We start from the raw sequence: 57671 nt of genomic DNA, 5'->3' as shown, positions 1-57671 counted from the left end.
GCTCTGGGATCTGGCCAAGGCCGTTTATGGCAATGGCGAACTATGGCGGACGATTGCCAAGGCCAACGGCAATCCGGCCCCACGCCACCTGGAAATCGGCAAGGAACTGACAATTCCGGCCAAGTAAGACAATATGTCTCTCGTCAATCGGCCGGTCCGGGGTTCCCCGGGCCGGTTTTTCTTTTTAAGAACGGCATGAACCGCAGGCGCCGCTTGCCGTATAAGAAGCGCCAAACACCGTACCTTGCAGGATAAGCCATGACCGCTGCCACTGAAATGACCACCACCAACCACCCGCCCGTCAAGTTTGGCAAGGTGGGTGTGCTGCTGGTCAATCTCGGCACGCCGGATGGCACCGACAAGGTGTCGATGCGGCGTTACCTCAAGCAATTCCTGATGGACCGGCGGGTGATCGAATGGTCGCCGTTCTTCTGGTACCCGATCCTGTTCGGCATCGTGCTGAACACGCGTCCCGCCAAGGTTGGCAAGGCCTATGAGACGATCTGGAACAAGGATCTGAACGAAAGTTACCTGCGCACCTATACCCGCAACCAGGCGGAGATCATGGCGAAATCCTTTGCCGATCTTCCGGGCGTGCGCGTCGATTGGGCCATGCGCTACGGCCAGCCGTCGATCCAGTCGAAGATCGACGAACTGCAGAAGGACGGCTGCGAAAAGATCCTTCTCTTCCCGCTCTATCCGCAATATGCGGCGGCAACGACTGCGACCGTCAACGACGAGGCCTTCAAGGCGCTGTTGAAAATGCGCTGGCAGCCAGCCCTGCGCACCGTCGCGCCCTATCATGACGACCCGGTCTATATCGAGGCGCTCGCCAATTCGATCACCAACCACCTCGCCACGCTCGACTGGGAGCCGGAAGTGGTGCTCACCTCCTTCCACGGCATCCCGCAATCCTATTTCGACAAGGGCGATCCCTACTACTGTCAGTGTCAGAAAACCGCGAGGCTGCTGCGTGAAAAGCTCGGCTGGGGGAAGGAAAAGCTGCAGGTGACGTTCCAGTCCCGGTTCGGACCGGAAGAGTGGCTGCAGCCCTATACGGACAAGACGGTGGAAAAGCTCGGCAAGGAAGGCGTCAAGCGCATCGCCGTGATCAACCCCGGCTTCGTTTCGGATTGTCTGGAAACCCTGGAAGAAATCGCGGTAGAAGCCGCCGAGACATTCCACCACGCCGGCGGCGAGAAGTTCACGCATATCCCCTGCCTGAACGACAGCAAGGACGGCATGACCGTGCTGGAACACGTGGTACGACGGGAATTGCAGGGCTGGGTCTAAACCCCGCGCCTGTTGCCCCACAAAAGCACATGTAACTGCGGCAAAACGCGCGCGCCGAACCAGCGATCCTGCGTCACCCGGTCCACCAGCCAGCGCATGCGTTCGGCGATACCGTCCATGTCGATCCCCGCATCCACCTCGTCGCCACCCGGCGGCGTGTGGTTGCCCGGCTGCAGATAGACGGGCAGTTGCGGATAGCGCACCGCTGCATCGCGGGCGTAGGCATAGTCCGCTTCGTCGAAGACAACGATCTTCATCACGATTTCCGGCCTCCCGTCAGCGGCCTCAAGACAGCGATCGAACAGAACCCAGTCCGTTTCCATGCCACTGGACGGCGGCTTGGGGCTGAGAACCAGCACGTCGAGATCGGCAAACCAGTCCTTCGCCACGGAGCCCTGCGTTTCCAGCGCAAAACGGTACCCGTCCTCACGCCCGAGCTGGATCAGTGCACCGAGCGGCTGGATCGCGGGGTTGCCGCCGGACAAGGACACCGTGACCGGAACCCCGCCTGAAAGCCGCTTCACTTCTTTCCATACCGCCTGCGGCGTCATCGGCGCCCAGTCGTCACGATACCGGCTGTCAACCGCATGCAGGCTATCGCACCAGGAACAGCGATAATCACAGCCGCCAGTACGCACGAACACGGTCGGTAGCCCGATCAACACGCCCTCGCCCTGGATCGTCGGGCCGAACATTTCCGACACGCGAATGAGGCCGGCTCTCGCCTCGGTCGTCACGGCCGGTATTCCGCCCAGGTCTTGGGCGTCTCGCTGACTTTCACCGAAACCGTTTCCGGCAGGCGCGTCTTGCACCAGTCGTAGAAATGCCGCGCCAGGCACTCCGCCGTCACCCGGTCATGCCCGAGGACATCGTTGAGATGGCGGTGGTCGAAGCTTTCGTCGATATAGCGCTTGAGCGGCGACAACTCGTGATAGTCGCGCACGAAACCGTGTTCGTTCAATTCCTCGGCCGCCAGCTCCACCACGACGACATAATTATGCCCGTGCAGCCGCGCGCATTGATGGTCGGCCGGAAGGCTGGTGAGCTGATGTGAGGCGGAGAAATGAAACTCCTTGCTGATGCGAAACATCATTTCACCTCCGTGGCTGAAAAACCGCCGGTGGCAGAAACCCAGAAATCGGCATCCTCGTAGTCCGTCGGATCGGCGATGCCTGCGAGATGAAAGGCCTCGCGCCGTTCGACACAGGTGCCGCAACGTCCACAGTGACGCAGGCCACCCTTGTAGCAGGACCAGGTCTCGGCGAACGGCGTATAATGCCGTGCACCGTCCTTAACGATATCGGCCTTCGATCCGTTCACATAAGGTGCGTAAAGCGTGACGCTGGCATAGCCTTCCGTCGCGTGGTTCTGCATGGCCTGGAACGCGTCGATGAAACCTGGGCGGCAATCGGGATAGATGAAGTGATCGCCGCCATGCACGGCGGTCGCCACAGCATCCGCCTTCTGCGCAGCGGCAACGCCAAAGGCAATTGCCAGCATGATGGCGTTGCGGTTCGGCACGACTGTCGCCTTCATCGTTTCCTCGGCATAATGCCCATCGGGAACGGCGATATCGTCAGTCAGCGCCGAGCCGGTCAGATGCGCTCCGATCTGACCGATATCGATGATGTGATGCGGCACGCCAAGCCGGACGGCGCAGGCTGCGGCGAAATCCAGCTCCTTTTTGTGGCGCTGGCCGTAGTCGAACGAGAGAAGCGCTGTGAGCGTATGTTCGGCTGCCACCTTGTGGGCAAGCGAAACGGAATCCAATCCGCCGGAGCAGATCACGATGGTTTTCATATCTTAGTCCTTGTTTTGACCGGGTAGGCTGCGACCGGTAAGCGAAGGGGCTCTTTAAGCCAAAGAACCCGGTTTGTGAATGGGGAAATCCGCTGACTTCTCAGCCCCGGTTGCGTAGAGTGCGGTGAAGCAAACCATCAAGGGAGAATCACCCCCATGCCCCTGGCCGGACTGGACATCGTCGTCATTGCCTTCGTCGTACTTGTTGTTCTCGTACTTTTCGCAGGCATCAAGACAGTACCGCAGGGATTTCGCTACACCGTTGAACGGTTCGGGCGCTATACCCGCACGCTGGAGCCCGGCCTCAACATCATCATCCCGTTCATCGACAAGATCGGCGCACGGATGAACGTCATGGAACAGGTGCTCGACGTCCCGACACAGGAAGTCATCACCCGCGACAATGCCAGCTGCGCTGCCGATGCCGTCGCCTTCTACCAGGTGCTGAATGCCGCCGAGGCCGCCTATCAGGTCTCCGACCTGCAAAGCGCCATCCTCAACCTGACGATGACCAACATCCGTTCCGTCATGGGCTCGATGGACCTCGATGAACTCCTGTCCAACCGCGAGATCATCAACGACAAGCTGCTGCATGTGGTCGATGAAGCCGTCGGCCCCTGGGGCATCAAGGTGACCCGTGTCGAGATCAAGGACATCCAGCCGCCGAAGGATCTGGTCGATGCCATGGCCCGCCAGATGAAGGCCGAACGCGAAAAGCGCGCTCAAGTGCTGGAAGCCGAAGGTTCGCGCAATGCCCAGATCCTGCGCGCCGAAGGTGCCAAGCAGTCGGCCATCCTGCAGGCCGAAGGTCAGCGGGAAGCCGCTTTCCGCGACGCTGAAGCCCGCGAACGTCTGGCCGAGGCCGAAGCCAAAGCCACCAAGATGGTTTCCGAAGCCATTGCCGCCGGCGATGTACAGGCAATCAACTACTTCGTCGCCCAGAAATATACCGAAGCGATGGCCTCGATCGGCACCGCCCCCAATTCCAAGATCGTGCTGATGCCAATGGAAGCTTCCTCGCTGATCGGTTCGCTCGGCGGCATCGGTGCGATTGCCCGCGAAGTCTTCGGCAATGGCGGCGGTGATACACCCGCACCGGCACGCCAGGTAACGCCGCGCACGGTTCCCGTCCGCAATCCGTTTGATACGGCCAGGCAGGAAGGATGATCGATGATCGAACGCATCATCCTCGAACTTGGCCCCTGGTGCTGGTGGGTGCTGGGCCTCGTACTCCTGGCAGCTGAAGTCGTCGCGCCCGGCGTCTTTCTTGTCTGGATCGGCATAGCCGCCATTATCACCGGCGCCCTCTCGCTTCTGTTCTGGGAGGCCGGTTTCTGGGTCTGGCAGGCGCAACTGGTGTTTTTTGCCATTCTCTCGGTCGCGGCCGCCGTCATCGGCCGCCGGCTCCTTGCCCGTTCGGGCAATACATCGGACGAACCGCTGCTCAACCAGCGCGGCGCGCGTCTCATCGGCCGCACCGCCGTGCTGGAACAGCCGATTCTCGAAGGGCGCGGCCGGATCCGGCTCGACGCAACCACCTGGCCCATCAACGGACCGGACCTGCCGGCGGGTAGCCGCGTCAAGGTGACTGGCAGCAGCGGCAGCCACCTGATCGTCGAAAGCGCCTGAAATTAAAGCCGAATGCCATTTCGGAAAGGAATGGTTAACTACATCCGTTTACGGTTGCTCAACACTGGTAAACGGATTTCCGGGCATTCGGCAGATGACGCCATTCTACCCACGCACGAAGAGGACGAACCTCCCGCGCCCGGCAGCTGCTGCGGCCTGGTTGATGGCTGGCTGCGCGATGTTTTTGCCGCAAACTCTCTCCGCTCAGGCCCTTCTTCCCGCAACGGACGGCACGGCTGCAAGCAACACAACCACGCCGAATGCCGTAACGCTTCCTGGCGCCACGCCGGTGCAGGATGCAGCAATCACCACCGGCTCGATCAGCACCGATGCCGGCGAACCGCTGCTCAACGACCCGATGATCGATGAGGACATGGCCCGCACCAACCTGCGGGAAAATACCGTCGATGGCCTCCGGTCGCAGCTCGATATCGATCGCAACGATGCGCAGGGGATCCGCCTGGGTAGCTTCACCCTGAAGCCGACGCTTGGCCAGACCTACAATTTCGAGAGCAACAAGACCGGCGACTCGAAGGAAAACCGCAGCTATCTGGAGACCGGCCTGAAAGGCACGCTCACCTCGGACTGGTCCCGTCACCAGTTGACGGTCACTGGCGAAGGCACATGGCAGCGCAATGTTTCCGGCACCGGCGAGACCGAGCCGACGGCCGACATCGAAGCGGCCCTGCGGCTCGACCTGTCCGAGCAGACCACAGCGACGCTGAAGGCCGGTTACCATTTCGAGCGCGAGGATTCGTCCGATCCAAACGCCATCAGTAGGGCGACGAGCCAGTCCGACGTCAACCAGTATACACTCGGCGCCGGAATAGAACGCGATTTCGGTATCCTGCGGGGTTCCGCCAAGGTCGATTTCGATCGATACACCTATGGCGACGTGGAACTTGAGAACGGCAGCAGCCTGTCGCGCAAGGATCGAAACCGCAATGCGGGCGCTGTCACCGTACGGGTCGGTTACGAGCTTTCGCCCGCGCTTATTCCCTTCATCGAGGCATCGGCCGGCAAGTCGATTTACGACCTTCGCAAAGACATGCTCGGATACGAGAGATCCTATGACAGCTACGGTGCCCGCGCTGGTATCGAGGCCGATCTTGGCGAGAAGCTCAACGGCGAGATCGCGCTCGGTTATCAGACTTACAGGTTCGACGACAACCGGCTCGATGAGTTGAGGGGCTTCACCGTCGACGGCACGATCAACTGGTCACCGCAGCGCGGTACCAATATCGCCTATGGCGTCTCCACCGGTCTCGATCCATCGACGACCCCGGGGGAAAGCGGTGCCATGGTCTATACGCTGAGCAGCCGGGCAACCCACGAACTGCGCACCGCCCTCGTGGCGCGGCTATCCAACAGCCTGACCTTCCGCAATTTCCCCAGCGGCAATTCAGATGACGAAAAAGTCTGGCTGACGGGTGCCGGCCTTACCTGGGATCTCAACCGCTACCTCGCCCTGACCGGCGATGTCAGCTATGAGCACACGGATCGCGACAGCGGCCCTTCGACCAACATCGCTCGCGTCGGCGTCGGGCTGACGCTGCGCCGCTGATCCGGAAAGTGGTCAAACAAGAGCCCCCACTGACGGTTTCGTCAGCGGGGCTCTTTTTCTATCGGCTGGGCTTATTTCAGGCCCTGAAGCAAAGCCTTCAGCGGGCCTTCCACGCCCGGCCGGATGTCGCCGCGCGCCAGGGCAAACGCGACGTTGGCCAGGATGAAGCCCTCTTTCATGCCGCAGTCATAGGTGTTGCCGCGGAAATGATACCCGGCAAAATCCTGCGTCTGGGCAAGCTTCAGCATGCCATCGGTCAGCTGGATCTCGTTGCCGGCGCCGCGCTCCTGGGTGGCGAGGATCGAGAAGATTTCCGGCTGCAGGATATAGCGGCCGTTGATGAAGAAGTTCGACGGGGCCGTGCCCTGCGGTGGCTTTTCGACCATCTTGGTGATCTTGAACCCGTCGCCGACCTTTTCGCCCGCGCCGACGATCCCGTATTTATGGGTCTGGTCGGGGGCACATTCCTCGACGGCGATGACGTTGCCGCCGCTCTGCTCGTAAAGCTCGACCATGCCCTTGAGGCAGCCCTTTTCGGCCTGCATGATCATGTCGGGCAAAAGCAGCGCAAAGGGCTCGTCACCAACCAGTTCGCGCGCACACCAGACGGCATGGCCAAGACCGAGCGGCGATTGCTGGCGGGTAAAGCTGGTGCTGCCGGCAACCGGCAGAATGCCTTCAAGCAGCGTCAGTTCGGCCGTCTTGTTGCGTTCACGCAAGGTCTGTTCCAATTCGACCTGGATGTCGAAATAATCCTCGATCACATGCTTGCTGCGGCCGGTGACGAAGATCAGATGTTCGATGCCGGCGTTCAGCGCCTCGTCCACCACATACTGGATCACCGGCTTGTCGACGACAGTCAGCATTTCCTTGGGAACGGCTTTGGTCGCGGGCAGGAACCGGGTTCCAAGACCAGCGACGGGGAAAACGGCTTTACGAACTTTACGCTTGTCAGTCATTGACATCTCCAGGATCACGGCACTGTGATTTAAATCGGTTAGGGTTTGTATCAATAGGGAATAAACGTCAAATTGCTATTTTTTTGCAAAGGAAGACCTTACCACCCATTCATGGTAAAGAATTTGTTGACTTCATTTTCGTAAGATTCCGGTCCTGGCGGTTGCCTCCTGGGCCGGACAGCCCGAGAATGGAACCACATGTATGCAACCCATACATGAAGCTGGCTCTAAAACTGTAAATTTGCGCACCGCCGGTCAACCTCCTGATCGCAGCAGAGCGCCGACCAACGGAAACGACAGCTGATGACAAAGACCCGAAACACTCTTCTTCGCTGTGCTGCCGCCGCGTTCATGACCGCCGCAGCCCTGTTTTCCCCGTCGACAGCCTCGGCTGACGCGGGCTTCGAGACCTGGATCAACAGCTTCTATGCCACGGCAGCCAAGAGCGGCATCACCAAGGCAACCTACCGCCAGGCCTTTGCCGGCGTGAAGACACCCGATCCCGATGTGCTGCAAAAGGCTGCCTATCAGCCCGAGTTCAAGAGCAAGATCTGGGAATATATCGACAGCCGCGTCAATCCCTACACCCGCAAGGTTGGTCAGGAGATGTCGGTCAAGCATGGCCGTACGCTCGCCGCACTTGAGAAGCATTTCGGTGTCGACAGGAACGTGCTCTTGGCCATCTGGTCGATGGAATCCAATTATGGTGCCGTCCTGGAAAAGGACGATCGCCTGCATTACGTCCCACGCGCACTCGCCACTTTGGCCTATGCTGACCCGAAACGGTCCAAATATGCCAAGACGCAGCTGATCGCCGCTCTGAAGATCCTGCAGAATGGCGATGTGACCCCGCGTGAACTGAACGGTTCCTGGGCGGGCGCCATGGGCCACACGCAGTTCATTCCGACCAGCTACCTGCTCTACGCGATCGATGCCGACGGCAATGGCCACAAGGACATCTGGAACTCGGTGCCGGACGCCTTGGCGACGGCGGCCAACCTGTTGAAGAAGAATGGCTGGCAATCGGGGCAGACCTGGGGCTATGAAGTCGCGCCGCCGAGAAACGGCAGCCAGTATGCCGGCCAGACGAAAACGGTTGCCCAGTGGGCAGCCCTCGGGTTCACGCGCCCCAACGGCAAGGGCTTCCGCAACGGCGACACCCGGGCTGAGCTGAAAACGCCCGGCGGCGATGGTAGCCCCGGCTTCCTGATGACCAAGAATTTCTTCGTCATCAAGCGCTACAACGCGTCCGACTCCTATGCCCTGGGCGTCGGTCTTCTGGCCGACGAGATTGCCGGCTATGGCGGCATGCAGCAGGCCTGGAGCCGCCCGGATGGTTCGCTCGACATCAAGCAGAAGTTCGAGCTGCAGACCCGACTGAAGGAGCTCGGCTATTACGACGGTGAAGTCGATGGCAACTTCGGCTCCGGCTCGAAAGCCGCAATCCAGGCCTTCCAGAACCGCAATGGCCTCTCCCCCGACGGTGAGCCGACGCAGCACCTGCTGAAGGCCCTGCGGAAATAGGTGCGGCCGGGAGCATCAGACGCTCTCAATTGCGGCACAATGCGGATGCATGCTTCGCGCAACGCCTTTCGAAGGAGAGGCGTTGCGCATTTGTCTAGAGACACTTTCAACGTCAGTGCAGATCAGTACGGAACAGGTGCATGAGCGGCAGAAACAGCAGCAACGGCTTTCACCGGTTGTTCAACGGTCTGATCGTCGTTGCGATCGGCTTGACTGCATTCGTCATGGAACCACCACGCCCGGCGCAGGCGCAGGAGCGCCGTACCATTCTCGACATGCTGTTCGGGTTCGGCCGCCGCCAGCCGCCACCGGTTTATGACGACGCTCCGATCTACGAGCCGCGGCAGAGACAGCCACAACAGCAGCAACGCCCGAAGGCCAGAAAGACGCAGCAGAAAGCGAAACCGGCCCCGGTCGAACCCGCTCCTGTCGTCGTCGAAAAGCTGGAGACCGCCAAGAAAGTCCTCGTCGTCGGCGACTTCATGGCCGGCAGCCTCGGTGACGGATTGAAGACTGCCTTCGAGACAACCCCCGGCATCGTTATCGAAACCCGCGCCAACGGCTCATCGGGCCTCGTGCGTGAGGATTATTTCAACTGGCCGGAAAACCTGCCCGCCTACATCACTGAGACGAAGCCGGCGCTGATTATCATCAGCCTCGGTGCCAATGAGCGCCAGCAGATGGCGATCGGCAGCGAGAAGGAAAAGTTCCGGACTGACAGTTGGCTTGCCGAGTACACCCGCAGGACCGGCGCCTTCGCGGCCCTTGCCCGCAAGGACAAGACGCCGCTGCTCTGGGTTGGCATGCCGCCCTTCCAGTCGACATCGATGACGGCCGACATGGTGACGCTGAACGGTATCTTCCGCACGGAAACCGAGAAGGTGGGTGGCACGTTTGTCGATATCTGGGACGGGTTCGTCGATGAGGACGGCAAGTTCGTTATGACGGGCTCCGACATCAACGGCCAGCAGGTCCGCCTGCGCGGATCAGACGGCATCAACCTCACCAAGGCCGGCAAGCGCAAGCTTGCCTTCTACGTGGAGAAGGACATCCGCAAGCTGTTGGGCGATGCAGCTGCCTCGGCCCAGGACATTCCCGGCGCCGACGGCATGAAGGATCTGGTCGTGGCTGCCCCCACCGCCAACGAAGACATCATCCAGACCCAGCCGATCGGTCTTGACGATCCTGAACTTGACGGCAGCGCCACGCTGCTCGGCGGCGGCGCCACCCTGACCAGCAACGGCAAAAGCCCGCGCGACCGTCTCGTCGAAAAAGGCGAAGTCGCCGAAGCCCCCGTGGGCCGGGTGGATGATTTCCGGCTGTCAAAACCGGAAACGGTGATCAGCAATCCCGTCATTCGCAACTGATACCAGGGATCCTTCGGCAAACAGAGAAACCCCATCCTCCTTCCGCCAGGAGGATGGGGTCTTCAGCAGCCCGCATCTTGCGAATAAGGCTGCCAACCGAGGTCAGGCGGCCGCGAACGGCACTGCGATAAAGGTCTTCTGATCACCGCGCTCGATGAGCAACAGCACCGACTTGCGGCCGGTCTTCACCGCATTGGCGATCGCTGTCTTGACGTCACCGGCACTCACGACAGCCTTGTCGTTGACTGAAACGATGACATCGCCTGCCTGGATACCGGCCGCGGCAGCCGGCTTGTCCGGGTTGACCTTGGCAACGACGGCACCCGTGACATTGTCAGGCAGGTTCAGTTGCTGGCGGACATCCGGCGTCAGGTCGGCAAGCGCCACGCCGATGCTCGGCCCGGTCTGCACCTTGCTGTCATCCTTGGCGGCGGACGCCTGCTTCTGGTCGCCATCATTGCCACCGACAGTAACGCTGAGGTCGACGATCTTGCCATCACGCCAGACGGTCATGGCTTCCTTTGCACCCGGCGACAGATCGGCAACCAGCCGCGACAGATCGTGCGGCGACTTCACGGCCTCATTGCCGACCGTCATGACGATATCGCCCGTCTTCAGGCCCGCCTGTGCTGCGGGGGTACCCGCATTGACGGCAGCCACCAGAGCGCCTTCCGCCTTGGTCAGGCCAACGGCGTCGGCAACGTCTGCCGTTACCGGCTGGATCTGCACGCCGAGATAACCGTGATCGATCGATCCGCTCTTTTCGAGCTTGGCGACGATCTTCTGCGCCTGATCGGAGGGGATGGCGAAACCGACACCAACACTACCGCCATTCGGCGAGTAGATCGCGGTGTTGATGCCAACGACATTGCCTGAGTGATCGACAAGCGGGCCACCGGAATTACCGTGGTTGATCGGTGCGTCGATCTGGATGAAGTCGTCATAGGGGCCGCTGTGCAAATCGCGGCCACGGGCCGAAACGATACCGGCCGTCACTGTCGTGCCAATGCCAAACGGATTGCCGATTGCCAATATCTGGTCGCCCAGCTTCAGGGTATCGGAATCGCCCCAGGCGAGTGTGGCAAGCGGCTTACCGGCGGTGATCTTCAGCACGGCGAGGTCGGACTTCGGATCCGCGCCCAGAAGCTTGGCCGGCAGTTCCGTTCCGTCATCAAGCGTTACCTTGATGTCGATAGCGTTGTCGATGACATGATTGTTGGTGACGATGATGCCGTCGCTGCTGACGATAAAACCGGATCCGAGAGCCATGGCGCGTTCACCGTCCTGGTGTTGCGGCGCCTGTTTCGGCATCGGAATACCCTGCTGCTCGAAGAACTGGCGGAACTGCTCGTCCATCGGCGAATTGCTGCCGCTATCGCTCACGTCGGTCGCCTTCATCGTCGTGGTAATGGTCACGACCGCCGGCTTGTCGAGAGAAACGACATCCGCGAAAGATCCGTTGGTGGCGAGCGGCGCGATGGCAGGTGCGGACGCTGCCATTGCAGTTGTTGAATGGATGGTGAAGGGCAACGCCGCCGCGCCGACCAAGAAGGCGGCTCCGACCAGCGCTGCGGCACGGTGAGTCAGGAGAATGTTAGACATGACAAAGGGTCCCTTACGAACTCGTTGGGGTGCGGCGTCATGGTTCCCGGTCATGGGAACGCGGCGTCGGGTGATCGGCAGCGTTCTTTTCAAGAAGAAACTTCAGAAAACCGTCAGTATTGGCGGAAAATACTGAACTCCCAAGAATTACGCTTGAGATGAATATTATAGGCACTACGAATATTTACAAATTAAAGGTTTATTACCGTTTCATTGCAGCAAGTTAATGTTGCATCGATTCGCGCCGCCATCATTGAGCCCAATTTCCAGCAGTCGCAGAACGGCAAACGCCGCGCACCAGACGGCACGCGGCGTTCCAAACCGGTTTCACCCGCGACCGCGCTGGATCAGCGCGGCAGGGTCGTCGAGCCCATCAGGGCTTCATCGATCGCCCGAGCCGCCTGGCGGCCCTCGCGGATCGCCCAGACGACCAGTGATTGGCCACGGCGCACATCACCGGCTGCCCAGACCTTGTCGACCGAGGTCCGGTAGTCCTTGTCATTGGCAGTCACGAAGGAGCCGCCGCGCTTGTCCTTGCCGATAACCAGCTTGTCGCCCAGATCCTTCAGCACGCTGTCCTTGCCCGGGCCGCTGAAGCCGATGGCGATGAAGGCGAGATCGGCCTTGATGACAAACTCCGTACCGGCAATCGGCTTGCGGCGCTCATCGACCTGACAGCACTTGACGCCGGTCAGCACGCCGTCTTCGCCGACGAATTCAAGTGTCGCCACCTGGAACTCGCGCACGGCACCTTCGGCCTGCGATGACGAGGTGCGCATCTTGGTCGCCCAGAACGGCCAGACGGCCAGCTTGTCTTCCTTTTCCGGCGGCTGCGGCCGGATGTCGAGCTGGGTGACCTTGACGGCGCCCTGGCGGAAGGCGGTGCCAACGCAGTCGGAGGCCGTATCGCCACCGCCGACAACGACGATGTGCTTCGCGCCGGCCAAGATCGGGTCCGACGGCCAGCCGGCGCTGTCGATGTTTTCGCGGCCGACACGGCGGTTCTGCTGGACGAGATAGGGCATCGCGTCATGCACGCCAGTGAATTCGACGCCTGGAATACCGGCATCGCGCGGCGTTTCCGCACCGCCGCAATAGAGCACGGCATCGTGTTCGGCGATCAGGCTATCGACGGTGCGGTCGACACCAACGTTGACGCCGCAATGGAACGTCACGCCTTCGCCGCGCATCTGGTCAACGCGGCGGTCGATGAAGTTCTTCTCCATCTTGAAGTCCGGGATGCCGTAACGCAGCAGACCGCCGGGCTTGCTCTCGCGCTCGAACACGTGAACCTCATGACCAGCGCGGGCCAGCTGCTGAGCCGCTGCCATGCCGGCAGGGCCTGAACCGATGATCGCCACCTTCTTGCCGGTCTTTGTAAAAGCCGGTTGCGGCACGATGTAGCCCATTTCATAGGCCTTGTCGGCAATCGCCTGCTCGACGGTCTTGATCGCTACCGGCGCATCTTCAAGGTTCAGCGTGCAGGCTTCCTCGCAGGGCGCCGGGCAGATACGGCCGGTGAATTCCGGGAAATTGTTGGTCGAGTGCAGGTTGCGGATCGCCTCGTCCCAGTTGCCGGTATAGACCAGATCGTTCCAGTCAGGGATCTGGTTGTGCACCGGGCAGCCAGTCGGGCCGTGGCAATAGGGGATGCCACAGTCCATGCAGCGCGCCGCCTGTTTCTGCACTTCGGGTTCCGACATCGGGATTGTGAATTCGCGGAAATGCCGGATGCGATCCGATGCCGGCTGATACTTCGCCAGCTGCCGGTCGATTTCCATGAAGCCTGTAACCTTGCCCATCGTGAATTCCTGATATCTCTAATCCGAGTAGACGCTCGCTGTGAGCGCGCCAGATGCACCCCCGCGCCTTTCGGCCACCGGGGTGCGTTGTCACAGATCGGCGGTTATTCCGCCGCAATGCCCATCCGCATGCGCTCCATTTCCTCAAGCGCACGCCGGTATTCGATCGGCATGACCTTGCGGAATTTCGGCCGGAACTCGACCCAGTGATCGAGAATTTCCTTCGCACGGGGCGAGCCGGTGTAGTGCAGGTGATTGGAGATCAGCTGGTAAAGCCGCTCGTCGTCATGGCGCGTCATGTCGCCGGCGACATCGACCATGCCCTTGTGCATGAGGTCTCCGCCGTGATGATGCAGCTTCTCCAGCATGTCGTCTTCTTCCGGAACCGGCTCGAGTTCGACCATCGCCATGTTGCAGCGCATGGGGAAGTCTTCACTCTCGTCCAGGACATAGGCGACGCCGCCCGACATGCCGGCTGCAAAGTTGCGGCCGGTTTCGCCGAGCACCACGACAACACCGCCGGTCATGTATTCGCAGCCATGGTCGCCCACGCCTTCGACAACCGCGATGGCGCCGGAGTTGCGCACGGCGAAGCGTTCACCGGCAACACCGTTGAAGTAGCACTCGCCGGAGATCGCGCCGTAAAGCACGGTGTTGCCAACGATGATCGACTTGGCAGCGACGATCTTGGAATTTTCCGGCGGGCGCACGACGATGCGGCCACCCGAGAGCCCCTTGCCGACATAGTCGTTGCCGTCACCGATCAGCTCAAAGGTGATGCCGTTCGCCAGGAACGCGCCGAAGGATTGTCCAGCCGTACCGGTGAGCTTCACCGTGATCGTATCATCCTTCAGGCCCTTGTGACGGTAACGCTTGGCCACTTCACCGGAGAGCATCGCACCCGCCGAACGGTCGACGTTCTTGATATCGACTTCGATCGTCACCGGCGTCTTCGATTCCAGCGCAGGCTTTGCTTGCTCAATCAGCTTGCGGTCGAGAATGTCGTGGATCGGATGGTTCTGCTTTTCGGTCCAGTAGGTCTTTTCCTTCGGCGCATCGACCTTGTGGAAGATGCGGGAAAAGTCGAGCCCATTGGCCTTCCAGTGCGAGATCATCGCATCCTTCTCGAGCAGTTCGGAAAGTCCGATGACCTCGTCGAACTTGGCAAAGCCGAGCGACGCCAGGATTTCACGCACTTCCTCGGCCACGAAGAAGAAGTAGTTGACCACATGCTCGGGCGCACCCTTGAAGCGCTTGCGCAGGACCGGATCCTGCGTCGCCACGCCCACCGGACAGGTGTTGAGATGGCACTTGCGCATCATGATGCAACCGGCAGCAATCAGCGGCGCCGTCGAAAAGCCAAACTCGTCGGCACCGAGCAGCGCGCCGATGATGACGTCGCGGCCGGTCTTCAGGCCGCCATCGACCTGCAGCGCGATGCGCGAACGAAGACCGTTCAACACCAGGGTCTGATGGGTTTCGGCAAGACCGATTTCCCACGGAGATCCGGCATGCTTCAGCGATGTCAGCGGCGAAGCACCGGTGCCACCGTCATAGCCAGAGACGGTGATATGATCGGCGCGCGCCTTGGCGACACCGGCCGCAACCGTGCCGACACCGACCTCCGAGACCAGCTTGACGGAGATATCCGCTTCCGGGTTGACGTTCTTCAGGTCGTAGATCAGCTGCGCCAGATCTTCGATCGAATAGATGTCATGGTGCGGCGGCGGCGAAATCAATCCGACGCCCGGCGTCGAATGGCGGGTCTTGGCAACAGTCGCGTCCACCTTGTGGCCGGGCAGCTGGCCGCCCTCGCCGGGCTTGGCCCCCTGTGCCACCTTGATCTGCAACATGTCCGCGTTGACCAGATATTCGGTCGTCACGCCAAAGCGGCCGGAGGCGATCTGCTTGATCGCCGAACGTTCCGGATTGCGCGAGCCATCGTAGAGCGGCAGGTAACGGTCGGCTTCCTCGCCGCCCTCACCGGTGTTCGACTTGCCGCCGATGCTGTTCATGGCGACAGCCAGTGTCGTGTGGGCTTCACGCGAGATCGATCCGAACGACATGGCGCCGGTCGAGAACCGCTTGACGATATCGGCTGCCGGCTCGACTTCGTCGATTGAGATCGGCTTGCGGCCGATGGCGTCAGCGCCCTTGATCGAAAACAGGCCACGAATGGTGTTCATCCGCAGAGCCGCACCATTCACCATCTCGGCGAATTCGCGGTAACGGTCCTCGGCATTGCCGCGAACGGCATGCTGCAGTGAGGCAACAGCGTCCGGCGACCAGGCATGGCCTTCGCCGCGCATACGGTAGGCATATTCGCCACCGATATCGAGCGTGTTCTTCAGGAGCGGATCGGCACCGAAGGCTGCCTGATGGCGGTTGAACGTTTCCTTGGCGATCTCTTCAAGGCCGATGCCTTCGATCTGCGTTGCCGTACCGAAGAAATAGCGGTCGACCAGTTCGGAGCTCAAACCGATCGCGTCGAAGATCTGTCCGCCGCAATAGGACTGGTAGGTCGAGATGCCCATCTTGGACATGACCTTGAGGATGCCCTTGCCGACCGCCTTGATGTAGCGATAGACGACTTCGCTGCCATCGACTTCCTTCGGGAACTCACCGCGCTTGTGCATGTCGGTCAGCGTGTCGAAGGCGAGATAGGGGTTGATCGCCTCGGCACCATAGCCTGCCAGCAGGCAGAAATGGTGCACTTCGCGCGGCTCGCCGGTTTCAACGACGAGACCGACGGAGGTGCGAAGCCCCTTGCGGATCAGGTGGTGGTGCACAGCCGCCGTGGCCAAGAGTGCCGGGATCGCCATGCGGTCCGGGCCGATCTGACGATCGGAGAGCACGATGATGTTATAGCCGCCCTTGACGGCCGCTTCCGCCCGCTCGCACAGCCGGTCGAGAATTTCCGGCATGCCTTCGGCACCGCGCGTCACGTCATAGGTGAAGTCGAGCGTCTTGGTGTCGAACCGGTCTTCGGTGTGGCCGATCGAGCGGATCTTTTCGAGATCACCGTTGGTCAGGATCGGCTGGCGCACTTCCATCCGCTTGGCATGCGCCATGCCGGCATGGTCAAGCAGGTTCGGGCGCGGGCCGATGAACGAGACCAGGCTCATCACCAGCTCTTCGCGGATCGGGTCGATCGGCGGGTTGGTGACCTGCGCGAAGTTCTGCTTGAAATAGGTGTAGAGCAGCTTGGTCTTGTCCGACATTGCCGAGATCGGCGTGTCGGTTCCCATCGAGCCGATGGCTTCCTGGCCGGTCGTCGCCATCGGCGACATCAGGATTTTCGTGTCTTCCTGGGTGTAGCCGAACGCCTGCTGACGATCGAGCAGCGATACGTCGCGGCGCAGCGCCCGGGGCTCGACCGGCTTCAGGTCTTCCAGGATGAGCTGGGTGTTGTCCAGCCACTGGCGGTAGGGATGCTGGTTGGCAAGGGTCGACTTCAGCTCATCGTCGGAGATGATCCGGCCTTCCTCCATATCGATGAGCAGCATCTTGCCCGGCTGCAGACGCCACTTCTTGATGATGCTCTCTTCGTTGACCGGCAGTGTACCGGCTTCGGAGGCGAGGATGACGCGATCGTCGTCGGTCACGAGGTAGCGCGCCGGACGCAGGCCGTTGCGGTCGAGCGTCGCGCCGATCTGCTTGCCATCGGTAAAGCAGACGGCGGCGGGGCCATCCCATGGCTCCATCAGGGCGGCATGATATTCGTAGAATGCCTTGCGCTCGGGCGCCATCAGCTGGTTGCCGGCCCAGGCTTCCGGGATCAGCATCATGACGGCATGCGACAGCGGATAACCGCCCTGCACGAGGAATTCGAGCGCGTTATCGAAACAGGCGGTATCCGACTGGCCCTCATAGGAAATCGGCCAGAGCTTGGAGATATCGTCCCCGAACAGCGGCGAGGAGACCGACGCCTGACGCGCCGCCATCCAGTTGACGTTGGCGCGCAGCGTGTTGATTTCGCCGTTATGGGCGACCATGCGGTAGGGATGCGCCAGCTTCCACGATGGGAAGGTGTTGGTCGAGAACCGCTGGTGCACGAGGGCGACAGCCGATTCAAAGCGCGGATCGGCGAGGTCCTTGAAATAGGCCGCGACCTGATAGGCAAGGAACATGCCCTTGTAGACAATGGTCTTGGTCGACAGCGACACCGGATAGAAACCGGTCTCCGCACCTTCGAATGCATCATAGATGCGGTTGGAAATCACCTTGCGCAGGGTAAACAGGCGGCGCTCGAATTCAGCATTGGTCGCAGCATCGCGGCCAGCGCCGATGAACACCTGAACATGATACGGCTCGGTCGCGGCGATATCGGGAGCCTTGGACAGTGAAGCATTGTCGACCGGCACTTCGCGGAAGCCGAGCAGCGTCTGGCCTTCTTCAGCCACGACCTCGGAGATCACCTGCTTGAAATGGGCGATCTGCGCTTCGTCCTGCGGCATGAACAGGTAGCCGACGGCATATTCTCCGGCCTTCGGCAGAATGACGCCCTGCAAGGCCATTTCCTCACGGAAGAAACGGTCGGGGATCTGCACCAGAATGCCTGCGCCATCGCCCATCAGCGGATCGGCGCCGACAGCGCCGCGATGCGTCAGGTTTTCCAGGATGAACAGGCCATCCTTGACGATCTGGTGGGACTTCTTGCCCTTCATATGGGCGACAAAGCCGACGCCGCAGGCGTCATGCTCGTTGCTTGGATCATAAAGACCCTGTTTTTTCGGCAGGCCCGGAAATGCGGTTGTTTTCTCAACCGTCGCCGCTTGGCGCACAGTGTTGAGACCAGTTACGGTGGATGGCGTAAAGTCCGTCATCGTCTTCCCTCCTGTTAACCCGGCATGGCCGGATATTTCCGCAGTCCAGGCAGGCTTTTGCGGGCAAGAGTCCCGTCGAGGCCGGCACCGGCATTATCGTTGCATGATCCTGATGCGGTCGCAAATGAACCATCGATGGCATCAGGCACAGAGTGCTCACGACCATCGAGACTGTCCCGCCGGCCCGGACGACAGAGCGTCCGGCGCGGTCTACAATCGTCAGCCGGCAACCGCATCAGGCGGGCTTTCCGGCGTCTTTCCGGTCTTGAGACCGAAATAGGACAGTCATACTGTCCTATTTCATAGGCTCTATGCCAGAAAGCCCCCTCTTCCGCAAGACCACTAATGCAAAATATTCGACCGAATTTTGCCGAACATTGCGGTTAATTTCGTCTTTTTGTAATTTTCTTTCGACAACTCCTCATTTTCTTCAATTTGGTTTCAAACTGGTCTGACATTGTCCCTATCTCGCTTCGAACGGATTGATTGCCGCCACAGCATCCTTATGGTCACTCCGGACCAATCAATTCGGGGCATTTCCCCCGAAATAGCAGGATCACATCATGATTTTCTCTTCCGACAACTGGGCGGGCGCCCATCCCGTGATTGCCGAAAGCCTCGTCAAGGCGGCCGGTGGCTTTGCCTCCGCCTACGGCACCAGCGAACTCGACAAACGTGTGGAAAAGAAGCTCTCCGATGTGTTTGAGCGCGACGTCGCGGTGTTCTTCGTCGCCACCGGCACCGCCGCCAATTCCCTGGCGCTGGCCAGTACCAATCGCCCGGGCGGCCACGTGCTCTGCCACCGTGAAGCGCATGTGAACGCCGACGAATGCGGCGCGCCGGAATTCTTCTCGCACGGCGCCAAGCTCGCCCCGGTCGATGGCCCCATGGGCAAGATGGATCCGGCCCGTCTGGAAAAGGAAATCCAGCGCACCCGTGGCGGCGGTGTCCATGGCGGCCAGCCGATGGCCATCACCATGACGCAGGCGACCGAAGCTGGGACCGCCTATACCCTCGACGAAATCGATGCGATCGCTGCCATCGCCAAGTCTGCAAAGCTCCCCTTGCATATGGATGGCGCCCGTTTTGCCAACGCGCTTGTGACACTCGGCACAACACCGGCCGAAATGACCTGGAAACGCGGCATCGACCTGCTCTCCTTCGGCGGCACCAAGAACGGTTGCTGGTGCGCCGAGGCGCTGATCCTGTTCGATACGTCGAAGGCCGAAGAAATGGGCTACTTGCGCAAGCGCTCCGCCCAGCTTTTCTCGAAGTCCCGCTTCATTGCCGCCCAGTTCGATGCCTATCTCGAAGGTGATCTCTGGCTCGATCTCGCCCGCCATGCCAACAGCATGGCAGACCGGCTTGCCGCGGGCATCGAACGGTCGAACAGCGCCCACCTTGCCTGGCCGACCGGCTCCAATGAGCTTTTCGTCGTCCTGAAAAAAGAGGTTGCCGCAAAACTTCAGGCAGACGGCGCCGTCTTCTATGACTGGCCTGTGCCTCATGCGCTGGCGGATTCCGTTTCAGAAGACGAAGGCCTCTACCGCCTGGTCGCCAGCTTCGCGACCACACCGGAGAATGTCGACCAGTTCCTGAAAGCCCTCTGATCAGAGCGTTGATTTCCCTGTCGCGGCTGCGGCCTGCGGGCCGCCGACCGTAGTCAGGATCTCGCCGGACAGGGCCTCCACCAGTGCCCTGTCCGCGCCACGCCGCGCCACCAGCACGAATTCCACATCCTCAAGCCGCGGCAGCCGATCCGAGGTGATTTCCCGCAAGCCCGCCGGTGCCATGCTGCGTGGCTGCACCAGAACGCCCATGCCTGCACGCGCCGCAGCCGTCAGACCGCTGAGACTGCCGCAGGTGCAGACGATCCGCCACGGCACACTCGCCCGCTCAAGCGCTTCCAACGCCACGCTGCGGGTAATGCTCGGCGGCGGAAAGGCGATTAGAGGCAAGACATCACCGCGCATCACCCGTTCGGGATCACGCGCCAGCCAGACCAGCGGCTCGCGGTAAACCAGCTGGCCCCGCGCATCGCCGATCCGCCGTTTGGCCAGCACCAGATCGAGCGCGCCCTCATCCTGCATCTGGTAAAGCGTGCCGCTCAAGGCGACGGTCAGCTCGAGATCGACCGAAGCATGCGCCCGGGTAAAATCCTCGAGCACCGCCGGAAGGCGGCTCATGACAAAATCTTCCGACACGCCAAGATGCAGCCGCCCATGCAGGCTGCGCTCGGCAAACAGCGACTTCACCTGCCCATCCAGCGACAGCATGGCGCGGGCCGGCCCCAGTAGCGCTTCACCATCCGCCGTCAGCGACACCCGATGCGTATCGCGCTCGACCAGCTTGCGGCCAAGATCGGCTTCCAGCCGGCGGATATGCTGGCTGACCGTCGATTGCCCGAGCCCCAGCCGCTCGGCCGCAAGCGTAAAACTCGCCATCTGCTCGACGGCGAGAAAACTGCGAAGCTGCACCAGATCCAGCATTGATCATCCTGAAATGTGATAATCGTTATTTCTTGCATTCGATATCATAATGACAATGATGCCGCCATCTGCTTTCCGATGACCTGGACGATCAATATGCGCCGCTTCCTGCCCGATACTTTCACCATCCTGCTCGTCTGTACGGTGATCCTTGCATCGCTCTTGCCCATTTCCGGCAAACCGGCAGAGTGGTTTGGCCTGGCGACGAAAATCGCCATCGGCCTTCTGTTCTTCCTGCATGGAGCGCGGCTGTCGCGCGATGTCGTGGTGGCCGGTGTGCTGCATTGGCGGCTGCATCTCGTGATTTTGGCGTCGACCTTCGTGCTCTTCCCGCTGCTCGGTCTGGCCATCGGCTTCCTGCCGGAAAGCGTTCTGCCCCCTGCCCTTTACACCGGCATCCTCTTCCTTTGCGTCCTGCCCTCGACCGTACAATCGTCGATCGCCTTCACGTCGATGGCGGGCGGCAATGTGCCCGCAGCGATCTGCGCCGCGTCCGCTTCCAACATTTTCGGGATGTTCCTGACACCGCTGCTGGTCGGCCTGCTGTTTGCCTCCGGCGGCCAGGGAGGCTTCTCGCTCGATGCCCTGGAGCAGATCCTGCTGCAGTTGCTTGCCCCGTTCATCCTCGGTCAGATCCTGCAGCCATGGATCGGCAACTTCATCCGCGCCCGCAAGAAACTATTGATGCCGGTCGATCGCGGCTCGATCCTGATGGTCGTCTATCTCGCCTTCAGCGAGGCGGTGACGGAACACATCTGGAGCACATTCTCCATCCGCGACATCACGGTCGTCATCGTGCTCGACATCCTGCTTCTGGCCATCGTGCTGATCGTCACCATGTATGGCAGCCGCCTGATGGGCTTTTCGCGGGAAGACGAGATCGCCATCACCTTCTGCGGCTCCAAGAAAAGTCTTGCCAGCGGCGTGCCGATGGCCAACGTCATCTTCGCCGGCCAGGGCATCGGCAGCATCGTCCTGCCGCTGATGCTGTTCCACCAGATCCAGCTGATGGCCTGCGCGGTGATCGCCCAGAAATATGCCGAACGCTCACGGCGCCTCGCGGTTGCCGCGGCGGAGTAAAGCCGCCGGAGTTTAGAAAAACTCGTCCAGCAATTGATAATAAGCGAGCTTGGCGCGATCCGGCTGAGGGACACCGTAGAGATCAAGGAAGGCTTGTCCCCAAGCCTCGCCAAAATCGTCACAAACACTGCGATAGGCAAGCGCCAGGTCCTGATAGCGGTCAGCGACGCCCAGACGGGCGCAGTCGATAAACCCGCTGAACCGCCCATCCTGCGCCAGCAGGTTCGGCAGGCACGCATCGCCATGCGTCACAACGAGGTCGGCGCCGTCAGGCTTTTGTGTTTCAAGAAGCTGGAAGAGGTCTTCGGCCGATTGATCAAGCCGCGCCTCATCAAAGTCGTCCTCGTCAACCTCGCCTGCCTCCATCCGCGCCTTGGCTAGCGCCAGCCGGCCGGAAAGGCTTTGGTCGAACGGGCAGGTCCGGATATCGATGGCGTGCAGCAGCTGCAAAGCGGTGGCCAGGATTTCGATGCACTGTTGCGGCGTGATCGGCGCAACCGACAAATCACGCCCCGGGATAGCGCTGAGCAGCAGCCAGTTCTGGCCGTCGTGAACGTCCGGCGCAACAACGTTCGGGCAGGCAATCCCCGCCCCCGCCAGCCATAGCAATCGTGTTGCCTCGTCGGGCAATTCGCCAAACGGCCCAGCCGGCTCGCATTTCACAAAGAGGTCTGGCTTTCCATCCCCGACCAGCTTGAAGACGCCAGCTGCGGACTGACCAACCTCGTCGCGCTCGAAATGATAGGACGACAGCCGGATACGCCACTCCGGTGGCAGTGCCTCAACGGGCAGCACGGGGGACAATTCGCTCATCAAACCCTCTTTTTCTCCAGCGCAAAATCGCCGCCTCGCTGCTATTACAGCGGCGAGACTCCCTCATAAAAAAAGCCGTTTGCAACACGCGGCTGCAAACGGCTCTGGATTATCAACAGCGCCCGCTCAGACGCTGCATCGTCTCATCAACAGCTTAGTTGGTGCTGCCGGTGACCTGCGTGGCTTCGATCTGCTTCGGCGCCGACTGGGCGGCAACGATGTCGATGCGGCGCGGCTTGGCGGCTTCCGGGATCTCGCGCAGGAGATCGATGTGAAGCAGGCCGTTCTTCAGCGAAGCGGACTGGATTTCCACGTGGTCGGCGAGCTGGAAGCGGCGCTCGAAGGCGCGCTTGGCGATGCCGCGATACAGAAACTGGTTTTCAGTTGCCTTTTCTTCGCTCTTCTCGCCCTTGACGGTCAGCGTGTGCTCGCGGGCTTCGATCGAAAGTTCACTTTCGTCAAACCCGGCAACGGCCATGGTGATCCGGTAGGTGCTCTCGCCGGTCCGCTCGATATTGTAGGGCGGATAGGTCTGCGACTGGTCCGGCTGGCCGAGACTGTCGAGCATGGTGAAGAGACGGTCGAAACCGACGGTGGAACGGTAAAGGGGGGAAAAATCAACGTGACGCATGGTGTCCTCTTGTGAGCAACTGGTGTGCGATCTTGGCTCCGTCATCCCGTATGCGGCGATGGCAGAACCGGTGGAACGAGCCCGACTTCGGCGCCCGTGAGAAGGAGATGGGAATTGTTTTTACGGCCTTCAAGCCCCCTTCGACACAAGAGTAAAACACCGCCGCAAAAGCGCAATCCGCCGATAAACGCAGGATGAACGGCCGGTTCCGGAACCGTTCAGCTTGAGGGCGGTAAAACCACAACATCGGAGACGAGGCTGGCAGCGGCGGTGAGCGTCCCTTCTCCCACATGCTGCCTGTCCTCACCCGATCGACTGTCTCTGGCCGGGAACGGTATATCGTCCCCCACCGTTTCCGGCCCTTTTCCCATCCTTTTCTTTGACGGGACAAATCCTCTGCCGTATCTCTGCTTTCTGGCCTGCACCCTTCCTTAATCGCTATCGATCAAGGATGCGCCATCACACATCCGGTGCATTGCCGGCGCATCCTGTGCCGCTATCGCATCCGCAAAGACCCGCCGGACACGGACCTGCCCATGACGCCTACGCTTTACTCCACCCCGGACAATCCGATCCCCGGCAATCATACCGTCGGTTTCTTCGAAGGCGTGGGTAATCGCAAGATCCGCTATGCAATCTTCAAGTCGGATACACCCGTTGCCAAGGGCACGGTCGTGCTGTTGCAGGGCCGCAATGAATCGATCGAGAAATATGCCGAGACGATCGGCGAACTGACGGCGCGCGGCCTGTGGGTGGCAACCTTCGACTGGCGCGGCCAGGCCGGTTCAGAACGCCTGTTGAAAAACCCGCGCCGCGGCCATGTCCGGCGCTTCGCCGACTATGAGAGCGACCTCAGCACGTTCCTCGAAAAGATCGTCCTGCCCGATACGCGGCTGCCCTTCTTCATGCTGGCCCATTCAATGGGTGCGCTGGTGGCCCTGTCGCAGGCACCGATGCTGGCGAGCCGCATCGACCGGCTTGCCGTTGCCGCCCCGTTCGTGGCGCTCGGTGGCCAGAAGGTCGGTCATGGCATGATCGGTTTCATGGCCGCCGCGTTCAGCCTCTGCGGCCTGGGTTCCCTGCCGCTGATGCGTGACAAGGGTTCGCGGCCCTTTTCGGAAAACCTTTTGACATCGGATGCCCGCCGCTTTGCCCGTAACACGGCATTGACCGATGCCCATCCGGAGCTGGCGCTCGGTCCCCCCTCCGCCCGCTGGCTGCATGAGACCTTCAAGGCAATCAAGCGCATCGCCAGCCGCGAGCACCTGACGCAAATCCGCGTGCCGACCATCGTGCTGGCGCCGACGCAGGACAAACTGGTGCCGCATCTGGCGGTGGAGACCCTTGCCCGCAATTTCCGTGCCGGCCACATGATCCCGATCGACGGCGCCCGGCATGAGCTTCTGCACGAAGCCGACCATTACCGCGCCCAGGCGATCGCCGCCATCGAGGCCTTCATCCCCGGCAGCACCGCGGAAATGGCCTTGATGGAAAAGGAAGACCTCACGGCCTAGTTTGGCTGTCAGCCCTTCAGAATGGCCAAAGCCTGTGCGTGAACTTCGGCGCTGCCGGCTGCAATGACTTCGCCACCCATTTCCGCCGGGCCGCCATTCCAGCTGGTGACGATGCCGCCTGCCTGTTCGATGAGCGGTATGATCCCGCCGACATCATAGGGCTTCAGGCCGCATTCGATGACCAGATCGATGTGACCGGCCGCCAGCAGCGCGAAAGCGTAGCAATCGCAGCCGTAGCGGGCGAGCTGCACCTTGCTTTGCACCGCTTCGAAACGAGTCTTGATATCACCGGTGTAGAGATGCGGCGACGTGGTGAACATGATCGCCTGCGAGAGATCGGCGCAAGGCCGCGTCGAAACGATCTTGTCCTCGCCCGGCCCGCGATAATGGGTCTTCTTGCCATCGGCAAAATAGCGCTCGCCGGTAAACGGCTGGTCCATCAGCCCCATCACTGCCTCGCCTTTGTGATAAAGGCCGATCAGCGTGCCCCAGACCGGCAGGCCGGAAATGAAGGCGCGTGTTCCGTCGATCGGATCGATCACCCAGACGTAATCGCGGTCGAGGCCAACATTGCCGAACTCTTCGCCGAGAATGCCGTGCTCGGGGAAATGCGCCTCGATCAGCGCCCGGATTGCTGTCTCGGCTGCCCGGTCGCCCTCGGTCACCGGGTCGAAACCGGCAGCTTCCTTGTTGGCAACGCTGATGCCGGTGCGGAAACGCGGCAGGGTCTGTGCCTTGGCAGCATCGGCAAGGCGATCGAAAAACTCACGGTCCGGCAGCATGAAACCTCACGAAAATCGGGAATTGGAAGGCTGAATCTGCTTATGGCACATTTTTTTGAAAAAGAAGTCTTGAACGGAAAAATCGGTAAAAATCGTGCCAGCCGGCCATCGCGGAAGCGGTCCTGCCCCGAAATTTCGAAGAACGTGCCTCAAAAATCGAAAACAAGGACAACATCGCCTGTTTTATGGCAGATCGGCGCCGATACGGCTTTGATGCAACGCACCAATTACGGTCAAGTCTTGCTTGACAATTGTGCAATGCAATATTAGCTTTTTCCTACAGCCACTTGTGGCTGTAAATACCCTCCTTGGGTGTTTCCTCCCTAGACTTAGCCGCGCCACAAGCGCGGTTTTTTTTGTCTTTGTGTCAGGGAAAAGACCGGCCTATTCGGCCGCCAGCGAGGTGCTTGGCGAATAGGTCTGCACATGGGCCGCCAACCCGCCGAGAAACATCCCGATCGCTTGTGCCAGCATCGGAAAGTCCTTCTTCTTCTGCAGGGTCGCTTCGTCGACATAGAGACCGCGATTGATCTCGATCTGCAGTGCGTGCAGCCCGCGGGCCGGGCGGCCGTAATGCTCGGTGATGAAACCGCCGGCATAGGGCTTGTTGCGGGCGACGGAAAATCCGAGATCCTCCAGCAGCGACACGGCTGCCCGTGACAGATCCGCAGACGCGCTGGTGCCGTAGCGGTCGCCGATGATGAAATCCGGCCGCTGGCCCGTACCGGCCAGCCGGATATTGCCCGGCATCGAATGGCAATCGATCAGAACCGCCAGCCCGAACTGCACATGCGTGCGGGCGATCAGCCGCCGCAGGCAGGCATGATAAGGCTTGTAGATCGTCTCGATCCGATCGAGCGCCTCTGCGACTGGAAAGCGGCTGCGATAGATTTCCATGTTTTCCGCCACCAGCCGCGGCACCGTGCCGAGACCGCCGGCCACCCGCATGGAGCTGATATTGGCAAAAGACGGCAAAGGCCCGTCGAACATCTTCGGGTCGAGTTCATAGGGCTCGCGGTTGACATCGAGGAAGGCCCGCGGGAAATGCGCCATTAACAATGGCGCGCCCATATCTGTTACGGAATGGAACAGTTCGTCGACGAAATGATCCTCCGACCGGCGGATCGACACATCGTCCAGACGGGATTTTTCCAGGAAGGACCGGCTGTAAACCCTGCCGCTGTGGGGGGAATTGAAGACAAAGGGAATGCGTTGCATTTCCGGCTCGCGAACTTCGAACTGTTCGGTTTCGCTGACGTTCTGCGTCATCGCAGCCCTTTTTTACCATGTCACAATCTTGATAGTTCGTGTATGTTGCCAGCAGGCAGCAATCATGTCCATAGTCGTTTCCTGCCTGTGAACGGGGTTTGACCTCATGTCTTCACCGGATATTTACTCAACTGCGGTTTCATGACGTTACCGCAATTCCCGACATCGACATTTAAGGTGCAACGGCTTTAATCCATGAGTCCAAAAATTCTCCTCGCCGAAGACGATAACGACATGCGCCGCTTCCTGGTGAAAGCCCTGGAAAAGGCCGGCTATAAGGTATTGTCGTTCGACAATGGCGCCAGCGCCTATGACCGGCTGCGCGAAGAGCCGTTTTCGCTTCTTCTGACCGATATCGTCATGCCTGAAATGGACGGCATCGAGCTCGCCCGCCGGGCAACCGAACTCGACCCGGACCTCAAGGTCATGTTCATCACCGGCTTCGCTGCCGTGGCGCTCAATCCTGATTCGAAAGCTCCGAAGGATGCAAAGGTGCTGTCGAAGCCCTTCCACCTGCGTGATCTTGTGGATGAAGTGAACAAGATGCTGGCCGCATAGCCTGCGCCGCAAGGGCCGCAAAACTTCCTGTCAAAAAGCCGAAAAAAGCCTATTGACGCCCCAGGAGGTTTATGGTCTATGCGCCGACATCGGATGGGCGTGTAGCTCAGCGGGAGAGCACTACGTTGACATCGTAGGGGTCACAGGTTCAATCCCTGTCACGCCCACCATCCAGTTTCTAAAGGCCTTTCGGGAAACCGGGAGGCCTTTTTCGTTTGGCACTCGCCTGTCCCGACCCTATCTTGTCTGTAGGCCAGCAGGCTTTGCACCGGCCGTCGCGATCACGCTCGGCGCTGAGGCGCCCATCAACGATACACCACGAACCAAGGATGATTTTCACCCGTGAACGAACCACGTTACGATCTTCGTCAGGAGAAGAATGGCACCTGGACTGTCATTGACGTCGTCACAAGCCTGCCTGCAGCCTCCGATGGCCGTGATCTGACAGGCCTTGAGCGCGACGACGCCAGGGACATTATGGAGGCACTGAACAGGGATCACCTCGCAGGCCGCAAAAGCCCGCTGGTGTAGCTCCAAAAATCCCCTCCCCGTTGCCGGAGAGGAGATTGGTAAAATGGTTTACGTGCTAAAATTGCTGGGTTGCAAAGTGTCCAGCACCGTCAGTAAAGAATGAAATGCTGCACTGCGCATCCCCCAAACAAGGTAGGCAGAGACCGTTATTCTTCGAAATCAATATGTTGGGCAGAAAACCGGCCCAGAATGGCCACGATTTCACCAAGACCGCACAAACCTGCAATTCAGAGCTAGGACGCCGATTGGCAAATCCCTCGACGCGTGCAGCGCGCAAAGATCCATGCTATGATCCCTCTCCAAAAAACACGAAATATTGTTACGAAATTCGTGACGCGGGCGCAGTTTTGCGATACGAACCGCTGAAATTGTGGTCCCTGAACCCTATATCTGCCGTTCACCCAGACAAGATCAAGGAAGACGTCCATGCCTGCCTATCGCTCCCGCACCACCACCCACGGCCGCAACATGGCCGGCGCTCGCGGCCTTTGGCGGGCGACGGGCATGAAGGACAGCGATTTCGGCAAGCCGATTATTGCAGTGGTCAATTCATTCACCCAGTTCGTGCCCGGCCATGTGCACCTCAAGGACCTCGGCCAGCTGGTTGCCCGCGAAATTGAAGCCAATGGCGGCGTCGCCAAGGAATTCAACACGATCGCCGTCGATGACGGCATCGCCATGGGTCATGATGGCATGCTCTATTCGCTGCCGTCGCGCGAGATCATCGCCGATTCGGTCGAGTACATGGTCAATGCGCATTGTGCCGATGCGATGGTCTGCATCTCCAACTGTGACAAGATCACCCCCGGCATGCTGATGGCGTCGCTGCGCCTCAACATCCCGGTGATCTTCGTCTCCGGCGGCCCGATGGAAGCTGGCAAGGTCGTGCTTTCCGATGGCAAGATCCACGCGCTCGATCTGGTCGACGCGATGGTTGCCGCCGCCGATGACAAGATGTCGGACGAGGACGTCAAGACCATCGAGCGCTCCGCCTGCCCGACCTGCGGTTCCTGCTCCGGCATGTTCACGGCCAACTCGATGAACTGTCTGACCGAGGCACTGGGCCTGTCCCTGCCCGGCAACGGCTCGACTTTGGCGACCCATTCGGATCGTGAAAAGCTGTTCCTCGAAGCCGGCCGCCGCATCGTCGGTCTTGCCAAGCGCTATTATGAAGCCGAGGACGTCACGGCACTGCCGCGCACCATCGCCTCGAAGGGTGCCTTCGAGAATGCGATGGCGCTCGATATCGCCATGGGCGGCTCGACCAACACCGTTCTGCACATCCTGGCTGCCGCCCATGAAGGCGAAGTCGATTTCACCATGGATGATATCGACCGGCTGTCGCGCAAGGTTCCGTGCCTGTCGAAGGTCGCACCGGCCAAGGCCGACGTGCACATGGAAGACGTGCACCGCGCCGGGGGCATCATGGCGATCCTCGGCGAACTCAACCGCGCCGGCCTTCTGAATGCCGACCTGCCGACCGTGCATGAAAAGACGCTCGGCGATGCGCTCGCCAAGTGGGACATCGCCGTCACCGACAATCCGGCAGCACTTGAACTGTTCAGTGCCGCCCCCGGCGGCGTGCCGACCCAGGTCGCGTTCAGCCAGAGCGCCCGCTGGAAGGAACTCGATACCGACCGCGAAAACGGCGTCATCCGCGATGCCCAGCATCCATTCTCCAAGGATGGCGGCCTGGCAGTCCTCAAGGGCAATATTGCCATCAACGGCTGCATCGTGAAAACGGCCGGCGTCGATGAATCGATCCTGAAATTCTCCGGCCCAGCCCGCGTCTTCGAAAGCCAGGATTCGTCGGTCAAGGCGATCCTTGCCAACGAAGTCAAGGCCGGCGACGTCGTGGTCATCCGTTATGAAGGCCCCAAGGGCGGCCCGGGCATGCAGGAAATGCTCTATCCGACCAGCTACCTGAAGTCGAAGGGTCTCGGCAAAGCCTGCGCGCTGATCACCGACGGCCGTTTCTCGGGCGGCACTTCGGGTCTCTCGATCGGCCATGTCTCGCCGGAAGCGGCGAATGGCGGTCTGATCGGCATCGTGCGCGAAGGCGACATGATCGACATCGACATCCCCAACCGGACGATCTCGCTGCGCGTTGACGAAGCCGAAATCGCTGCCCGCCGCACTGAACAGGACGCCAAGGGCTGGAAGCCGGTCGAACAGCGCAAGCGTAAGGTCACGACGGCGCTGAAGGCATATGCCGCATTCGCCACCTCGGCCGACCGTGGCGCCGTCCGCGATCTGGGCGATCTCGGCTAGCCAGATCGACCTGCCGCCTCCTTCTCATTCAAAAATGTGAAATCGCCGCATCGGCGATTTCACATGGCACTGATCGGGCCTCTCGCGCTCTGGCCTCAGTCGCATGCTGTCTGCTATGATCCAACCTTCTGGAGGAATGACCTTTGGAGGGGGGAATGACGAACGTTGCCACGTTGCTCGGGACCTGGCGTATGCTCAGCTGGAAGAGGACATTCATCACCACCGGCGAAGTGGCTGATGCCATGGGGGCTGATCCCGTCGGCTATATTTGTTATCACGCCGATGGACGCATGATGGCGTTGGTCGTCAATCGCCATCGGCCTGCGCTCAGGGGAACGACGCCGGCGGACGATGAAAAAATTGCTCTCTTCGATTCCATGCTGGCCTATGCAGGCACCTATACGGTTGAGGACGGCAGGGTCATCCACCACGTCGACACCAGCTGGAATCCTGCCTGGGGCATAACCGACCAGGTGCGTCCCTTTTCGATTGTCGGCGATAAGCTGATCATCAGCGACGCGCCGGGCGTTGACCCGGTAACGGGACAGGACGTCATCTATCACCTCGAGTTCAGCAGAGTTTGACGGAACGGCGCTGAAGAGGCTTCGGCAATCCCTTGCAACCCCCCGCCCCGTCTGCCTGTTCGATGGTGCTTACATACATATTTGCTATTCCTGGCAAAGCCGCCATTCGGCCGTCATTCTACCCTAGGCAAATATTCCAAACGCACCCACAATCGCACGTCAAGCCTCCTAGCCCCGAGTAAACCCATGCAAGCCGAACAGACCATCCTGAAAATATCCATCGGCATGACAATCCTGATTGCCTGTTCCGGTATTCTCTTCGGCATCATCACCGGCTCATTCTCGATTGCATTCGACGGCGTTTATTCGCTTGCCGACGCCAGCATGAGTACGCTGGCGCTGGTGGTCGCCCGGCTGATCGCCATCGATGCGGACCCGAGCCGCGGCAAGGGCAAGCTGCGGGCGCGGTTCTCCCTCGGGTTCTGGCATCTCGAGCCGATCGTGCTCGGGCTGAACGGCATCCTGTTGATGAGCGTCGCTGTCTACGCGCTGATCAACGCCATCATCAGTATCCTCTCCGGTGGTTATGTGCTGGAGTTCAACTATGCCATCCTCTATGCGGCCATCACACTCGTGGCGTGCCTGACGATGGCAATTGTCGTCCGGAAGAAAAACACAACGATCCGCTCCGAATTTCTGGCGCTTGATGCCACCGCGTGGATCATGTCTGCCGGCATCACGGCAGCCCTGCTCATCGCTTTCATCGCCGGGTTTTTCGTTGAAGGTACAACGTTCGCCTGGATCGCGCCCTATATCGATCCGGCCATTCTGGCGCTGGTTTCGGTCGTCATCATCCCGATGCCGATCGGAACAGTGCGCCAGGCGCTATCGGATATCCTGCTGCTGACGCCGGAACCGCTGCGGGCAAGGATCGACGACGTGGCAGCAGACGTGGTCAAGGAACAGGCTTTCCTCTCCCACCGCGCCTATGTCGCCCGCATCGGCCGTTTAATGCAAGTGGAACTCTATTTCATCGTCCCGACGGGCATGCCTGCCCGGACGATCGAGGAGTGGGATCAGCTGCGCGACGACATCGGCGCCCGCATCGGCAGCGAAGGCCCCAACCGCTGGCTGACCATCGCCTTTACGGCGGATACGGAATGGGCGGAATAGCCCTTGCTTCCCCAAGCTGAACCTGGCGCTGCTACTTACGCGCAGAAACCAGAAGGAACATCGGCCGCTCGCGCTCATCCGCCCATTCCGGATGAGCGGCCACCTGCTCCAGCGACGGCCCCCATTCCTCGACATGCTCGAGCGTGAAGCCGAGGCGGATCAGCATATTCAGGAGCGTCCCCAACGTCCGGTGCTGCTTGACGACGCCCTTGGCCAGCCAGTCCGTCGTGCGCGGGCCTTCATCGAGATAGCCATTGACCGGCCATGTTGCACGTCCATAGGCATCCTTAGACCAGCCGGGATGGGCTGGCGCCATGTAGATCGGATGCTCGACCGAAAACACCAGCTGGCCGCCGGTCACCAGCGCCGCATGGACGCGCGCCAGCAGGCGATCCAGGTCTTTGAGGTAATGAAAGGCGAGCGAACTGTAGACGAGATCGAAGGATGCCTTGGGCAGTTCCAGCACTTCAAGATCGGCCCGTTCATAGCGGATGGCCGGATCGGACGTTGCCACGGCCCGCGCCAGCATGTTCTCCGACACATCGAAACCCAGCACGCTTTCGGCGCCCTCCTGCTTTGCAAACCGGCAAAACCAGCCGAAACCGCAACCGAGATCGACGACCCGCTTGCCCTTCAGATTAGGAAGCAGCGCCCGGATCGATGTCCATTCCGCCACCCCGTCCAACCCCTCGACCGACCGCCCAAGCTGGCTATAGCCCTCGAAGAATTCGGGATTGTCGTAGACGTTCTGCGTCATGGTTCACCATTCTTTCTGCGGTCGACGGACAGATACCGACATGCTCGGTGCGTGCCGTCATGTCAGCCTTTTGTGGTGGGAATTGTAGGTTTGCAATGAATTTGCCCAAATGAGTCCCGCAAAGCGAGGCGTCAGCCTTGTGGGCAAACCTTATCCTCCGTCATCCTCGCCCTTGTGGCCGGAATCCAGCCACGGCGCGTCCGCGCCATGAGAGAACTGTTCAATCGGAACTTCTCGCATCTTACGCCGTAGACGCGGCGCATCCCTGAGCATCCGCGAGGGCCACGATCAACCCGCCGCCTGCGGCTCCATATAAGCCAGCTCCCAGACATGACCATCCGGGTCCTGAAAACTGCAGCCATACATAAATCCATAGTCCATGATCGGCCGCCATGCCTTGCCACCCAGCGACAGCGCCTTGGCCAGCGTATCGTCCACCTCCTGGCGGCTGCTCGCAGACAGCGCCGTCAGGACTTCCGTCGATTTGCTCGTATCGCTGATCTCGTCGATGATGAATTCCTTGAAACGGGCCTCGTGCATCAACATGACGAAGATGTTCTCCTCGACGATCATGCACAGCGTCTCGTCGTTGGAAAAATCCGGGTTGAAGCCGAAACCGAGCCCGGTGAAAAACGCTTTCGACCGGGCAACATCCTTCACCGGCAGATTTACGAAAATCATCCTCATTGACAGTCTCCTCGTTGATTATCGGGATTGCCGCCCTCAGGCGGGGTGAAAATGGATGGTTAGGCAAGCGCCAGAAGGTCTGAGCGCAGCCGCTCCGGGCGCCCCTCGCCAAGTGCCGCATCGACCTCGGCATGAGTGCTCTTCCAGATCGGCACCGCCAGGGACAACAAGGCATGGCCTGCCGGCGTCAGCTGCATCCGCCGCAACCGGCGATCCTTGTTATCTGTCATGACAGTCACCAGCCCACGCTTCTCCAGCGGTTTTAGCGCTGCCGTCAATGTGGTACGATCCATGGCCAGCAGATGGGCAACCGGCCCCATGCCCGGCGGCTCCGGACGATTGAGCGACATCAGCAGCGAAAACTGACCATTGGTCAGATCCAGCGGCCGCAAGGCTTCATCGAATTTCCGCGCCAAGGCTCGCGCCGCACGCTGCACATGAAGGCACAGGCATGTGTCGCGCACATGAAGGGTGGTCTCGAAGGGAATCACGGCAGGCTTTGACATGTGCTAATAATGTTGATATCAACCTATTCAGTCAAGCGGAACGAAACGCGATTTTCTGAGGAGGAATGAACGATGTTGAGCAATCCGGTTGTATCACGCGAAGAGTGGCTGGAAGCCCGCAAGGCGCTGCTCGCCACCGAAAAGGAAGAAACAAAGCTGCGCGACAAGATCCGCGCCGAACGGCAGAAAATGCCGTGGGTCAAGGTCGACAAGACCTACACATTCAATACACCGGCGGGCAAAAAGACCCTGGCTGACCTATTCGACGGCCGCAGCCAGTTGATGATCTATCATTTCATGTTTGGCCCCGACTGGGAGGCCGGCTGCCCGGGCTGCTCTTTCCTGTCCGACCATATCGACGGCACGCTTACCCATCTCAACAATCACGACGTCACCTATGTCACGGTCTCCCGCGCACCGCTCGACAAGATCGAAGCCTACAAGAAGCGCATGGGCTGGAAGTTTCCCTGGGTCTCGTCGTTCGGTAGCGATTTCAATTTCGACTACCACGTCTCCTTCACCAAGGAGGAGCTGGAAAGCGGCAAGGTTTTCTACAATTTCCGCGAAACTTCCGGCGACGATGCCCATGACGAGCTGCCCGGCATGAGTGCCTTCATTCGCGACGAGAGTGGCAATGTCTATCATACCTATTCGGACTATGCCCGCGGCGGCGAGGAAATCCTGACGACGCTGATGATCCTCGACCGGGCACCAAAAGGCCGCAATGAAACGTCAACATTGAGCTTCGTGAAACGGCATGACGAATATGAAACGCAGCCGAAGGCGCACTCCTGCTGCGCCTGACGGAGACTGACCCGCAATCGCGCACAAGAGGAGAAAGACGCGATGAAGGCAGACCTTGTTGACGAACACCGCTGGCTTCAGCAACTGACCGGACGATGGCGCCTCGCCTTCGATATGCCGCAGCAAAGCGATGAGCCGGACGCGGGCGGCACCTGGGAAGAAAACGTACGCTCGCTCGACGGCGCCTGGATCGTTGCTGAGATGACCGGCACGATGCCGGACGGCAGCTCTGCAACCAATATCTTGGCGCTCGGCTACGATCCGGCAAAGAAGCGCTATGTCGGATCCTTCGTCAGTTCCGCGATGTCACACCTGTGGATCTACGAAGGCAGGCTCGATGACACCGGCAAGGTGCTGACGCTCGATTGCGAAGGCCCGGATTTCGACACCGTTGGCCGGACCGCGCCTTATCAGGACATCATCACCATCAAGGACGAGAACACCCGCAATTTCTCGTCCCGCATCCGCCTTGCCGATGGCTCGTGGAAGTCTGTCATGTCCTGCGACTACACTCGAATTGAATAGAGCCGGGCGGCCGCTTCCGGCCCGTTGGCGTGAACATCAAACAGGAGGAATACGATGAAAAAGCCGCATGGCGCGTTCGTCTGGTACGAACTGATGACCACCGACACCAAGTCCGCCGAAGCTTTCTACGATGACGTGGTCGGCTGGACCTCTGCCGATTCCGGCATGCCGGATGCGAACTACACGCTGTTCAAGACCAATGGCCTGCGTGTCGCCGGCCTGATGACCATGCCGCAAGGCGCCCTCGACATGGACATTCCGCCGGCCTGGCTCGGCTATGTCGGCGTCGATGACGTCGATGCCGCAGCCAAGAAGCTCGCCAAGCTCGGCGGTACCGTGCACCGGCAGCCGGAGGATATTCCGGGCGTTGGCCGCTTCGCCGTCGTCGCCGATCCGCACGGCGCTGTCTTTGCCCTGTTCGGGTCCGATGATGGCGACATGCCGGATATCAAGCAGATGGACCCCGGCAGCATCGGCTGGCATGAACTGATGGCCGGCGACCTTGCTACCGACCTGCCCTTCTACCAGGAGATGTTCGGCTGGACGAAGGACGAGGGTCTGGATATGGGCGATATGGGTGTCTACCAGCTCTTTTCCCATGATGGCGCGCAGATCGGCGGCATGATGAAAAAGCCGGAAGCCATCCCGGCACCGCCCTATTGGGGCTTCTACTTCAACGTCGATGCTCTCGACGCCGCCATCTCAAAAGCAACCGCCAAGGGCGGCAAGGTCGTCAATGGCCCGATGGAAGTTCCCGGCGGCGCCTGGGTCGTCAACTGCGTCGATCCGCAAGGCGCCTACTTCAATCTTGTGGCGATGAAGCGTTAAATCCACTCCTCCCGCGGCAAGGCACCGGCACAAATCGCCGGAGCCTTGCCGCCGGCTGCTCCCGGAGCCCCCATGAAACTGGATGCAATCGAGGTCATCACCCTGTTCGTCGATGATATCGACAAAGCGAAAGCGTTCTACCAGACGGTCTTTACGCCGGAGATCGTCTACGAAGACGAGGTATCCGCCGTGCTGAAGTTTTCGGGCACGATGATCAACCTGCTCAAATCAACCGAAGCACCCGGGTTGGTCGCACCGTCAATCGTCGCCAAGTCATCATCCGGGTCCCGGGTTCTCCTGACAATCAAGGTCGATGATACCGATGCTACCTGCACCGAGCTGCGCCGCCGCGGCGTAACGCTGCTCAACGGTCCCATCGATCGCCCTTGGGGCCGCCGCACCGCCGCTTTTGCCGATCCCTCGGGCCATGTCTGGGAGATTGCCCAGGAAATCACTTGATCACGCATTCCCTCCGGCAGCAAATACGCGCGGCTGCACTGCCTCCAAACGGGGCATTTCTGCAACCGCTAAAATATGCTAGATGTCGCCCACCAGTCCGGGTCAAACATCATGTCCAATTCGCTGCTCGACGCACTGACCGCTGCAGAACTTCACTGTCCGGTGATCACGGCCGGCGATCCGGACTATGATCGCTATCGCCGTGTCTGGAACGGGATCGCCGACCGGCGGCCTGCCGCGATCGTGCGCCCGCAGGATATCGAGGATGTTCAAAGGGCCGTGCGGGCGGCGGCCGCCTCCGGAGCCTTGCTCGCCGTGCGCGGCGGTGGCCATAGCTTGCCCGGCCTGTCCACCTGCAATGACGGCCTGGTGCTTGATCTGTCGTTGATCCGTTCCGTCGTCATCGACAACACCGCTCAGACCGTCGAGGTCGGCGGCGGCGCCTTGCTTGGCGATCTTGACCGCGTAACAGTTCCGAAAGGCTACATCGTCCCGGCGGGCGTGATTTCCCATACCGGGGTCGCCGGCCTGACGCTGGGTGGAGGCATGGGCTGGGCAAGCCGGAAATATGGGCTGACCATCGACAGCCTGCTGGGCGCCGAAATTGTTCTCGCCACCGGCGATGTCACCTGGACGAGCCCGACCTGGAACCCGGAACTCTTCTGGGCCATCCGCGGCGGCGGCGGAAATTTCGGCGTCATTACCCGCTTCAGGTTCCAGTTGCATCCGTTCAGCGGCATCGTCGCAGGTCAATGGCTCTACCCGATAGAGCGTGCGCGGCAGGTCTTATCGGGATTGCACGGCCTGGCGCGTGAACAATCCAACGATTTTGCGGTATCATTCACCGTATCCCCGTCCGGCATCAACGTCACAGCCGTCTGGTACGGAGACGCCGGGCTCGCAAGAGCCGCCTTATCCCCTTTCGGTACCCTGGCGGACGGCGCCACCGGTGGCCTCGAGAACCTGCCTTATCTCACTTTACAGAGCCGCAACGACGCGGCCTTCGCATGGTCGCGCCGTTATTATGCCAAGGGCGGCTTCTGGCCCGATATCAGCGACGGGGCAATCGAACATATTGTGGCGGCGATCACCCAAGCACCGACGCCGGATTGTGAGATTTACGCCATCCAGCTCGGCGGCGCGATCCGCGATATACCGGACGACGCAACCGCTTACACCGGAAGAAGCGCAGGCTACTATTGGCTATCCGAACCGATCTGGGATGACATGGCCGACGATGACAGGTGTATCGAATGGGGTCGCACCACCGGTCGGTTGCTGTCCGACAGTTCGATCATCGGCAACTATGTCAACGAGCAGGGTGACAGCGGTTCAAACATCGCCCGCGATGCCTATGGTCCCGAAAAATACCAGCGCCTTGCCCGGCTGAAGGCCCGCCTTGACCCGGCAAACCTGTTCCGCCTCAATCAGAATATCGAGCCGCAGGAATAACTGTCACGCATACGCGGATACTCCTGCGGCGCATGAATCCCTCCGTCGGGAATTGCGCCTTGCAATCTCTCTTCGCATTGCACAAAATCCCTTCAATGGCGGCATAGATCCGCCTTTAAGGGGACAGCATGGCGATCAAGGCAAGCATCTATCACCTGACGCATTACAAGTATGACAAGCCGGTACGGCTCGGCCCCCAGGTGATCCGGCTGAAACCGGCCGCCCATTCCAAGACCAAGGTCATCAGCCACTCGCTCAAGGTCACGCCGGAAAACCACTTCGTCACGCTGCAGCAGGACCCCTACGGCAACTATCTTTCCCGCTACGTCTTCCCCGATCCCGTCACCGAGTTGAAGATCGAGGTCGATCTCGTCGCCGACATGACGGTCTACAATCCCTTCGACTTCTTCATCGAGGAAGAGGCCGAGATATTTCCGTTTACCTACCCGGAAGACATCCGCGACGACCTGAAGATTTACATGCAGCCGGAGCCGATGAGCCCGGTGCTGCAGGTCTATCTGGACGGCATCGACCTCAACCCCACCCGCACCATCGATTTCATCGTCGGCCTCAATGCCCGCCTGCAACAGACAGTCAACTACGTCATCCGCATGGAGCCCGGCGTCCAGACGCCGGAAGAGACGCTGGCGCTGGCGCTCGGCTCCTGCCGCGACTCCAGCTGGCTGCTCGTCCAAATCCTGCGCAATCTCGGCCTCGCCGCCCGTTTCGTCTCCGGCTATCTCATCCAGCTCGCCCCGGACCTGAAGGCGCTCGACGGCCCGTCTGGCACAGAAGTCGATTTCACCGATCTGCACGCCTGGTGCGAGGTCTATATCCCCGGCGCCGGCTGGGTCGGGCTCGATCCCACGTCCGGGCTGTTGACCGGCGAAAGCCACATCCCGCTCGCAGCCACCCCACATTACCGCAACGCCGCACCGATCTCCGGCGGCCTCTATGGCGATGCCAACACGACCTTCGACTTCGACATGAACGTGGCGCGCGTCGCCGAACATCCGCGCATCACCAAGCCGTTTTCAGAGGAAAGCTGGCAGGCGCTGAATGCCCTCGGCGAACATGTCGATACCGTGCTCAACGATGCCGATGTGCGCCTGACCATGGGCGGCGAACCGACCTTCGTCTCGATTGACGACTTTGAATCGGAGGAATGGAACACCGGCGCCGTTGGCCCGACCAAACGCGACAAGGCCGACGAACTGATCCGCCGGCTGCGTGAGCGCTTCGCCCCCGGCGGCTTCCTGCATTATGGCCAGGGCAAATGGTATCCCGGCGAGAGCCTGCCGCGCTGGACGTTCTCGCTCTACTGGCGCAAGGACGGAAAGCCGATCTGGCACGATCCGGCCTTGATTGCCGCGGAAGGCCAAAACACCGCAGTGACGGAAAAGCATGCCGCAGACCTCCTGGCCGGCATCGCGGCGGCTCTCGAGATCGAGCCGGACATGATCATCCCGGCCTTCGAGGATCCGGCCGAATGGATCATCAAGGAAGGCAGCCTTCCCGAAAATGTCGACCCGTCCAATTCCAAACTCGAAAGCGCCGAGGAACGCGCCCGTATCGCCAAGGTGTTCGAGCGTGGCCTGACGACGGCAACCGGCTATATCCTGCCCGTTCAGGCGTGGAACGCCAAGGCCGATGGACGCCGCTGGATCAGTGAAAAATGGAAAACCCGCCGCGGCAAGATTTTCCTGATCCCCGGCGATAGCCCGATCGGCTTCCGTATGCCGCTCGGCACCCTGCCTTATGTGCCGCCGTCGCAGTACCCATATATCCATCAGGCCGACCCTTCGATCCCGCGTGGCCCCCTGCCGGATTACAGCGCGCCGTCCCGGACGCTGGCGCAGGCATCGCGTAGATCAAGCGAACCGCAGCAGGACCGCAACGAACAAACGATCGCCGGTTCGCCGGATGACATCCGCGGCGCCGTGCGCACCGCCATGAGCGTCGAGCCGCGCGATGGCCGCCTCTGTGTCTTCATGCCGCCGGTCGAGCGGATCGAGGATTATCTCGATTTGGTCGCGGCCGCCGAAAAGGCAGCCGCAGATCTCGGGCTGCCGGTTCATATCGAAGGCTATTCGCCGCCGCAGGACGAACGCATCAATGTCATGCGCGTTGCGCCCGATCCCGGCGTCATCGAGGTCAATATCCATCCTGCTTCCAACTGGGCCGATTGTGTCGCCATCACCACGGCGATCTATGAGGAAGCCCGGCTTACCCGCCTTGGCGCCGATAAGTTCATGATCGATGGCCGCCACACCGGCACCGGCGGCGGCAACCATGTCGTGGTTGGCGGCAACAATCCCAACAACAGCCCCTTCCTGCGCCGCCCGGATCTTTTGAAAAGCCTGGTGCTGCACTGGCAGCGCCATCCGTCGATGTCCTACCTGTTTTCCGGCATGTTCATCGGCCCGACAAGCCAGGCACCGCGCGTCGACGAGGCCCGGCACGACACACTGTACGAGCTCGAAATCGCCATGGCGCAGGTGCCCGTGCCCGGCATGGCGCAAACACCCCTGCCTTGGGTGGTCGATCGCCTGTTCCGCAACCTGCTGACCGACGTCACCGGCAACACCCATCGCGCCGAAATCTGCATCGACAAGCTGTTTTCGCCGGATGGCCCGACCGGGCGCCTCGGCCTCGTCGAGTTCCGCGGTTTCGAAATGCCGCCGAATGCGCGCATGAGCCTTGCCCAGCAGCTGCTGGTGCGGGCACTGATCGCCCGCTACTGGCAAAACCCGGCCGAGGGCAAGCTGGTGCGCTGGGGTACCACCCTGCACGACCGCTTCATGCTGCCGCACTATGTCTGGCAGGACTTCCTCGACGTGCTCAATGACCTGCGGGCGAATGGTTTCAATATCCGTCCGGAATGGTTCGAGGCCCAGCTCGAGTTCCGTTTCCCGTTCTGCGGCGAGGTCGAATATGAAGGTGCCAAGCTCGAACTGCGCCAGGCGCTGGAGCCCTGGCATGTGATGGGCGAGGAAGGTGCGCCCGGCGGCACCGTGCGTTATGTCGACAGCTCCGTCGAGCGCCTGCAGGTGAAGCTGGAAACGGCCAATCCGGAGCGCTACACCGTTGCCTGCAACGGCCGTGCGCTGCCGCTCACCAGGACCGGCTTCAACGGTGTTTCCGTCGCCGGTGTGCGCTACAAGGCATGGCAGCCCGTGTCGGGTCTGCATCCCAATCTGCCGGTTAACACGCCGCTTACATTCGACATTTATGATACATGGTCGAAGCGTTCGATCGGCGGCTGCATCTATCATGTTGCCCATCCGGGCGGGCGCAGTTACGACACTTTTCCGGTAAACGGCAACGAGGCGGAAGCCCGCAGGCTGGCGCGTTTCGAACCATGGGGGCATACCGCTGGCGCTTATACGCTGGCGCCGGAAGCCCCATCGGCAGAGTTTCCCCTGACGCTCGATTTGCGGCGTCCGGCAGGCATATAGGACGTTGATGTCAAAGAAGCAGACGGCTCATGCGACGCGCAGCGAAGACCGGATCGGCAACGATCCGGTCTTCGGCTATCGCGCACTGCCCGGCATCGCCGATGAAATGCTCGATACGCAGGGCAATGTCCGGCCGGTCTGGCAGCATTTTCTATCCTCCATCGGCCGCATGGACGAAACGGAACTCTCCAACCGCTTCGCCCGCGCCGACCGCTACCTGCGCGATGCCGGCGTGTTCTACCGGGCCTATGGCACCAAGGAGAATTCGGAGCGCAACTGGCCGCTTTCGCATGTCCCCGTGCTGATTGACGACACCGAATGGCAGGCCGTCTCCAAGGGGCTTGTCCAGCGCGCCGAACTGCTGGAGCGCATCGCCGCTGATATCTACGGCCCGAACCGGCTTGTCGCCGAAGGGTTCCTGCCCCCGTCGCTGGTCGCGGGCAATCCGGAATTCCTGCGCCCGATGGTCGGGGTTCTGCCGGCCGACGGCCATTTCCTGCATTTCTGTTCCTTCGAAATCGGCCGCGGCCCGGACGGCAATTGGTGGGTGCTGTCGGACCGCACCGAGGCCCCGTCCGGCGCCGGTTTCGCGCTCGAAAACCGCGTCGCCACCACCCGCGCCTTTTCCGATCTCTATGCCGAAACCCATGTCCACCGCCTCGCGGGTTTCTTCGGTGCCTTCCGCGACGAATTGCAATCGCGCAAGAAACATCCGGACGACCGCATCGCCGTTCTGACGCCGGGCGTCGCCAACGAGACCTATTTCGAACACGCCTATATCGCCCGCTATCTCGGCTTCATGCTGCTGGAAGGTGAAGACCTGACGGTGGTCGATGGCCGCGTCATGGTCCGCACCGTCGCTGGTCTGAAACCCGTCGGTGTCCTCTGGCGCCGCCTCGATGCCGCCTTTGCCGATCCGCTGGAACTGAACCAGAGCTCGCATATCGGCACGCCCGGCATTGTCGAGGCGCTGCGCTCCGGCTCTGTCTCGATCGTCAATTCACTCGGCTCCGGCATCCTCGAAACCCGCGCCTTTCTCGCCTTCATGCCGACCATCTGCCGTCATCTGCTTGGCGAAGATCCCGTGCTGCCAAGCATCGCCACATGGTGGTGCGGCCAGCAGCCGGAACGTGATCAGGTAGCGGGCAATATCGAGAAGATGGTCATCGGCCCGGCCTATTCCACCCGGCCGTTCTTTGACGATAACGGCCAATCCGTGCTTGGCTCGTCGCTGCGCGATACCGCCAAGACATCCGTTGCAGAATGGCTGCAGACCGACGGCCCGAAACTCGTCGGCCAGGAAGTCGTCACCCTCTCCACCACGCCCGCCTGGATCAACGGCAAGCTGACGCCGCGGCCGATGAGCCTGCGCGTCTACGTCGCCCGCACCCGCGATGGCTGGCAGGTGATGCCCGGCGGCTTTGCCCGCATCGGCTCCGGAGCCGACGCCGCTGCCATCGCCATGCAGGCCGGTGGCTCGGCCGCCGATGTCTGGATCGTCAGCCAGAAACCCGTCGAGCAGATGACGCTTCTACCGGCGGAGGAAAGTTTTATCCGCATCATGCCCGGCAGCCTGCCGAGCCGGGCCGCCGACAATCTCTTCTGGCTCGGCCGCTATATCGAACGGGCCGAAGGTGCGCTGCGCATCCTGCGCGCGTGGCATGGACGCTTCGCCGAAACCGCCAATACCGAAATGCCGCTGTTGAAGGATATCACCGACTATCTGGCCGGGCTCGATATCGATACGAAACAGCCGGTGCCCGACAGCCTGATGGCCAATATCAACAGCGCCCTGTTTTCCGCCAGCAACATCCGTGACCGATTCTCCGCCGATGGCTGGCTGGCGCTCAACGATCTCGCCAAGACCGCCCGCAAATTCCAGTCGACGGTCCAGGCGGGCGACGACGCCACCCATGCGATGACCGTGCTCCTGCGCAAGCTCGCAGGCTTTGCCGGTCTGGTGCATGAAAACATGTACCGTTTCACCGGCTGGCGCTTCCTGTCGATCGGCCGCTATCTCGAGCGCGGCCTGCACATGACCCGTCTGCTTGGCCACCTGTCCGGCGAGGACGCGCCCGATGGCGCTTACGACATGCTGCTCGAAATCGGCGACAGCGTCATGACCCACCGCCGCCGCTACAACGTCAACACCGCCTCGCTCACCGTCACCGACCTTCTGGCGCTCGACCCGCTCAACCCGCGCTCGATCCTCTACCAGCTGAACGAGATCAAGACGGAGGTCGAGCAATTGCCGAATGCCTTCTCCAACGGCCAGATGTCGCCCTTCTATCGCGAAGCCATGAAGCTCCACGCTGGCCTTGCCGTCATGACGCCTGAAGCCATGAATGCCGCCGTCTACAACAATCTGGAACAGGAACTCGGCCGCTTCTCCGACATCCTCGCGCAAACCTATCTCGGATAAGATACGACAAACGCCGCACCGCGCCGGAATTGAGAAGCCCATGCTCTACGATATCAATCTGCGGATCACCTACACCTACGAAGTCCCGGTCTCCGGCGGCCGCCATGTCGTGCGCGTGCTCCCCCTGTCGCTTCCCGATCGCCAGCGCCTCGTTGCCGGCACCGTCACCTGCACGCCGGCACCGGAAGAGCGGCGCGACAGCATCGATTTCTTCGCCAATCCCTCGACCTCGATCCTGTTTCGCAAGCAGCACGAAAAGCTGGTGATCCGCATGCAGGCCCGCGTCCAGCTGGACCAACAGCCGCTCGCCGCCGATTTTTCACCGGACCTGTCACGGTTTCCCACGGAGATCGCCAATCTCTGGTCGCTCGACGCCAATTCGCCCCATCATTTCCTCGGCGCCAGCCCGCGTCTTCCAGAGGATGCAGCGATCGGGGCCTATGCCCGCAACATCGTCAAATCCGGCATGACCATCCGCCAGATCGCCACCGCCATCTGCGCCCAGATCCACACGGACTTTGCTTACGACCCGAAAGCGACCACGGTCGACACGACCCCGCGCGAGGCCTTCAAGCTGAAGCGCGGCGTCTGCCAGGATTTCACCCATGTGATGATCACGGCGTTGCGCAGCCTCGGTATCCCCGCCGGCTATGTCAGCGGCTTTCTGCGCACCATCCCGCCGCCGGGCAAGGAACGCCTCGAAGGTGCCGACGCCATGCATGCCTGGGTGCGTGTCTGGTGTGGAACGACCACCGGCTGGCTCGAACTCGACCCGACCAACAATATTTTCGCAGGCCTCGATCACATCGTCGTCGGCCACGGCCGCGACTATAGCGATGTCGCACCAGTCATCGGTGTTTTGAAAAGCTACGGATCGCACAAGACCGAACAGGCCGTCGACGTCATTCCTCTACAGTGACCCGAAACGGGAAGATCCCCGGTCCCCTTTTTGTACACCCGGAACCGGAGGAAACGCCTGCGTTCAAGGGACAATTAGAATTGTATTCAATTGCAACCCATGCGCTGAACGGGATCGTAATATTTACCGGATAAAACCCTGCCTCATGGGAAAATGATTATTCCAGGTAGGTAAAAAGTGACCAAGAAAACCCGTCTTCTTCAATCATGCCTTAATCTTGCCGCCGATAAGTCCGGCAATTTCGCAATGTTGACCGCCGTCATCTTGCCCGTCGTTCTTGTTGCGGGTGGTTCTGCGGTCGATTACAGCGTTGCCTTCTCGGAGAAGTCCAAGTTGCAGGATATCGCCGATGGGGCGGTTTTGGCCGGTGGAGGGGTTTTCGACGGCAGCAATTTCTCGACGGCAAAGGCGATGGCCGAGAAGTTTATCGCAGCGCGGGCAAAAGGCGCGCTGGATGAAGAGGCTATCAATGAAGAAACCAACCCGGATGAGAAACTCAGTGTGTTGCGCTATAAGGTCGGCGCCAAGGATAATACACTCACCGTCACGATGACCAAGCCGGTGCCGACGAGCCTGATGAAGATTGCATCGATAAACTCCGTCAATGTGAGCGTCACTGCATCGGCGCTGTCTCCGATGAAGCCCGAAAAGATCACCTTCACACCAACCAAGGCGCAGGGCTGGTACTACAAGAAAATTTCCATTCTCGTCCTGCGCAAAGGCGCCACCACTGAAGATGTTGTCGGTACGGTGGTTTATCAGCCTACGACCCAGGCGGGCGGCGGTTCAGGCACCTACGTGGCCAACCCGAAAGGGATTATCGACCTTGGCAAGTATACGAATTTGGCACTCCGCATGGACATCAAGAACGATGGGTGCGACATAGGCTACAAGGCCACGGTCAAGAACAGCACCGTCACGTGCAACAAGAGCACCAAAACGGCAGACCAGTCTTTCAACTCCGTTCTGCGCACCGATGACCCCGCCACAAGCAACCATCTGTTCGTGGACGGAAAGCAAGTCCCCCTCGGCGTAAAGGCATCGCTGGAAAGGTATTTCGGCTGCACCAAAACGCAGGACCATGCCTGGGAAGACGGCGGCGGCTGGGACCGGCAGGACTTTTTCTACACGGTCACCGCTACCTGCGGCGCCGACGGGAGCTATGTCCGCTTGACAAAGTAAAACGGCCGATAGGGTGGGCGAGCCACGGCCATGACCGTTCGCCTGACGCATTAACCGCTTTACCCTTTGCAATCGAAAGCCCGTTCCGAGATACCGGCGCGGGCTTTTTCGCGCTATCCGGCAAATCGCAAGCCGTTTCGAACCGGCCCTCTTCTACAATTTTCATCTTATTGAAAACACTATTGCAAGCGCTTCGTATCGGTGCATAAATCGCTCATATGCCCCGTTGGTGTTCGCCTCCGGTCTCCCAAACCGCTCGCAGAGGGTAAGCCTTTTCCATGATCGATCGTTTGTCCAACGAGAAAATTCCGAGCGCTGCCCCCCGCGCATCGAGCGCCGAAGTCCTTGCCCAGGAAATCATCGAGCGCCTCACCTACCGCATCGGCAAGGACCCGAAAGTCGCCAAACCGCATGACTGGCTGACCGCGGCCATCCTGGTCGTGCGCGACCGCATTACCGACAACTGGATGGAATCGACGCGCAAGACCTACGCCACCGATGCCAAGCGCGTCTATTATCTATCGCTTGAATTTCTGATCGGCCGCCTGATGCGCGATGCCGTCACCAATATCGGCCTGATGGACGAACTCCGCGAGGCGCTGGCCTCGTTCGGCGTCGATCTCGACGTCATCGCAGCTCTGGAACCCGACGCAGCACTCGGCAATGGCGGTCTTGGCCGCCTGGCCGCCTGTTTCATGGAATCGATGGCAACCGTCGATATCCCTGCCTATGGTTATGGCATCCGCTACGTCCACGGCCTGTTCCGCCAGCAGATGGCCGATGGCTGGCAGGTCGAGCTGCCGGAAACCTGGCTTGCCCACGGCAATCCCTGGGAATTCGAGCGCCGCGAAAGCTCCTACGAAATCGGCTTCGGCGGCTCGGTCGAAACCGTCAATGTCGATGAGGAAGTCACCCGCTACGTCTGGAAACCGGCCGAGCGTGTTATCGCCACGGCCTGCGATACGCCGGTCGTCGGCTGGCGCGCCAAGCGCGTCAACACGCTGCGCCTGTGGACAGCCCATCCGATCGACCCGATCCTGCTGGATGCCTTCAATGCCGGTGATCACATCGGCGCGCTCAGAGAAAGCAACAAGGCCGAAAGCCTTGCCCGCGTCCTCTACCCGGCAGACGCAACCCCAGCCGGTCAGGAACTGCGCCTGCGCCAGGAATTCTTCTTCTCGTCCGCCTCGCTGCAGGACATCCTGCGCCGCCATCTGCAGCAATATCCGGATTTCACCTCGCTGCCGGACAAGGTGGCGATCCAGCTGAACGATACCCATCCGGCCGTCTCCGTTGCCGAACTCGTCCGCCTGTTGACGGATGTTCACGGCATGGATTTCGAAACCGCCTGGGATATTGCCCGCCACACATTCTCCTACACCAACCATACGCTGCTGCCGGAAGCGCTCGAAACCTGGCCCGTGCCATTATTCGAACGGCTTTTGCCGCGCCACATGCAGATCGTCTATGCGATCAACGCCAAGATCCTGCTCGAGGCCCGCAAGCAGAAGTCGCACAGCGATCAGGAAGTCCGCAACATCTCGCTGATCGACGAGAGCGGCGACCGCCGCGTGCGCATGGGCAACCTCGCCTTTGTCGGATCCCATTCCATCAACGGCGTTTCCGCGCTCCATACCGAGCTGATGAAGGAAACCGTGTTTGCCGATCTGCACCGGCTCTATCCGGAGCGCATCAACAACAAGACCAACGGCATCACGCCGCGCCGCTGGCTGATGCAATGCAATCCCGAGCTTGTCACGCTGATCCGCGGTGCGATCGGCGATGAGTTCATGGACAATACAGAAGCCCTACAGGCGCTCGATCCCTTTGCCGACAAGCCGGATTTCCAGGAAAAATTCGCCGCCATCAAGCGCGCCAACAAGGTCAAGCTGGCCCAACTGGTGCAGAGCCGTATGGGCATCCGGCTGGATCCATCGGCGATGTTCGACATCCAGATCAAGCGCATCCACGAATACAAGCGCCAGCTCCTCAACATCATCGAGGCAATCTCGCTCTATGATCAGATCCGCTCGCATCCCGAGCTTGACTGGGTTCCGCGGGTCAAGCTGTTCGCCGGCAAGGCGGCGCCGAGCTATCACAATGCCAAGCTGATCATCAAGCTGGCCAACGATGTCGCCAAGGTGATCAACAACGATCCGGCCGTGCGCGGCCTGCTGAAAATCGTCTTCATCCCCAATTACAACGTCTCGCTGGCCGAAATCATGGTACCGGCCGCCGACCTGTCGGAACAGATTTCCACCGCCGGCATGGAAGCGTCCGGAACCGGAAACATGAAGTTCGCGTTGAACGGTGCGCTGACGATCGGAACGCTCGACGGCGCCAATGTCGAAATGCGTGACTGGGTCGGCGAAGAGAACATCAAGATCTTCGGGATGACGGCGGATGAAGTCGCCAAGGTGCGCGCCGAGGGCCACAATCCCCGCGCCATCATCGAGCAATCGCGTGAGCTGTCGCAGGCCCTGTTCGCGATCTCGTCCGGCGTCTTCTCTCCGGATGATCGCAATCGCTTCACTGGCCTTATTGACGGCATCTACAATCACGACTGGTTCATGGTGGCGGCCGATTTCGATGCCTATACCAAGGCCCAGCGCGAGGTGGACGCGATCTGGACGGACACGGGAAGCTGGTATTCCAAGACCATTCGTAACACCGCGCGCATGGGCTGGTTTTCCTCTGACCGTACAATCAGGCAATATGCCGGGGAAATTTGGAGAGCCGGATGACATCAGTGCCGAAAGACGCCACACCTGCCGCTCTGCCAGCCAGTCTGTCGGCGGAAGAGATCGCGGCGATCCTCGCTGGCACGCATAGCAATCCGTTCGCCGCCCTCGGCGTCCATCCCGCAGGCAAGGAGTTCGTCGCCCGCTGTTTCATCCCCGGCGCCGAAACGGTGACTGCCGAAACATTGACCGGCAAGGAGATCGGTACGCTGACCCGGCGCGACGATGCCGGCTTTTTCGAGGGCATCATTGCCGTCAAGAAGGCACAGCCGGTCCGCTACCGTGCCCGCAATAGCGGCGGTGAATGGACCGTCACCGATTGTTACAGCTTCGGGCCGGTGCTCGGTCCGATGGACGATTACTATATCCGTGAAGGCTCGCATCTGCGGCTGTTCGACAAAATGGGCGCGCATCCGATCAAACATGACGGCGCGGACGGATTTCACTTCGCCGTCTGGGCGCCAAATGCCAGGCGTGTTTCGGTTGTCGGTGATTTCAACGATTGGGACGGCCGCCGCCACGTGATGCGGCTGCGTCAGGATACCGGCATCTGGGAAATCTTCGTGCCGGACGTCCAGCCGGGCGCCATCTACAAATATGAGATCGTCGGCAAGAATGGCGAGTTGTTGCCGCTGAAGGCCGATCCTTTCGCCCGCCGCTCGGAACTGCGCCCGAAAAATGCCTCGATGACGGCTGGAGAGATCGAACAGGTCTGGCAGGACGACGCGCACCGCGCCCATTGGGCCAGCGTCGATGCCCGCCGCCAGCCGATCTCGATCTACGAGGTTCATGCCGCTTCCTGGCAGCGGCGCGACAATGGCGACATGCTGAGTTGGGACGAACTGGCAGAACGCCTGATCCCCTACTGCGTCGATATGGGCTTCACCCATATCGAGTTCCTGCCGATCACCGAATATCCCTATGATCCCTCCTGGGGATACCAGACCACCGGTCTCTATGCGCCGACCGCCCGCTTCGGCGAGCCGGAAGGTTTTGCCCGCTTCGTCAACGGCGCCCACAAAGTCGGCCTCGGCGTCATCCTCGATTGGGTGCCTGCCCATTTCCCGACCGACGCCCATGGCCTGCGCTGGTTCGATGGCACCGCCCTTTATGAGCATGAGGACCCGCGTCAGGGCTACCACCCCGACTGGAACACGGCGATCTACAATTTCGGCCGCGCCGAGGTGTTTTCCTACCTCGTCAACAACGCGCTCTACTGGGCCGAAAAATTCCATCTGGACGGTTTGCGCGTCGATGCGGTCGCCTCGATGCTCTATCTCGACTATTCGCGCAAGCATGGCGAATGGGTGCCGAACGAATATGGTGGCAACGAAAATCTCGATACCGTCCGCTTCCTCCAGACCATGAACAAGGAAGTCTACGGCAGCCATCCCGGCATCATCACAATCGCCGAGGAATCCACCTCCTGGCCGAAAGTCTCCGCTCCGGTCCATGCCGGCGGCCTCGGCTTCGGCTTCAAGTGGAACATGGGCTTCATGCACGACACGCTGCAATATCTGCAGCGCGAGCCGATCCATCGCAAGCACCACCACAACGACCTGACCTTCGGCCTGCTCTATGCGTTCAGCGAAAACTTCGTGCTGCCACTTTCCCATGACGAAGTGGTGCACGGCAAGGGCTCGCTGATTGCCAAGATGGCCGGCGACGACTGGCAGAAGTTCGCCAATCTCAGGGCCTATTACGGCTTCATGTGGGGATATCCCGGCAAGAAGCTCCTGTTCATGGGGCAGGAATTCGCCCAGTGGCAGGAATGGGCGGAAGACCGCGCGCTCGACTGGAACCTGTTGGAGTATCCCCTGCATGAAGGCATGCGCCGGCTGGTGCGTGACCTGAACGGCACCTATCGCAACAAGGCCGCGCTGCACGCCCGCGACTGCGAGGGAGAAGGGTTCGAATGGCTGATTGCCGACGACCGGGAAAATTCTGTCTTCGCCTGGCTGCGCAAGGCGCCCGGTGAAAAAACCATCGCCGTCATCAGCAACTTTACCCCGGTCTACCGGGAAAATTATACGATACCGTTGCCGGTGGAGGGGCGGTGGAAAGAAATTCTCAACAGCGATGCCGAGATTTATGGCGGCAGCGGCAAAGGCAACGGAGGAGCCGTCCAGGCAACCAAAAACAGTGCAGGCGTTATTACGGCAACCATCACCCTGCCGCCTTTGGCGACATTGATGCTGGAGCAGGACTAGTCCACGCCATGGCGGGCTCCCAAGACCCGTTCACGTCGCGGACCACAATAGTATTTGGAGAGGACGCAGTTCCAACGAGCGGTCAAATCGCCCTGGAACTATACTATCGGGAGGAAATTCAATGGAAAAACGCACCCAGCCCCTCGCCCGTGATGCAATGGCCTACGTCCTTGCCGGCGGCCGCGGAAGCCGCCTGAAGGAACTGACCGATCGCCGCGCCAAGCCTGCGGTCTATTTCGGCGGCAAGGCCCGCATCATCGATTTCGCGCTCTCCAACGCGCTGAATTCCGGTATCCGCCGCATCGGCGTCGCGACCCAGTACAAGGCGCATTCGCTGATCCGCCACCTGCAGCGCGGCTGGAACTTCCTGCGCCCGGAGCGTAACGAAAGTTTCGACATCCTGCCCGCCTCCCAGCGCGTCTCCGAGACGCAATGGTATGAAGGCACCGCCGACGCCGTCTATCAGAACATCGATATCATCGAGGATCATGGTGTCGAATACATGGTCATCCTGGCCGGCGACCATGTCTACAAGATGGACTATGAACTCATGCTGCAGCAGCATGTCGATTCCGGTGCCGACGTCACCATCGGTTGCCTGGAAGTGCCGCGCATGGAAGCGACCGGCTTCGGCGTCATGCATGTGGATGACAAGGACCAGATCATCGCTTTCGTCGAAAAGCCAGCCGACCCTCCGGGCATTCCCGGCAATCCGGAGATGGCGCTGGCCTCGATGGGCATCTATGTCTTCCACACCAAGTTCCTGATGGATGTGCTGCGCCGCGACGCCGCCGATCCGACATCGAGCCGCGACTTCGGCAAGGACATCATTCCCTACATCGTCCAGCACGGCAAAGCCGTCGCCCACCGCTTCAACCAGTCCTGCGTCCGCTCCGATTTCGAGCGCGAAGCCTATTGGCGCGATGTCGGCACGATCGATGCCTACTGGCAGGCCAATATCGACCTCACCCACGTCACCCCGGAACTCGACATTTACGACGGCACCTGGCCGATCTGGACATTCGCCGAGATCAAGCCGCCGGCAAAATTCGTCCATGACGATGAAAATCGCCGCGGGTCCGCCACCTCCTCGCTGGTATCAGGCGACTGCATCATTTCCGGCGCATCCTTGAACCGCTCCATGTTGTTTACCGGCGTCCGGGTGAATTCCTATTCCCGTCTCGATGGGGCAGTCATCCTGCCGAACGTCAAGATCGGCCGGCACACCCAGCTCAGCAACGTCGTCATCGACAGCCGCGTCGTCATCCCGGAAGGCCTCGTCGTCGGTGAGGATCCGGAATTCGATGCCAAGCGCTTCCGCCGCTCGGAAAACGGCATCTGCCTGATCACCCAGGCGATGATCGACAAGCTGGATCTGTGAGCATGGAAGTTCTGTCCGTCGCATCGGAAGTCTTTCCGCTGATCAAGACAGGGGGTCTCGCCGATGTGGCGGGCGCCCTGCCGGCGGCAATGAAACCGCACGGCGTGCGCATGCGCACGCTGATGCCGGGTTATCCGGTGGTGATGCAAAAGCTCAAGAAGCCGCAAAAGATCGGCGGCTTCGACAATCTCTTCGGCAACCCCGCCTCGATCCTTGCCGTCGATCACGATGGCCTCGATCTTCTCGTGCTCGATGCACCCGAACTGTTCGATCGCGACGGCGGGCCCTATGTCGATCAGACCGGCCGCGATTATGCCGACAATTTCCGCCGCTTCGCGGCCCTGTCTCTGGCTGCTGCCGAGATCGCCGGTGGCCTGCTGCCGAGCTGGAAGCCGGATCTCGTCCATGTGCATGACTGGCAGGCGGCGCTGACGCCGGTCTATATGCGATTCGGTCCCGCCCATGCGACGCCGGTGGTATTGACCATCCACAACATTGCCTTCCAGGGGCAGTTCGGGCCGGATGTCTTTGCCGAGCTGGCGCTGCCGCCGGAAGCCTTTTCGATGCACTATGTCGAGTATTTCGGCGATGTCGGCTTCCTCAAGGGAGGCCTGCAAACGGCCCACGCCATCACCACCGTCAGCCCGTCCTATGCCCAGGAAATCCTCACCCCGGAATTCGGCATGGGCTTTGAAGGCCTGCTGACGGCCCGCCTGTCCAGCCTCTCGGGCATCGTCAACGGCATCGACACCGAGATCTGGAATCCGCAGACAGACAAGAATATCGCCGAAACCTATGGCCCAACCTCGCTGAAGAAGCGCGAAGCCAACCGCAAGGCGCTGTCGGCGCAGTTCGGCTTCGACAACGCTCCCGGCCCGATCTTCTGCGTCGTCAGCCGTTTGACCTGGCAGAAGGGCATGGACGTGCTCGCCGAGGTGATCGACGATATCGTCGACAATGGCGGCAAGCTTGCCGTGCTCGGCTCCGGCGATCCGGCCCTCGAAGGTGCCTTCATCTCTGCCGCAGCCCGCCATCCCGGCCGGGTCGGCATGGTGATCGGGTACAACGAACCCCTGTCGCACCTGATGCAGGCCGGCGCCGATGCGATCCTCATTCCGTCCCGTTTTGAGCCCTGCGGCCTCACCCAGCTCTACGGCCTGCGCTACGGCTGCGTGCCGGTCGTCGCCCATACCGGTGGCCTTGCCGATACGATCATCGATGCCAACGAAGCGGCGCTCGCTGCAAAAGTTGCCACCGGCTTCCAATTCTCGCCCGTTTCTGCTGCAAGTTTGCGCCAGGCGCTTCGGCGTGTATTTACCGCCTACCGGCAACCGAAAGTCTGGGCTCGTCTCCAGGCCCAGGGTATGAAATCAGACGTTTCCTGGGATATGAGTGCGCATCGCTATGCCGACCTCTATTCCAGTCTTCTTGCGAAAGGCTAAGACCATGATCAGAACCGTTCAGACCACGCCCTATTTGGACCAGAAGCCCGGCACGTCCGGTCTGCGCAAGAAGGTCCCGGTCTTCCAGCAGAAGAACTATGCCGAGAACTTCATCCAGTCGATCTTCAACAGCCTCGACGGGTTCAAGGGCGAAACGCTGGTGATCGGCGGCGACGGCCGCTTTTACAACCGCGAAGTCATCCAGATCGCCATCAAGATGGCTGCAGCCAATGGTTTCGGCCGCATTCTGGTCGGCCGCGGCGGCATTCTCTCCACGCCGGCTGCATCCAACGTCATCCGCAAATACAAGGCTTTTGGCGGCATCGTACTCTCGGCCAGCCACAATCCCGGCGGCCCGACCGAGGATTTCGGCATCAAGTACAATATCGGCAATGGCGGTCCGGCCCCTGAAAAGGTCACCGACGCCATCTATGCCGGTACCCGCACGATCGAAAGCTACAAGATCGCCGAGGTCGCCGATATCAACCTCGATATCGAAGGCAGCCAGGATGTTGCCGGCCTGGAAGTCGTCGTCATCGACCCGGTCTCGGACTATGCCGAACTGATGGAGAAACTGTTCGATTTCCCCGCTATCCGCAACCTGATCGGCGGCGGCTTCCGCATCGTCTTCGACGCCATGAGCGCGGTGACCGGCCCCTATGCCAAGGAAATCCTCGAAAACCGTCTGGGCGCTGCCAAGGGCTCGGTGCTGAACTTCATTCCGCTTCCTGATTTCGGCGGCCACCATCCGGACCCCAACCTCGTCCACGCCCGCGCGCTTTACGAGGAAATGATGAGCGACGATGCGCCGGACTTTGGCGCTGCATCCGATGGCGACGGCGACCGTAACCTGATCATCGGCAAGGGCATTTTCATCACCCCGTCCGATAGCCTTGCAATGCTCGCCGCCAATGCGAACCTGGCGCCCGGCTATTCCAAGGGTCTTGCCGGTATCGCCCGCTCGATGCCGACCAGTGCCGCCGCCGACCGCGTTGCGGAAAAGCTTGGCATCGGCATGTTCGAGACCCCGACCGGCTGGAAATTCTTCGGCAACCTGATGGATGCAGGCCTCGTCACCATCTGCGGCGAGGAAAGTGCTGGCACCGGCTCAAACCACGTGCGCGAAAAGGACGGCCTCTGGGCGGTTCTGCTCTGGCTCAACATTCTCGCCGTGCGCATGGAAAGCGTCCAGGATATCGCCCGCCAGCATTGGACCACCTACGGCCGCAACTACTATTCCCGCCACGACTATGAAGAAGTTGATTCGGATGCCGCAAACGGCTTGATGACGGCGCTACGCGACCAGCTCGCCACCCTGCCCGGCAAGACCTTCGGCAAGCTGAAGGTCGCCACCGCCGACGACTTCTCCTACAATGACCCGATCGACAAATCGGTCTCAAACAACCAGGGTATCCGCATCCTGTTCGAAGGCGGCTCCCGCGTTGTCTTCCGCCTGTCGGGCACCGGCACGTCGGGCGCAACCCTGCGCGTCTATATCGAACGCTATGAGCCCGATGCCTCCAAGCATGATACGGAAACCCAGGAAGCCCTTGCCGATCTGATCGCTGTTGCCGATCTGATCGCCGGTATCAAGACCCGCACCGGCCGCACCGAACCGTCTGTCATTACCTGACCGGATGAGGAGGCACCGCCTCGTTCCACCCTCCCCTTGAGGGGGAGGCTCGGCCCGCCGTGCCGGGGTGGGGTGACGCCCGGCGATGTTCCGAACCTTGGCAGATCGGAAATTGCAGCGCTGACCGCCGCCAGTCCTTACGCCACCGGCCGCCCGCTCGCCACTTCCAGGACCTGAAACCAGTCCTGCAGATCAAACTCGATCTCCACCGCCCGCGCCAGCGCCTTCACCCGCTCGGGATCCGTCGAGCCGATGATCGGCAGCGGTTTCGAAGGCAGCCGCAACAACCACGCCAGTGCGACCGTGCCCGGTCCCGAAACGCCATATTGGGCAGCAAGTGCGGTCAAGAGATCGACAAGCCGCGGGTTGCCTTTCTCCCGGTCGAACAGGCGTCCACCACCCAGCGGCGACCACGCCATCGGCGAGATCCCCAGACGCTGACAATCGTCCAGTGTTCCGTCGGTGAGCGGCGCCGTATGGCTGACCGAAAGCTCGATCTGGTTGGCGACGAGCGGGATGTTGAGCTTCGCTTGCAGAAGCGCGACCTGCGACGGCGTATAGTTCGAGACGCCGACCGCCCGCGTCTTGCCCTCCTTGACCAGTGCCTCCAACACCCCGGCCACCTCGGCCGCGTCCAGCAGCGGATCGGGCCGGTGCAGCAGCAGCAAATCCACATGATCGGTCTTCAGGTTGCGCAGCGAATTTTCCAGCGACAGGCGGATATGCCCGGCCGTGCTGTTATAGTGCTTGACCCGATGTTCCGGCCGAGCCGGGCCGGTCAGCGCGATGCCGCATTTCGTCACCAGCTCGATCCGGTTGCGCAGGTCCGGGCGGGTGGCCAACATCGCGCCGAACATCGCCTCGACGCGGTATCCCCCATAGATATCGGCATGGTCGATCGTGGTGATCCCGGCATCAAGGCATGTATCGACAGTGCGGGCAATCGAGGCGATTCCGCTCGTTTCCGGATTGCCGGCAATGCGAAACGCACCCCAGACCATTCTGGAAAATTCCGGGCCGTCGCGATGAAGCTTTATACGGAATGACATGATGCAGGGACACTCGCTCGGTGGTTTCTGAAACGGACAATGCAACGGCAGTTCCGCAACATATACCGGCACGGCAACGCCGATACAACGAAGGGTTATAGACGGGGGACACGAAGACGGAATAAGTTGCGATCGTTGCGAGATTCCGGCCGCTGGCAGATCAGATGGAGACTGACATGACGTTGACCACCCCCAAACCATTGGCTTTCGTCCTTGGCTTCGGCCTCTTCCTTGCCGCGTTCGCCTTCGTCAACCTTCCGACCGTCAGCTTCGCCCAGACGGCGAACGAGCGGCTTGCCTTCCCCCGCGGCAAATCCGGCACCGTCGTGCGCGATACCATTCGCGGCTATGAAAGCGTCGAGTATCACGTCGACCTGTCGGCCGGCCAGCGGCTGACCGTCGATCTGCAGACCAGCAATGCCAGCAATTATTTCAACGTGACCGCCCCCGGCGCGGCCGAAGCCATGTTCGCCGGCTCCAGCGAGGGCAATCGTTTCCAGGCCAGGGTTCCCTCCAGTGGTGACTACAAGATCACCGTCTACCTGATGCGCAATGCCGCCCGGCGCAACGAGACGGCCCGTTACACCCTTTCAGTCAGCGCTACAGGCGCCGTCGCTGCCAAACCACAGCCGGGTGGCGATTATGCCGACGGCCTGTCCGGTGGACCCGACTGGTGGCAGGTGTCCGGCGTCTCCTCGAACGACACGCTGAACATCCGTACCCTGCCCTCGGCGCAGGGCCGCGTCGTCGCCCAGTTGGTCAACGGCGAATTGCTGCGCAACATGGGTTGCCGCATGTCGGCCGGCCAGCGCTGGTGCCGCGTCTCCACCGAAGACGGCATCCGCGGCTGGGCCGCCGGCCGCTTCCTGCGCGAAGCCAGCCGGTAAAGATCGCTTTGCGGACGGCTTGAAAGCCGCAGAAACCAGGCAGGCCGGCGCTGTTACCACTATTTCCGGCGGTCATCTCCGGCAAGGATTTTTTGGGGGGCCTCAAATCTCTCCGTCATGTCAGTCCTTGCAGCGGGGATGGCGGAGGAAATATCCATCCTCCCGGGTGCTAAAAAATCATCTCGCGTGAGCAGGACAAAACGAGCATCTTCCCTTTAACGTCAAATACTTGTCGCCCAATCTCCTCTACGCCCGCGCACCCCAATCGCACCGAAAATCCCCGCGATCAAAACCTGTGTCATCATCATTGCGTCCTGTCATCGGCGAG

The 57671-nt window shown here is 60.7% G+C and carries 47 protein-coding genes and 1 tRNA gene (1 of these 48 running past the window's edge); 32 read left to right on the top strand and 16 right to left on the bottom strand.

The window, feature by feature from the left end; translation table 11 throughout:
- Nucleotides 1-127: the 3' end of a 5'-nucleotidase C-terminal domain-containing protein gene (locus ACSQ3J_RS17090; protein ID WP_060506609.1), read on the top strand. Its footprint begins 1754 nt before the window's first position; the window shows 127 of its 1881 coding nt (coding positions 1755-1881); its start codon lies beyond the left edge, outside the window; it ends in the stop codon at nucleotides 125-127.
- A gap of 131 nt (nucleotides 128-258) precedes the next feature.
- On the top strand, nucleotides 259-1293 hold the full coding sequence (gene hemH / locus ACSQ3J_RS17085; protein ID WP_060506539.1) for a ferrochelatase: 1035 nt from the start codon (nucleotides 259-261) through the stop codon (nucleotides 1291-1293).
- Here the strand turns inward: hemH and queE are convergent.
- The 3 genes from queE to queC are packed head-to-tail and all read right to left on the bottom strand — an operon-like array spanning nucleotide 1290 to nucleotide 3093.
- Entirely contained in the window at nucleotides 1290-2039 is a 750-nt protein-coding gene (gene queE, locus ACSQ3J_RS17080; protein WP_436039886.1) for a 7-carboxy-7-deazaguanine synthase QueE, read from the bottom strand. The genes hemH and queE overlap by 4 nt on opposite strands.
- Nucleotides 2027-2383 (bottom strand): 6-carboxytetrahydropterin synthase QueD, encoded by a 357-nt coding sequence (gene queD, locus ACSQ3J_RS17075; protein WP_060506540.1) that lies wholly within the window; start codon nucleotides 2381-2383, stop codon nucleotides 2027-2029. The genes queE and queD overlap by 13 nt, the downstream gene beginning before the upstream one ends.
- On the bottom strand, nucleotides 2383-3093 hold the full coding sequence (queC, locus tag ACSQ3J_RS17070; RefSeq protein ID WP_060506541.1) for a 7-cyano-7-deazaguanine synthase QueC: 711 nt from the start codon (nucleotides 3091-3093) through the stop codon (nucleotides 2383-2385). Before queC ends, queD begins: the two co-directional genes overlap by 1 nt.
- Before the next feature lie 156 nt (nucleotides 3094-3249).
- Here queC and ACSQ3J_RS17065 point away from each other — a divergent pair, with 156 nt between their 5' ends.
- The 3 genes from ACSQ3J_RS17065 (at nucleotide 3250) to ACSQ3J_RS17055 (ending at nucleotide 6286) form a co-directional block, all read left to right on the top strand.
- Nucleotides 3250-4260, top strand: a complete 1011-nt coding sequence (locus ACSQ3J_RS17065; protein WP_060506542.1) for an SPFH domain-containing protein — start codon at nucleotides 3250-3252, stop codon at nucleotides 4258-4260.
- A gap of 3 nt (nucleotides 4261-4263) precedes the next feature.
- Entirely contained in the window at nucleotides 4264-4722 is a 459-nt protein-coding gene (locus ACSQ3J_RS17060; RefSeq protein ID WP_060506543.1) for an NfeD family protein, read from the top strand.
- Between the two features lie 94 nt (nucleotides 4723-4816).
- Nucleotides 4817-6286 carry an outer membrane beta-barrel protein gene (locus ACSQ3J_RS17055; RefSeq protein WP_060506544.1) on the top strand — a complete coding sequence of 490 codons (1470 nt, stop codon included), beginning with the start codon at nucleotides 4817-4819 and terminating at the stop codon, nucleotides 6284-6286.
- A gap of 71 nt (nucleotides 6287-6357) precedes the next feature.
- Here the strand turns inward: ACSQ3J_RS17055 and galU are convergent, their stop codons facing one another.
- A complete protein-coding gene (gene galU, locus ACSQ3J_RS17050) occupies nucleotides 6358-7245 on the bottom strand; it encodes a UTP--glucose-1-phosphate uridylyltransferase GalU (RefSeq protein WP_060506545.1) in 888 nt (295 codons plus the stop codon).
- 303 nt (nucleotides 7246-7548) lie between these two features.
- Between galU and ACSQ3J_RS17045 the strand changes: the two genes are divergently transcribed.
- Together ACSQ3J_RS17045 and ACSQ3J_RS17040 are read left to right on the top strand one after the other, a co-directional pair.
- Entirely contained in the window at nucleotides 7549-8769 is a 1221-nt protein-coding gene (locus ACSQ3J_RS17045) for a lytic murein transglycosylase (protein WP_436039632.1), read from the top strand.
- Between the two features lie 140 nt (nucleotides 8770-8909).
- Complete coding sequence (locus tag ACSQ3J_RS17040; protein ID WP_060506547.1) at nucleotides 8910-10136, top strand: SGNH/GDSL hydrolase family protein; 1227 nt, start codon at nucleotides 8910-8912, stop codon at nucleotides 10134-10136.
- A 102-nt stretch (nucleotides 10137-10238) separates the two neighbouring features.
- On the opposite strand, the gene ACSQ3J_RS17035 is transcribed toward ACSQ3J_RS17040, so the two are convergent.
- A complete protein-coding gene (locus tag ACSQ3J_RS17035; RefSeq protein WP_060506548.1) occupies nucleotides 10239-11738 on the bottom strand; it encodes a DegQ family serine endoprotease in 1500 nt (499 codons plus the stop codon).
- On the opposite strand from ACSQ3J_RS17035, the gene ACSQ3J_RS17030 reads away from it, so the two are divergent.
- Entirely contained in the window at nucleotides 11737-11874 is a 138-nt protein-coding gene (locus ACSQ3J_RS17030) for a hypothetical protein (RefSeq protein WP_156393909.1), read from the top strand. The two genes, ACSQ3J_RS17035 and ACSQ3J_RS17030, sit on opposite strands and share 2 nt — an antisense overlap.
- Before the next feature lie 211 nt (nucleotides 11875-12085).
- Here ACSQ3J_RS17030 and ACSQ3J_RS17025 read toward each other — a convergent pair whose 3' ends face one another.
- On the bottom strand, nucleotides 12086-13540 hold the full coding sequence (locus tag ACSQ3J_RS17025; RefSeq protein ID WP_060506549.1) for a glutamate synthase subunit beta: 1455 nt from the start codon (nucleotides 13538-13540) through the stop codon (nucleotides 12086-12088).
- Between the two features lie 104 nt (nucleotides 13541-13644).
- Nucleotides 13645-18366, bottom strand: a complete 4722-nt coding sequence (gene gltB / locus ACSQ3J_RS17020; RefSeq protein ID WP_060506550.1) for a glutamate synthase large subunit — start codon at nucleotides 18364-18366, stop codon at nucleotides 13645-13647.
- A 563-nt stretch (nucleotides 18367-18929) separates the two neighbouring features.
- Here gltB and ACSQ3J_RS17015 point away from each other — a divergent pair.
- Nucleotides 18930-19976, top strand: a complete 1047-nt coding sequence (locus ACSQ3J_RS17015) for a threonine aldolase family protein (protein ID WP_060506551.1) — start codon at nucleotides 18930-18932, stop codon at nucleotides 19974-19976.
- Here the strand turns inward: ACSQ3J_RS17015 and ACSQ3J_RS17010 are convergent, their stop codons facing one another.
- Nucleotides 19977-20855 (bottom strand): LysR substrate-binding domain-containing protein, encoded by an 879-nt coding sequence (locus ACSQ3J_RS17010; RefSeq protein WP_060506552.1) that lies wholly within the window; start codon nucleotides 20853-20855, stop codon nucleotides 19977-19979.
- Between the two features lie 96 nt (nucleotides 20856-20951).
- Between ACSQ3J_RS17010 and ACSQ3J_RS17005 the strand changes: the two genes are divergently transcribed.
- The gene (locus tag ACSQ3J_RS17005; RefSeq protein ID WP_060506611.1) at nucleotides 20952-21935 is read left to right on the top strand and encodes a bile acid:sodium symporter family protein; all 984 of its coding nucleotides are present in this window, start codon (nucleotides 20952-20954) and stop codon (nucleotides 21933-21935) included.
- Between the two features lie 12 nt (nucleotides 21936-21947).
- Here ACSQ3J_RS17005 and ACSQ3J_RS17000 read toward each other — a convergent pair whose 3' ends face one another.
- Together ACSQ3J_RS17000 and ACSQ3J_RS16995 are read right to left on the bottom strand one after the other, a co-directional pair.
- Nucleotides 21948-22748 (bottom strand): APH(3') family aminoglycoside O-phosphotransferase, encoded by an 801-nt coding sequence (locus ACSQ3J_RS17000; RefSeq protein WP_060506553.1) that lies wholly within the window; start codon nucleotides 22746-22748, stop codon nucleotides 21948-21950.
- 154 nt (nucleotides 22749-22902) lie between these two features.
- On the bottom strand, nucleotides 22903-23379 hold the full coding sequence (locus tag ACSQ3J_RS16995) for an Hsp20 family protein (RefSeq protein ID WP_037100077.1): 477 nt from the start codon (nucleotides 23377-23379) through the stop codon (nucleotides 22903-22905).
- Between the two features lie 536 nt (nucleotides 23380-23915).
- Here ACSQ3J_RS16995 and ACSQ3J_RS16990 point away from each other — a divergent pair.
- A complete protein-coding gene (locus ACSQ3J_RS16990; protein WP_060506612.1) occupies nucleotides 23916-24893 on the top strand; it encodes an alpha/beta fold hydrolase in 978 nt (325 codons plus the stop codon).
- A gap of 8 nt (nucleotides 24894-24901) precedes the next feature.
- Here the strand turns inward: ACSQ3J_RS16990 and hisN are convergent, their stop codons facing one another.
- Nucleotides 24902-25675 (bottom strand): histidinol-phosphatase, encoded by a 774-nt coding sequence (hisN, locus tag ACSQ3J_RS16985; RefSeq protein ID WP_060506554.1) that lies wholly within the window; start codon nucleotides 25673-25675, stop codon nucleotides 24902-24904.
- A 384-nt stretch (nucleotides 25676-26059) separates the two neighbouring features.
- On the bottom strand, nucleotides 26060-26944 hold the full coding sequence (locus tag ACSQ3J_RS16980) for an N-formylglutamate amidohydrolase (RefSeq protein ID WP_060506556.1): 885 nt from the start codon (nucleotides 26942-26944) through the stop codon (nucleotides 26060-26062).
- A 195-nt stretch (nucleotides 26945-27139) separates the two neighbouring features.
- Here ACSQ3J_RS16980 and cpdR1 point away from each other — a divergent pair, with 195 nt between their 5' ends.
- The 6 genes from cpdR1 to ACSQ3J_RS16950 all read left to right on the top strand — a co-directional run bounded on the left by cpdR1 (nucleotide 27140) and on the right by ACSQ3J_RS16950 (nucleotide 32001).
- Complete coding sequence (gene cpdR1 / locus ACSQ3J_RS16975; RefSeq protein WP_018327941.1) at nucleotides 27140-27502, top strand: response regulator CpdR1; 363 nt, start codon at nucleotides 27140-27142, stop codon at nucleotides 27500-27502.
- Between the two features lie 95 nt (nucleotides 27503-27597).
- Nucleotides 27598-27672: transfer RNA gene (locus tag ACSQ3J_RS16970), tRNA-Val, on the top strand.
- Between the two features lie 172 nt (nucleotides 27673-27844).
- The gene (locus tag ACSQ3J_RS16965) at nucleotides 27845-28033 is read left to right on the top strand and encodes a hypothetical protein (protein WP_060506557.1); all 189 of its coding nucleotides are present in this window, start codon (nucleotides 27845-27847) and stop codon (nucleotides 28031-28033) included.
- Nucleotides 28034-28459: 426 nt separating this feature from the next.
- Entirely contained in the window at nucleotides 28460-30304 is a 1845-nt protein-coding gene (ilvD, locus tag ACSQ3J_RS16960; protein ID WP_060506558.1) for a dihydroxy-acid dehydratase, read from the top strand.
- A gap of 155 nt (nucleotides 30305-30459) precedes the next feature.
- The gene (locus ACSQ3J_RS16955; protein ID WP_060506559.1) at nucleotides 30460-30888 is read left to right on the top strand and encodes a lipocalin-like domain-containing protein; all 429 of its coding nucleotides are present in this window, start codon (nucleotides 30460-30462) and stop codon (nucleotides 30886-30888) included.
- Nucleotides 30889-31074: 186 nt separating this feature from the next.
- A complete protein-coding gene (locus ACSQ3J_RS16950; RefSeq protein WP_060506560.1) occupies nucleotides 31075-32001 on the top strand; it encodes a cation diffusion facilitator family transporter in 927 nt (308 codons plus the stop codon).
- A 31-nt stretch (nucleotides 32002-32032) separates the two neighbouring features.
- On the opposite strand, the gene ACSQ3J_RS16945 is transcribed toward ACSQ3J_RS16950, so the two are convergent.
- The 3 genes from ACSQ3J_RS16945 to ACSQ3J_RS16935 form a co-directional block, all read right to left on the bottom strand.
- Nucleotides 32033-32758: a class I SAM-dependent methyltransferase gene (locus tag ACSQ3J_RS16945; protein WP_436039624.1), complete on the bottom strand. Its 726-nt coding sequence runs from the start codon at nucleotides 32756-32758 to the stop codon at nucleotides 32033-32035.
- Between the two features lie 288 nt (nucleotides 32759-33046).
- On the bottom strand, nucleotides 33047-33445 hold the full coding sequence (locus ACSQ3J_RS16940; RefSeq protein WP_060506562.1) for a VOC family protein: 399 nt from the start codon (nucleotides 33443-33445) through the stop codon (nucleotides 33047-33049).
- A gap of 59 nt (nucleotides 33446-33504) precedes the next feature.
- Nucleotides 33505-33951, bottom strand: a complete 447-nt coding sequence (locus ACSQ3J_RS16935; RefSeq protein WP_060506563.1) for a MarR family winged helix-turn-helix transcriptional regulator — start codon at nucleotides 33949-33951, stop codon at nucleotides 33505-33507.
- 75 nt (nucleotides 33952-34026) lie between these two features.
- On the opposite strand from ACSQ3J_RS16935, the gene ACSQ3J_RS16930 reads away from it, so the two are divergent.
- The 14 genes from ACSQ3J_RS16930 to ACSQ3J_RS16865 all read left to right on the top strand — a co-directional run bounded on the left by ACSQ3J_RS16930 (nucleotide 34027) and on the right by ACSQ3J_RS16865 (nucleotide 55407).
- A complete protein-coding gene (locus ACSQ3J_RS16930; RefSeq protein WP_060506613.1) occupies nucleotides 34027-34755 on the top strand; it encodes a DUF899 domain-containing protein in 729 nt (242 codons plus the stop codon).
- 42 nt (nucleotides 34756-34797) lie between these two features.
- Nucleotides 34798-35280: a DUF1579 domain-containing protein gene (locus ACSQ3J_RS16925; RefSeq protein ID WP_436039622.1), complete on the top strand. Its 483-nt coding sequence runs from the start codon at nucleotides 34798-34800 to the stop codon at nucleotides 35278-35280.
- A 54-nt stretch (nucleotides 35281-35334) separates the two neighbouring features.
- Nucleotides 35335-36108, top strand: a complete 774-nt coding sequence (locus ACSQ3J_RS16920; protein WP_060506565.1) for a VOC family protein — start codon at nucleotides 35335-35337, stop codon at nucleotides 36106-36108.
- A gap of 72 nt (nucleotides 36109-36180) precedes the next feature.
- Nucleotides 36181-36567: a VOC family protein gene (locus ACSQ3J_RS16915; protein ID WP_060506566.1), complete on the top strand. Its 387-nt coding sequence runs from the start codon at nucleotides 36181-36183 to the stop codon at nucleotides 36565-36567.
- A gap of 111 nt (nucleotides 36568-36678) precedes the next feature.
- Nucleotides 36679-38019 carry an FAD-binding oxidoreductase gene (locus tag ACSQ3J_RS16910; RefSeq protein ID WP_436039620.1) on the top strand — a complete coding sequence of 447 codons (1341 nt, stop codon included), beginning with the start codon at nucleotides 36679-36681 and terminating at the stop codon, nucleotides 38017-38019.
- A 128-nt stretch (nucleotides 38020-38147) separates the two neighbouring features.
- Nucleotides 38148-41477, top strand: coding sequence for a DUF2126 domain-containing protein (locus ACSQ3J_RS16905; protein ID WP_436039618.1), 3330 nt, complete (start codon nucleotides 38148-38150; stop codon nucleotides 41475-41477).
- 7 nt (nucleotides 41478-41484) lie between these two features.
- Nucleotides 41485-43899, top strand: a complete 2415-nt coding sequence (locus tag ACSQ3J_RS16900; protein ID WP_436039616.1) for a circularly permuted type 2 ATP-grasp protein — start codon at nucleotides 41485-41487, stop codon at nucleotides 43897-43899.
- A 40-nt stretch (nucleotides 43900-43939) separates the two neighbouring features.
- Nucleotides 43940-44818 carry a transglutaminase family protein gene (locus tag ACSQ3J_RS16895; protein ID WP_060506570.1) on the top strand — a complete coding sequence of 293 codons (879 nt, stop codon included), beginning with the start codon at nucleotides 43940-43942 and terminating at the stop codon, nucleotides 44816-44818.
- Between the two features lie 246 nt (nucleotides 44819-45064).
- Nucleotides 45065-46000, top strand: a complete 936-nt coding sequence (locus ACSQ3J_RS16890) for a pilus assembly protein TadG-related protein (RefSeq protein WP_082512314.1) — start codon at nucleotides 45065-45067, stop codon at nucleotides 45998-46000.
- A gap of 278 nt (nucleotides 46001-46278) precedes the next feature.
- Nucleotides 46279-48744, top strand: a complete 2466-nt coding sequence (locus ACSQ3J_RS16885; protein WP_156393910.1) for a glycogen/starch/alpha-glucan phosphorylase — start codon at nucleotides 46279-46281, stop codon at nucleotides 48742-48744.
- The gene (gene glgB / locus ACSQ3J_RS16880; protein WP_060506572.1) at nucleotides 48741-50951 is read left to right on the top strand and encodes a 1,4-alpha-glucan branching protein GlgB; all 2211 of its coding nucleotides are present in this window, start codon (nucleotides 48741-48743) and stop codon (nucleotides 50949-50951) included. The genes ACSQ3J_RS16885 and glgB overlap by 4 nt, the downstream gene beginning before the upstream one ends.
- A gap of 121 nt (nucleotides 50952-51072) precedes the next feature.
- On the top strand, nucleotides 51073-52332 hold the full coding sequence (gene glgC, locus ACSQ3J_RS16875; protein ID WP_060506573.1) for a glucose-1-phosphate adenylyltransferase: 1260 nt from the start codon (nucleotides 51073-51075) through the stop codon (nucleotides 52330-52332).
- Between the two features lie 2 nt (nucleotides 52333-52334).
- A complete protein-coding gene (gene glgA, locus ACSQ3J_RS16870) occupies nucleotides 52335-53774 on the top strand; it encodes a glycogen synthase GlgA (RefSeq protein WP_060506574.1) in 1440 nt (479 codons plus the stop codon).
- 4 nt (nucleotides 53775-53778) lie between these two features.
- The gene (locus tag ACSQ3J_RS16865) at nucleotides 53779-55407 is read left to right on the top strand and encodes an alpha-D-glucose phosphate-specific phosphoglucomutase (RefSeq protein WP_060506575.1); all 1629 of its coding nucleotides are present in this window, start codon (nucleotides 53779-53781) and stop codon (nucleotides 55405-55407) included.
- Nucleotides 55408-55544: 137 nt separating this feature from the next.
- Here the strand turns inward: ACSQ3J_RS16865 and ACSQ3J_RS16860 are convergent, their stop codons facing one another.
- The gene (locus ACSQ3J_RS16860; protein WP_060506576.1) at nucleotides 55545-56456 is read right to left on the bottom strand and encodes an aldo/keto reductase; all 912 of its coding nucleotides are present in this window, start codon (nucleotides 56454-56456) and stop codon (nucleotides 55545-55547) included.
- A gap of 176 nt (nucleotides 56457-56632) precedes the next feature.
- Here ACSQ3J_RS16860 and ACSQ3J_RS16855 point away from each other — a divergent pair, with 176 nt between their 5' ends.
- Complete coding sequence (locus ACSQ3J_RS16855) at nucleotides 56633-57343, top strand: SH3 domain-containing protein (protein ID WP_082512308.1); 711 nt, start codon at nucleotides 56633-56635, stop codon at nucleotides 57341-57343.
- Nucleotides 57344-57671: the final 328 nt, after the last annotated feature.

It is taken from the genome of Rhizobium sp. LjRoot98 (assembly GCF_964252935.1).
Taxonomy (GTDB): domain Bacteria; phylum Pseudomonadota; class Alphaproteobacteria; order Rhizobiales; family Rhizobiaceae; genus Pararhizobium.
This window is presented reverse-complemented; position numbering and strand designations above follow the sequence as displayed.

What these genes read in the sequence shown, in the direction of transcription:
- glgC (WP_060506573.1), top strand. Translation starts at nt 51,073, where the DNA reads ATGGAAAAACGCACCCAGCCCCTCGCCCGTGATGCAATGGCCTACGTC.
- cpdR1 (WP_018327941.1), top strand. Translation starts at nt 27,140, where the DNA reads ATGAGTCCAAAAATTCTCCTCGCCGAAGACGATAACGACATGCGCCGC.
- ACSQ3J_RS16950 (WP_060506560.1), top strand. Translation starts at nt 31,075, where the DNA reads ATGCAAGCCGAACAGACCATCCTGAAAATATCCATCGGCATGACAATC.
- galU (WP_060506545.1), bottom strand. Translation starts at nt 7,245, where the DNA reads ATGACTGACAAGCGTAAAGTTCGTAAAGCCGTTTTCCCCGTCGCTGGT.
- glgB (WP_060506572.1), top strand. Translation starts at nt 48,741, where the DNA reads ATGACATCAGTGCCGAAAGACGCCACACCTGCCGCTCTGCCAGCCAGT.
- ACSQ3J_RS17045 (WP_436039632.1), top strand. Translation starts at nt 7,549, where the DNA reads ATGACAAAGACCCGAAACACTCTTCTTCGCTGTGCTGCCGCCGCGTTC.
- ACSQ3J_RS16915 (WP_060506566.1), top strand. Translation starts at nt 36,181, where the DNA reads ATGAAACTGGATGCAATCGAGGTCATCACCCTGTTCGTCGATGATATC.
- ACSQ3J_RS17040 (WP_060506547.1), top strand. Translation starts at nt 8,910, where the DNA reads ATGAGCGGCAGAAACAGCAGCAACGGCTTTCACCGGTTGTTCAACGGT.
- ACSQ3J_RS17010 (WP_060506552.1), bottom strand. Translation starts at nt 20,855, where the DNA reads ATGCTGGATCTGGTGCAGCTTCGCAGTTTTCTCGCCGTCGAGCAGATG.
- ACSQ3J_RS17025 (WP_060506549.1), bottom strand. Translation starts at nt 13,540, where the DNA reads ATGGGCAAGGTTACAGGCTTCATGGAAATCGACCGGCAGCTGGCGAAG.
- ACSQ3J_RS17000 (WP_060506553.1), bottom strand. Translation starts at nt 22,748, where the DNA reads ATGAGCGAATTGTCCCCCGTGCTGCCCGTTGAGGCACTGCCACCGGAG.
- ACSQ3J_RS16940 (WP_060506562.1), bottom strand. Translation starts at nt 33,445, where the DNA reads ATGAGGATGATTTTCGTAAATCTGCCGGTGAAGGATGTTGCCCGGTCG.
- ACSQ3J_RS17015 (WP_060506551.1), top strand. Translation starts at nt 18,930, where the DNA reads ATGATTTTCTCTTCCGACAACTGGGCGGGCGCCCATCCCGTGATTGCC.
- ACSQ3J_RS16910 (WP_436039620.1), top strand. Translation starts at nt 36,679, where the DNA reads ATGTCCAATTCGCTGCTCGACGCACTGACCGCTGCAGAACTTCACTGT.
- ACSQ3J_RS16865 (WP_060506575.1), top strand. Translation starts at nt 53,779, where the DNA reads ATGATCAGAACCGTTCAGACCACGCCCTATTTGGACCAGAAGCCCGGC.
- ACSQ3J_RS16925 (WP_436039622.1), top strand. Translation starts at nt 34,798, where the DNA reads ATGAAGGCAGACCTTGTTGACGAACACCGCTGGCTTCAGCAACTGACC.
- ACSQ3J_RS16935 (WP_060506563.1), bottom strand. Translation starts at nt 33,951, where the DNA reads ATGTCAAAGCCTGCCGTGATTCCCTTCGAGACCACCCTTCATGTGCGC.
- hisN (WP_060506554.1), bottom strand. Translation starts at nt 25,675, where the DNA reads ATGCTGCCGGACCGTGAGTTTTTCGATCGCCTTGCCGATGCTGCCAAG.
- ACSQ3J_RS16945 (WP_436039624.1), bottom strand. Translation starts at nt 32,758, where the DNA reads ATGACGCAGAACGTCTACGACAATCCCGAATTCTTCGAGGGCTATAGC.
- ACSQ3J_RS16995 (WP_037100077.1), bottom strand. Translation starts at nt 23,379, where the DNA reads ATGCGTCACGTTGATTTTTCCCCCCTTTACCGTTCCACCGTCGGTTTC.
- ACSQ3J_RS16885 (WP_156393910.1), top strand. Translation starts at nt 46,279, where the DNA reads ATGATCGATCGTTTGTCCAACGAGAAAATTCCGAGCGCTGCCCCCCGC.
- ACSQ3J_RS16905 (WP_436039618.1), top strand. Translation starts at nt 38,148, where the DNA reads ATGGCGATCAAGGCAAGCATCTATCACCTGACGCATTACAAGTATGAC.
- ACSQ3J_RS17005 (WP_060506611.1), top strand. Translation starts at nt 20,952, where the DNA reads ATGCGCCGCTTCCTGCCCGATACTTTCACCATCCTGCTCGTCTGTACG.
- ACSQ3J_RS16900 (WP_436039616.1), top strand. Translation starts at nt 41,485, where the DNA reads ATGTCAAAGAAGCAGACGGCTCATGCGACGCGCAGCGAAGACCGGATC.
- ACSQ3J_RS16855 (WP_082512308.1), top strand. Translation starts at nt 56,633, where the DNA reads ATGACGTTGACCACCCCCAAACCATTGGCTTTCGTCCTTGGCTTCGGC.
- ACSQ3J_RS16895 (WP_060506570.1), top strand. Translation starts at nt 43,940, where the DNA reads ATGCTCTACGATATCAATCTGCGGATCACCTACACCTACGAAGTCCCG.
- ACSQ3J_RS16890 (WP_082512314.1), top strand. Translation starts at nt 45,065, where the DNA reads ATGTTGACCGCCGTCATCTTGCCCGTCGTTCTTGTTGCGGGTGGTTCT.
- ACSQ3J_RS17035 (WP_060506548.1), bottom strand. Translation starts at nt 11,738, where the DNA reads ATGTCTAACATTCTCCTGACTCACCGTGCCGCAGCGCTGGTCGGAGCC.
- ACSQ3J_RS17030 (WP_156393909.1), top strand. Translation starts at nt 11,737, where the DNA reads ATGACAAAGGGTCCCTTACGAACTCGTTGGGGTGCGGCGTCATGGTTC.
- queD (WP_060506540.1), bottom strand. Translation starts at nt 2,383, where the DNA reads ATGTTTCGCATCAGCAAGGAGTTTCATTTCTCCGCCTCACATCAGCTC.
- ACSQ3J_RS17065 (WP_060506542.1), top strand. Translation starts at nt 3,250, where the DNA reads ATGCCCCTGGCCGGACTGGACATCGTCGTCATTGCCTTCGTCGTACTT.
- ACSQ3J_RS16955 (WP_060506559.1), top strand. Translation starts at nt 30,460, where the DNA reads ATGACGAACGTTGCCACGTTGCTCGGGACCTGGCGTATGCTCAGCTGG.
- ilvD (WP_060506558.1), top strand. Translation starts at nt 28,460, where the DNA reads ATGCCTGCCTATCGCTCCCGCACCACCACCCACGGCCGCAACATGGCC.
- hemH (WP_060506539.1), top strand. Translation starts at nt 259, where the DNA reads ATGACCGCTGCCACTGAAATGACCACCACCAACCACCCGCCCGTCAAG.
- queC (WP_060506541.1), bottom strand. Translation starts at nt 3,093, where the DNA reads ATGAAAACCATCGTGATCTGCTCCGGCGGATTGGATTCCGTTTCGCTT.
- ACSQ3J_RS16920 (WP_060506565.1), top strand. Translation starts at nt 35,335, where the DNA reads ATGAAAAAGCCGCATGGCGCGTTCGTCTGGTACGAACTGATGACCACC.
- gltB (WP_060506550.1), bottom strand. Translation starts at nt 18,366, where the DNA reads ATGACGGACTTTACGCCATCCACCGTAACTGGTCTCAACACTGTGCGC.
- ACSQ3J_RS16980 (WP_060506556.1), bottom strand. Translation starts at nt 26,944, where the DNA reads ATGACGCAGAACGTCAGCGAAACCGAACAGTTCGAAGTTCGCGAGCCG.
- ACSQ3J_RS16990 (WP_060506612.1), top strand. Translation starts at nt 23,916, where the DNA reads ATGACGCCTACGCTTTACTCCACCCCGGACAATCCGATCCCCGGCAAT.
- ACSQ3J_RS16860 (WP_060506576.1), bottom strand. Translation starts at nt 56,456, where the DNA reads ATGTCATTCCGTATAAAGCTTCATCGCGACGGCCCGGAATTTTCCAGA.
- ACSQ3J_RS17060 (WP_060506543.1), top strand. Translation starts at nt 4,264, where the DNA reads ATGATCGAACGCATCATCCTCGAACTTGGCCCCTGGTGCTGGTGGGTG.
- ACSQ3J_RS17055 (WP_060506544.1), top strand. Translation starts at nt 4,817, where the DNA reads ATGACGCCATTCTACCCACGCACGAAGAGGACGAACCTCCCGCGCCCG.
- glgA (WP_060506574.1), top strand. Translation starts at nt 52,335, where the DNA reads ATGGAAGTTCTGTCCGTCGCATCGGAAGTCTTTCCGCTGATCAAGACA.